The 55,093-nt window shown below is 56.9% G+C and carries 58 protein-coding genes, 1 other RNA gene and 1 pseudogene (2 of these 60 only partly in view); 41 read left to right on the plus strand and 19 right to left on the minus strand.

Annotated features, from left to right (window positions below; all coding sequences use genetic code 11):
- From argC to ACR3EQ_RS04135, 7 genes and pseudogenes are all read left to right on the plus strand, one after another.
- A protein-coding gene (gene argC / locus ACR3EQ_RS04105) for an N-acetyl-gamma-glutamyl-phosphate reductase (RefSeq protein ID WP_170616885.1) crosses the window boundary here: on the plus strand, positions 1-17 show its 3' portion. It extends 1,012 nt beyond the left edge of the window; the window shows 17 of its 1,029 coding nt (coding positions 1,013-1,029); its start codon lies off the left edge, out of view; the stop codon is at positions 15-17.
- Positions 18-24: 7 nt separating this feature from the next.
- Positions 25-471 (plus strand): cytochrome c maturation protein CcmE, encoded by a 447-nt coding sequence (gene ccmE / locus ACR3EQ_RS04110; protein ID WP_170619004.1) that lies wholly within the window; start codon positions 25-27, stop codon positions 469-471.
- Positions 472-623: 152 nt separating this feature from the next.
- Positions 624-1,236 (plus strand): annotated as a pseudogene (locus ACR3EQ_RS04115) (holin-associated N-acetylmuramidase).
- A complete protein-coding gene (locus tag ACR3EQ_RS04120; RefSeq protein ID WP_170619003.1) occupies positions 1,227-1,805 on the plus strand; it encodes a holin family protein in 579 nt (192 codons plus the stop codon). The pseudogene ACR3EQ_RS04115 and the gene ACR3EQ_RS04120 overlap by 10 nt, the downstream one beginning before the upstream one ends.
- Before the next feature lie 75 nt (positions 1,806-1,880).
- A complete protein-coding gene (locus ACR3EQ_RS04125) occupies positions 1,881-3,845 on the plus strand; it encodes a heme lyase CcmF/NrfE family subunit (RefSeq protein ID WP_170616891.1) in 1,965 nt (654 codons plus the stop codon).
- On the plus strand, positions 3,842-4,297 hold the full coding sequence (locus ACR3EQ_RS04130) for a cytochrome c-type biogenesis protein (RefSeq protein WP_170619002.1): 456 nt from the start codon (positions 3,842-3,844) through the stop codon (positions 4,295-4,297). The genes ACR3EQ_RS04125 and ACR3EQ_RS04130 overlap by 4 nt, the downstream gene beginning before the upstream one ends.
- Positions 4,298-4,369: 72 nt before the next feature.
- On the plus strand, positions 4,370-5,146 hold the full coding sequence (locus ACR3EQ_RS04135; protein ID WP_170616895.1) for an enoyl-CoA hydratase-related protein: 777 nt from the start codon (positions 4,370-4,372) through the stop codon (positions 5,144-5,146).
- A 3-nt stretch (positions 5,147-5,149) separates the two neighbouring features.
- Here the strand turns inward: ACR3EQ_RS04135 and bmt are convergent, their stop codons facing one another.
- Positions 5,150-6,166, minus strand: coding sequence for a betaine--homocysteine S-methyltransferase (gene bmt / locus ACR3EQ_RS04140; protein ID WP_170616897.1), 1,017 nt, complete (start codon positions 6,164-6,166; stop codon positions 5,150-5,152).
- A gap of 122 nt (positions 6,167-6,288) precedes the next feature.
- Complete coding sequence (locus tag ACR3EQ_RS04145) at positions 6,289-6,609, minus strand: DUF1476 domain-containing protein (protein WP_170616899.1); 321 nt, start codon at positions 6,607-6,609, stop codon at positions 6,289-6,291.
- 187 nt (positions 6,610-6,796) lie between these two features.
- Here ACR3EQ_RS04145 and purC point away from each other — a divergent pair, with 187 nt between their 5' ends.
- The 6 genes from purC (at position 6,797) to ACR3EQ_RS04175 (ending at position 15,219) form a co-directional block, all read left to right on the plus strand.
- Entirely contained in the window at positions 6,797-7,552 is a 756-nt protein-coding gene (gene purC, locus ACR3EQ_RS04150) for a phosphoribosylaminoimidazolesuccinocarboxamide synthase (RefSeq protein WP_170616901.1), read from the plus strand.
- 253 nt (positions 7,553-7,805) lie between these two features.
- A complete protein-coding gene (purS, locus tag ACR3EQ_RS04155; RefSeq protein WP_170616903.1) occupies positions 7,806-8,036 on the plus strand; it encodes a phosphoribosylformylglycinamidine synthase subunit PurS in 231 nt (76 codons plus the stop codon).
- 32 nt (positions 8,037-8,068) lie between these two features.
- Positions 8,069-8,737: a phosphoribosylformylglycinamidine synthase subunit PurQ gene (gene purQ, locus ACR3EQ_RS04160; protein WP_170616905.1), complete on the plus strand. Its 669-nt coding sequence runs from the start codon at positions 8,069-8,071 to the stop codon at positions 8,735-8,737.
- 60 nt (positions 8,738-8,797) lie between these two features.
- Positions 8,798-10,552, plus strand: coding sequence for an ATP-binding protein (locus ACR3EQ_RS04165; RefSeq protein ID WP_170616907.1), 1,755 nt, complete (start codon positions 8,798-8,800; stop codon positions 10,550-10,552).
- Between the two features lie 12 nt (positions 10,553-10,564).
- On the plus strand, positions 10,565-11,899 hold the full coding sequence (locus tag ACR3EQ_RS04170; protein ID WP_170616909.1) for a sigma-54-dependent transcriptional regulator: 1,335 nt from the start codon (positions 10,565-10,567) through the stop codon (positions 11,897-11,899).
- Positions 11,900-12,393: 494 nt separating this feature from the next.
- Positions 12,394-15,219 carry an Rne/Rng family ribonuclease gene (locus ACR3EQ_RS04175; RefSeq protein ID WP_170619001.1) on the plus strand — a complete coding sequence of 942 codons (2,826 nt, stop codon included), beginning with the start codon at positions 12,394-12,396 and terminating at the stop codon, positions 15,217-15,219.
- Between the two features lie 53 nt (positions 15,220-15,272).
- Here the strand turns inward: ACR3EQ_RS04175 and ACR3EQ_RS04180 are convergent, their stop codons facing one another.
- Positions 15,273-15,506 carry a sulfurtransferase TusA family protein gene (locus ACR3EQ_RS04180; protein ID WP_170615108.1) on the minus strand — a complete coding sequence of 78 codons (234 nt, stop codon included), beginning with the start codon at positions 15,504-15,506 and terminating at the stop codon, positions 15,273-15,275.
- A gap of 105 nt (positions 15,507-15,611) precedes the next feature.
- On the opposite strand from ACR3EQ_RS04180, the gene ACR3EQ_RS04185 reads away from it, so the two are divergent.
- The 4 genes from ACR3EQ_RS04185 (at position 15,612) to ACR3EQ_RS04200 (ending at position 19,930) form a co-directional block, all read left to right on the plus strand.
- Positions 15,612-16,364: a cytochrome c biogenesis CcdA family protein gene (locus ACR3EQ_RS04185; protein ID WP_170615107.1), complete on the plus strand. Its 753-nt coding sequence runs from the start codon at positions 15,612-15,614 to the stop codon at positions 16,362-16,364.
- Between the two features lie 63 nt (positions 16,365-16,427).
- On the plus strand, positions 16,428-17,630 hold the full coding sequence (locus tag ACR3EQ_RS04190) for a hypothetical protein (RefSeq protein WP_480489800.1): 1,203 nt from the start codon (positions 16,428-16,430) through the stop codon (positions 17,628-17,630).
- Entirely contained in the window at positions 17,627-18,976 is a 1,350-nt protein-coding gene (locus tag ACR3EQ_RS04195) for a cytochrome P450 (RefSeq protein ID WP_170615105.1), read from the plus strand. Before ACR3EQ_RS04190 ends, ACR3EQ_RS04195 begins: the two co-directional genes overlap by 4 nt.
- Positions 18,977-19,048: 72 nt before the next feature.
- Positions 19,049-19,930, plus strand: a complete 882-nt coding sequence (locus ACR3EQ_RS04200) for a fructose bisphosphate aldolase (protein WP_480489802.1) — start codon at positions 19,049-19,051, stop codon at positions 19,928-19,930.
- A gap of 7 nt (positions 19,931-19,937) precedes the next feature.
- On the opposite strand, the gene ACR3EQ_RS04205 is transcribed toward ACR3EQ_RS04200, so the two are convergent.
- The 4 genes from ACR3EQ_RS04205 to fumC are packed head-to-tail and all read right to left on the minus strand — an operon-like array spanning position 19,938 to position 22,387.
- Positions 19,938-20,540 carry a DNA-3-methyladenine glycosylase I gene (locus ACR3EQ_RS04205; RefSeq protein ID WP_480489804.1) on the minus strand — a complete coding sequence of 201 codons (603 nt, stop codon included), beginning with the start codon at positions 20,538-20,540 and terminating at the stop codon, positions 19,938-19,940.
- Between the two features lie 58 nt (positions 20,541-20,598).
- Positions 20,599-20,820, minus strand: a complete 222-nt coding sequence (locus ACR3EQ_RS04210) for a ribbon-helix-helix domain-containing protein (protein ID WP_480489805.1) — start codon at positions 20,818-20,820, stop codon at positions 20,599-20,601.
- Entirely contained in the window at positions 20,817-20,993 is a 177-nt protein-coding gene (locus ACR3EQ_RS04215) for a DUF4169 family protein (RefSeq protein ID WP_170615101.1), read from the minus strand. Before ACR3EQ_RS04215 ends, ACR3EQ_RS04210 begins: the two co-directional genes overlap by 4 nt.
- Entirely contained in the window at positions 20,993-22,387 is a 1,395-nt protein-coding gene (fumC, locus tag ACR3EQ_RS04220) for a class II fumarate hydratase (RefSeq protein WP_480489807.1), read from the minus strand. The genes ACR3EQ_RS04215 and fumC overlap by 1 nt, the downstream gene beginning before the upstream one ends.
- A 255-nt stretch (positions 22,388-22,642) precedes the next feature.
- Between fumC and ACR3EQ_RS04225 the strand changes: the two genes are divergently transcribed.
- Positions 22,643-23,158 carry a hypothetical protein gene (locus tag ACR3EQ_RS04225; RefSeq protein WP_480440515.1) on the plus strand — a complete coding sequence of 172 codons (516 nt, stop codon included), beginning with the start codon at positions 22,643-22,645 and terminating at the stop codon, positions 23,156-23,158.
- A gap of 39 nt (positions 23,159-23,197) precedes the next feature.
- Here ACR3EQ_RS04225 and ACR3EQ_RS04230 read toward each other — a convergent pair whose 3' ends face one another.
- From ACR3EQ_RS04230 to ACR3EQ_RS04270, 9 genes are all read right to left on the minus strand, one after another.
- Entirely contained in the window at positions 23,198-23,656 is a 459-nt protein-coding gene (locus ACR3EQ_RS04230; RefSeq protein ID WP_321253078.1) for an SspB family protein, read from the minus strand.
- 76 nt (positions 23,657-23,732) lie between these two features.
- On the minus strand, positions 23,733-24,986 hold the full coding sequence (gene chrA / locus ACR3EQ_RS04235) for a chromate efflux transporter (protein ID WP_480489809.1): 1,254 nt from the start codon (positions 24,984-24,986) through the stop codon (positions 23,733-23,735).
- Positions 24,986-25,798 carry a chromate resistance protein ChrB domain-containing protein gene (locus ACR3EQ_RS04240; RefSeq protein WP_480489811.1) on the minus strand — a complete coding sequence of 271 codons (813 nt, stop codon included), beginning with the start codon at positions 25,796-25,798 and terminating at the stop codon, positions 24,986-24,988. Before ACR3EQ_RS04240 ends, chrA begins: the two co-directional genes overlap by 1 nt.
- A 127-nt stretch (positions 25,799-25,925) precedes the next feature.
- Positions 25,926-26,357, minus strand: coding sequence for an ester cyclase (locus tag ACR3EQ_RS04245; protein ID WP_170615095.1), 432 nt, complete (start codon positions 26,355-26,357; stop codon positions 25,926-25,928).
- A gap of 93 nt (positions 26,358-26,450) precedes the next feature.
- Positions 26,451-26,797: a transfer-messenger RNA gene (gene ssrA / locus ACR3EQ_RS04250) on the minus strand.
- A gap of 36 nt (positions 26,798-26,833) precedes the next feature.
- Positions 26,834-27,196, minus strand: coding sequence for a DUF4345 family protein (locus ACR3EQ_RS04255; protein ID WP_170615094.1), 363 nt, complete (start codon positions 27,194-27,196; stop codon positions 26,834-26,836).
- A gap of 62 nt (positions 27,197-27,258) precedes the next feature.
- On the minus strand, positions 27,259-27,909 hold the full coding sequence (locus ACR3EQ_RS04260) for a hypothetical protein (RefSeq protein WP_170615093.1): 651 nt from the start codon (positions 27,907-27,909) through the stop codon (positions 27,259-27,261).
- A 13-nt stretch (positions 27,910-27,922) separates the two neighbouring features.
- The gene (locus ACR3EQ_RS04265) at positions 27,923-29,323 is read right to left on the minus strand and encodes a selenium-binding protein SBP56-related protein (RefSeq protein ID WP_480489814.1); all 1,401 of its coding nucleotides are present in this window, start codon (positions 29,321-29,323) and stop codon (positions 27,923-27,925) included.
- A 128-nt stretch (positions 29,324-29,451) separates the two neighbouring features.
- Positions 29,452-30,183, minus strand: a complete 732-nt coding sequence (locus ACR3EQ_RS04270) for a FadR/GntR family transcriptional regulator (RefSeq protein ID WP_170615113.1) — start codon at positions 30,181-30,183, stop codon at positions 29,452-29,454.
- A gap of 59 nt (positions 30,184-30,242) precedes the next feature.
- Between ACR3EQ_RS04270 and ACR3EQ_RS04275 the strand changes: the two genes are divergently transcribed.
- The 17 genes from ACR3EQ_RS04275 (at position 30,243) to ACR3EQ_RS04355 (ending at position 46,435) form a co-directional block, all read left to right on the plus strand.
- The gene (locus ACR3EQ_RS04275; RefSeq protein WP_170615091.1) at positions 30,243-31,061 is read left to right on the plus strand and encodes a DUF2182 domain-containing protein; all 819 of its coding nucleotides are present in this window, start codon (positions 30,243-30,245) and stop codon (positions 31,059-31,061) included.
- 4 nt (positions 31,062-31,065) lie between these two features.
- Positions 31,066-31,770 carry a DUF1326 domain-containing protein gene (locus tag ACR3EQ_RS04280; protein ID WP_170615090.1) on the plus strand — a complete coding sequence of 235 codons (705 nt, stop codon included), beginning with the start codon at positions 31,066-31,068 and terminating at the stop codon, positions 31,768-31,770.
- Positions 31,770-32,276 carry a DinB family protein gene (locus tag ACR3EQ_RS04285; RefSeq protein ID WP_480491741.1) on the plus strand — a complete coding sequence of 169 codons (507 nt, stop codon included), beginning with the start codon at positions 31,770-31,772 and terminating at the stop codon, positions 32,274-32,276. Before ACR3EQ_RS04280 ends, ACR3EQ_RS04285 begins: the two co-directional genes overlap by 1 nt.
- Positions 32,277-33,380, plus strand: a complete 1,104-nt coding sequence (locus ACR3EQ_RS04290) for a dimethylsulfoniopropionate demethylase (protein ID WP_480489816.1) — start codon at positions 32,277-32,279, stop codon at positions 33,378-33,380.
- A gap of 95 nt (positions 33,381-33,475) precedes the next feature.
- Complete coding sequence (gene acuI, locus ACR3EQ_RS04295; protein WP_480489818.1) at positions 33,476-34,471, plus strand: acryloyl-CoA reductase; 996 nt, start codon at positions 33,476-33,478, stop codon at positions 34,469-34,471.
- A gap of 185 nt (positions 34,472-34,656) precedes the next feature.
- Entirely contained in the window at positions 34,657-35,220 is a 564-nt protein-coding gene (gene frr / locus ACR3EQ_RS04300; RefSeq protein WP_170618994.1) for a ribosome recycling factor, read from the plus strand.
- Positions 35,221-35,229: 9 nt separating this feature from the next.
- A complete protein-coding gene (locus ACR3EQ_RS04305; protein ID WP_170615086.1) occupies positions 35,230-35,961 on the plus strand; it encodes an isoprenyl transferase in 732 nt (243 codons plus the stop codon).
- Positions 35,958-36,740, plus strand: a complete 783-nt coding sequence (locus ACR3EQ_RS04310) for a phosphatidate cytidylyltransferase (RefSeq protein WP_170615085.1) — start codon at positions 35,958-35,960, stop codon at positions 36,738-36,740. Before ACR3EQ_RS04305 ends, ACR3EQ_RS04310 begins: the two co-directional genes overlap by 4 nt.
- The gene (dxr, locus tag ACR3EQ_RS04315) at positions 36,740-37,912 is read left to right on the plus strand and encodes a 1-deoxy-D-xylulose-5-phosphate reductoisomerase (RefSeq protein WP_480489820.1); all 1,173 of its coding nucleotides are present in this window, start codon (positions 36,740-36,742) and stop codon (positions 37,910-37,912) included. Before ACR3EQ_RS04310 ends, dxr begins: the two co-directional genes overlap by 1 nt.
- A gap of 4 nt (positions 37,913-37,916) precedes the next feature.
- On the plus strand, positions 37,917-39,269 hold the full coding sequence (rseP, locus tag ACR3EQ_RS04320) for an RIP metalloprotease RseP (RefSeq protein ID WP_170618992.1): 1,353 nt from the start codon (positions 37,917-37,919) through the stop codon (positions 39,267-39,269).
- Between the two features lie 346 nt (positions 39,270-39,615).
- Positions 39,616-41,976 (plus strand): outer membrane protein assembly factor BamA, encoded by a 2,361-nt coding sequence (gene bamA, locus ACR3EQ_RS04325; RefSeq protein ID WP_480489822.1) that lies wholly within the window; start codon positions 39,616-39,618, stop codon positions 41,974-41,976.
- Between the two features lie 13 nt (positions 41,977-41,989).
- Positions 41,990-42,574 (plus strand): OmpH/Skp family outer membrane protein, encoded by a 585-nt coding sequence (locus tag ACR3EQ_RS04330; RefSeq protein ID WP_480489824.1) that lies wholly within the window; start codon positions 41,990-41,992, stop codon positions 42,572-42,574.
- A 72-nt stretch (positions 42,575-42,646) separates the two neighbouring features.
- Positions 42,647-43,120 carry a 3-hydroxyacyl-ACP dehydratase FabZ gene (fabZ, locus tag ACR3EQ_RS04335; protein ID WP_170615080.1) on the plus strand — a complete coding sequence of 158 codons (474 nt, stop codon included), beginning with the start codon at positions 42,647-42,649 and terminating at the stop codon, positions 43,118-43,120.
- A complete protein-coding gene (gene lpxA, locus ACR3EQ_RS04340) occupies positions 43,117-43,902 on the plus strand; it encodes an acyl-ACP--UDP-N-acetylglucosamine O-acyltransferase (protein WP_170615079.1) in 786 nt (261 codons plus the stop codon). The genes fabZ and lpxA overlap by 4 nt, the downstream gene beginning before the upstream one ends.
- 4 nt (positions 43,903-43,906) lie before the next feature.
- On the plus strand, positions 43,907-44,701 hold the full coding sequence (locus ACR3EQ_RS04345) for a UDP-2,3-diacylglucosamine diphosphatase LpxI domain-containing protein (protein WP_170615078.1): 795 nt from the start codon (positions 43,907-43,909) through the stop codon (positions 44,699-44,701).
- Positions 44,701-45,867 carry a lipid-A-disaccharide synthase gene (lpxB, locus tag ACR3EQ_RS04350; RefSeq protein ID WP_170615077.1) on the plus strand — a complete coding sequence of 389 codons (1,167 nt, stop codon included), beginning with the start codon at positions 44,701-44,703 and terminating at the stop codon, positions 45,865-45,867. The genes ACR3EQ_RS04345 and lpxB overlap by 1 nt, the downstream gene beginning before the upstream one ends.
- A complete protein-coding gene (locus ACR3EQ_RS04355) occupies positions 45,860-46,435 on the plus strand; it encodes a hypothetical protein (protein ID WP_170615076.1) in 576 nt (191 codons plus the stop codon). The genes lpxB and ACR3EQ_RS04355 overlap by 8 nt, the downstream gene beginning before the upstream one ends.
- A 30-nt stretch (positions 46,436-46,465) precedes the next feature.
- Here the strand turns inward: ACR3EQ_RS04355 and mnmA are convergent, their stop codons facing one another.
- Positions 46,466-47,611, minus strand: a complete 1,146-nt coding sequence (mnmA, locus tag ACR3EQ_RS04360) for a tRNA 2-thiouridine(34) synthase MnmA (RefSeq protein WP_480489826.1) — start codon at positions 47,609-47,611, stop codon at positions 46,466-46,468.
- A gap of 129 nt (positions 47,612-47,740) precedes the next feature.
- Between mnmA and sciP the strand changes: the two genes are divergently transcribed.
- From sciP to ACR3EQ_RS04385, 5 genes are all read left to right on the plus strand, one after another.
- Positions 47,741-48,034: a CtrA inhibitor SciP gene (gene sciP, locus ACR3EQ_RS04365; protein ID WP_170619092.1), complete on the plus strand. Its 294-nt coding sequence runs from the start codon at positions 47,741-47,743 to the stop codon at positions 48,032-48,034.
- Between the two features lie 83 nt (positions 48,035-48,117).
- A complete protein-coding gene (ctrA, locus tag ACR3EQ_RS04370; RefSeq protein ID WP_480489828.1) occupies positions 48,118-48,834 on the plus strand; it encodes a response regulator transcription factor CtrA in 717 nt (238 codons plus the stop codon).
- Between the two features lie 122 nt (positions 48,835-48,956).
- Positions 48,957-51,209, plus strand: coding sequence for an NAD-dependent DNA ligase LigA (gene ligA / locus ACR3EQ_RS04375; RefSeq protein ID WP_170615073.1), 2,253 nt, complete (start codon positions 48,957-48,959; stop codon positions 51,207-51,209).
- Positions 51,206-53,296 (plus strand): ATP-dependent DNA helicase RecG, encoded by a 2,091-nt coding sequence (gene recG / locus ACR3EQ_RS04380; protein WP_480489830.1) that lies wholly within the window; start codon positions 51,206-51,208, stop codon positions 53,294-53,296. Before ligA ends, recG begins: the two co-directional genes overlap by 4 nt.
- A gap of 112 nt (positions 53,297-53,408) precedes the next feature.
- Positions 53,409-53,531, plus strand: coding sequence for a hypothetical protein (locus tag ACR3EQ_RS04385; RefSeq protein WP_321253024.1), 123 nt, complete (start codon positions 53,409-53,411; stop codon positions 53,529-53,531).
- A gap of 184 nt (positions 53,532-53,715) precedes the next feature.
- Here ACR3EQ_RS04385 and ACR3EQ_RS04390 read toward each other — a convergent pair whose 3' ends face one another.
- Complete coding sequence (locus ACR3EQ_RS04390; RefSeq protein WP_170615071.1) at positions 53,716-54,354, minus strand: MarC family protein; 639 nt, start codon at positions 54,352-54,354, stop codon at positions 53,716-53,718.
- A gap of 59 nt (positions 54,355-54,413) precedes the next feature.
- On the minus strand, positions 54,414-54,866 hold the full coding sequence (locus ACR3EQ_RS04395) for an iron-sulfur cluster assembly scaffold protein (protein ID WP_170615070.1): 453 nt from the start codon (positions 54,864-54,866) through the stop codon (positions 54,414-54,416).
- Between the two features lie 48 nt (positions 54,867-54,914).
- Between ACR3EQ_RS04395 and hisI the strand changes: the two genes are divergently transcribed.
- On the plus strand, positions 54,915-55,093 hold the 5' end (the start) of the coding sequence (gene hisI / locus ACR3EQ_RS04400; RefSeq protein ID WP_170615069.1) for a phosphoribosyl-AMP cyclohydrolase. 211 nt of this gene lie beyond the right edge of the window; 179 of the gene's 390 nt are visible here — the first part of the coding sequence; it begins with the start codon at positions 54,915-54,917; its stop codon lies off the right edge, out of view.

A 55,093-nucleotide genomic window follows, 5' to 3' on the forward strand; every position in this document is an offset into this window, starting at 1 on the left:
CCCCGTTGTTCCCGTGAGGAAAAGATGAAAACGCTCAAGAAACGCCGTCGAGTACAGATCATTTTGCTGGCAGCTGTTGCCCTGGCATTGTCGACGGCGTTGATTGGGTACGCCATGCGGGACGGCATCAACTTTTTCCGCTCGCCAAGTCAGGTCATCGCGGAACCTCCCAAACCGACCGAAGTATTCCGGATTGGCGGGCTGGTCGAAGAAGGGTCAATCATTCGCGGACAGGGCGAGACGGTCTATTTCAGCGTCACAGACGGCGGCGAAACCGTCAAAGTGGCATTCACGGGTGTACTGCCGGACCTGTTTTCGGAAAATCAGGGTATGGTGGGAACCGGAAGTTACGTGAACGGTGTCTTTGAAGCCACGGAAATACTGGCAAAACACGATGAGACCTATATGCCGAAAGAGGTCGTGGATGCCTTGAAAGAACAAGGGGTCTACAAAGAGGCCGATGAGAGCTGACCTCATCTGATCCGCATGCCTCCGGCGGCAGCGTAACCTTGAACAAAAAGAAGTAGGGCGTTGCATGTGACGGACATGCAGCGCCCTTTCTTTTTGCGCGTTGTTAATGCCTTTGACTGACCGTCTGACCTGATAGTTGAAATGAGGTCGGCATGCAGACGGTTCGGCAAATCGCCAGTGGCATAGTGGCACGGGAAGGCGGGTATGTGGATGATCCGGATGACCCCGGCGGACCCACGAAGTTCGGTGTTACAATCAGCACGCTGCGGCGGTTGGGATTGGACCTGACCGGAGACGGAGAGATTTCGCACGCTGACGTGCGTGCATTGTCGCGAAATCAGGCAGTTGAGATCTTTCTGCAATACTATTTCGAGGAACCCCGCCTTGGGTTGTTGCCAGAAATGCTGCACGCGACTGTTTTTGACATGTACGTAAATGCCGGTGCGCATGCCGTCCGAATCCTGCAACGGTTGTTGGTGCAAATGGGTTTCGCGGTCACGGTGGATGGCGTGGTTGGTCCGCAGACGGCAGAAGCTTGCCGGGAAGCGGCGATGCCTGATGCGGCGGCGCTGCGTGATGCCTACGGTGTCGCCCGACGAAACTACTACTTTCAACTGGCAGATCGGCGTCCTGAGTCCCGCAAATATGCGCGCACCCGGTCTGGGGGAAAAGGGGGGCTGGATTCGACGGGCGGAAGAATTCCTTTCAACCGACTACCACCTAAGCGACGCGGAATTTCAAAGGAGAGTTGCACGATGGGACTGATTTCGGGCGTATTGGCATTTCTGTTCGGGGGCGGGCGAAATCTTGTGCGGGAAACAGTCGAAGTTTTCCACGAGAACGCCGATGCGGCAGCTGAGCGCTCCATAACAGTCCAGGGGCAGGCGATGTCTCAGTTCGGCGCTGAGTTTCACAAAGTGCAAAAAGGTGCATTCGATCGGTTTATGGATGGGTTGAACCGAGTTCCGCGACCGGCGCTGGCTTTGGGGACGTTGGGATTGTTTGTGGCGGCCATGGTCGACCCGATCTGGTTTGCGGCCCGCATGCAGGGGATTGCGCTTGTACCTGAACCTTTGTGGTGGCTGTTGGGGGTAATCGTTTCCTTTTATTTTGGCGCGCGTCACCACAGCAAAGTGCAGGATCTGCAACGGGAAATTGCCGCCGGTATGACGCGGGTTCCTGTCGTCGTCGAGAATCTCAGAACCCTGCAAACGTTGGACAAGGATATGCCGACGCATGTAGACGCCGGAGCGGACCAACCCGAGGTCGAGGCGGCCGTCGACCTTGACGAAAACCGCGCGTTGGAGGACTGGAAGCGCCTGCGCGGTGACTGACCCGCGACACTATGTGCGCCAAATCCTGGCGATTGTTGTTGGTGCTTGCCCCGCGACAGGTTTATATCGTTGGCCATGATTACAGAACTTGGCCACTTTGCCCTGATCCTCGCCTTTTTTGTCGCCATCGTTCAAAGCGTGGTGCCCTTGATCGGTGCTGCAAAACGATGGACCGGCTGGATGGCGTTTGCTGAACCGGCTGCGATCTCTCAGTTCTTGCTAACCGCGTTTTCATTTGGTGCGTTGACGTGGGCCTTCATCACGTCGGACTTTTCGCTGCGTATCGTGGTAGAGAACAGTCATTCCGCCAAGCCGATGCTGTACAAGATCAGCGGCACATGGGGGAACCACGAAGGTTCGATGCTGTTGTGGGTGCTGATTGTTACCATTTTCGGTGCCATGGCCGCGTTCTTCGGGGGTGGTCTGCCACCAACGCTCAAGGCGCGCGTGCTGGCGGTTCAATCGGCCATCGCTGTCGCGTTTTTCGCCTTTATTCTGTTCACTTCGAACCCGTTTGACAGGTTGGTCATCGCGCCGTTTGACGGCCGCGACCTGAACCCGCTGTTGCAGGATCCCGGCCTCGCGTTCCACCCGCCGTTCCTGTATCTGGGGTATGTCGGGCTGAGCATGGCGTTCAGCTTTGCCGTTGCAGCCCTCATCGAGGGCAGAATCGATGCGGCATGGGGGCGTTGGGTCCGACCGTGGACATTGGCGGCCTGGGTGTTTCTGACGATCGGCATCGCGCTGGGGTCATGGTGGGCCTACTATGAACTGGGCTGGGGCGGTTTCTGGTTTTGGGATCCGGTAGAAAATGCCTCGTTCATGCCGTGGCTGCTGGCTGCCGCATTGCTGCACTCGGCGATTGTTGTGGAAAAGCGCGAATCCCTTAAAAGCTGGACGATTCTGTTGGCCATTATAGCCTTCGGATTTTCGCTGATCGGAACCTTCATTGTACGGTCCGGCCTGCTGACCTCGGTTCACGCTTTTGCAAACGACCCGGAACGGGGCGTGTTCATCCTGCTGATTCTGATTTTCTTTATCGGCGGTTCGCTGACCCTGTTTGCCACCCGCGCACAGGCGATGGAGGCGAAGGGTGTGTTTGGAATGGTCAGCCGCGAAAGCGCGTTGATACTGAACAACATCCTTCTGGCTGTCAGCTGTTTTGTCGTCTTTGTGGGAACCATGTGGCCGATGGTGGCGGAAATGGCCTTTGATCGGAAGCTTTCTGTTGGGGCACCTTTCTTCAATGCGGCCTTTACGCCCTTCATGGTCGCGTTGGGCATTGCGTTGCCCGTTGGTGCCATGCTGCCCTGGAAACGGGGCAAGCTTGGCAAAACGGCCTGGTCGCTGCGCTACGCGTTTCTGCTGGCGCTTGCGCTGGCGTTGCTGGTCTGGGCGATGCAGACAGGACGCAGCGCTTTGGGGCCGGTAGGTCTGTTCCTTGGCGCATGGATCACATTCGGTGCAATCGTGGATTTGTGGAGCCGCACGGGCCGCAAAAACAACTTGAACCGCCTGGTGCGTCTTCCAGGTGCGGATTGGGGCAAGGCGGTCGCTCATACAGGGTTGGGGGTAACGATATTTGCCATTGCAGGCCTGACCGCGTGGGAGGTCGAAGACATACGCGTTGCGCAACCGGGCCAGCCATTTGAAGTCGGGCAGTTCACCCTGACCCTGAATGATGTGCGCCGGGTACAGGGGCCGAACTACTTCTCGACCATGGCAGATGTAATCGTTGAAAAGAACGGGCGGCCCATCGCAACGCTGCATCCGGAAAAACGCGACTATCCCGTGGCGCGGATGCCCACGACCGAAGCGGCGATCGACTATCGTTTCCTGCGGGATGTGTATGTCGTGATCGGCGACCAGCAGGCCGATGGCGGTTGGGTCATGCGAACCTACATCAAACCACTGGCGAACTGGATCTGGGGCGGGTGTATTCTGATGTCGCTTGGCGGAGTTCTCAGCCTGTCTGATCGTCGTTTTCGTGTGGCTGCCGGCGCCCGCAAGTCCCCGGCTGGCGGAGTACCTGCGGAATGAGACGTCTGGCTCTGATCCTGATGCTTGTTGCTTCCCCGTTGATGGCTGTTCAACCGGATGAAGTGTTGGATGACCCGGCACTCGAAGCGCGGGCACGCGACATCAGCACCGGGTTGCGCTGCCTTGTCTGCCGAAATGAAAGCATTGATGAAAGCAATGCCGAACTGGCGCGCGATTTACGCCTGTTGTTGCGTGAGCGGTTGGTGGCCGGGGACAGCGACGAAGAGGCTGTGGCCTATATCGTTGACCGTTACGGCGAATATGTTCTTTTGAAGCCGAAAGTGACCGGGTCAAACCTGATGCTTTGGCTGGCCGGTCCCATAATGCTGCTGATCGCCGCCGGAATGGGCTGGAACTTTTTGCGTAAGCGGTCACAAGGGCAGGGCGCGTCCGAAGCAGACGCCCTGAGCGAAGACGAGAAAGAGCGTCTGCGCCAAATTCTCGAAGACTGACGTTCGGTTTAGCTTTTCCTTCCCGCATTTATCCATCAGGTTCACCCAGGGTTCTGAGTTTGGGAGGAAACCATGGAATATGAAACGGTCCTTCTGGACATTGCGGACGATCTGGCGGTTCTTACGCTGAACCGGCCGGATAAGATGAACGCACTGACCACGCAAATGCGGGCCGAGATCATGCATGCGATGAAACATGCGGCCCGTCGCGCCAGGGCGATCGTGATAACCGGGGCTGGCAACGCGTTTTGCTCCGGGCAGGATCTTGGGGATGCTTCAAGCACTGGCAAGATCGACCTGGAAAGGTCTTTGCGCGACGAATACGAACCGATGCTGGAAACGATCCACGATTGCCCGGTTCCGACAATCGCCGCGGTAAATGGGGCAGCCGCCGGGGCTGGGGCCAATCTGGCTTTGTGCGCGGATGTCGTGATTGCGGCTGAAAGCGCTTATTTTTTACAGGCATTCGCGCGGATCGGTTTGCTGCCGGATGCCGGCGGTACATGGTTCATGCCGCGTCAGATGGGGATGGCCAAAGCGATGGGCGCGGCGCTGTTCGCGGACAAGATCACCGCGCGTCAAGCCGATGACTGGGGGCTGATCTGGGAATCCGTCAGTGATGCAGAGTTTGACGCGCACTGGCGCAAGCGGGCGTCTTATCTGGCCAATGGGCCAACCGCTGCGTTTGCTGCGATGAAGAAGGCCATTCGCGGAACTTACGACAAATCCCTGACGCAGCAATTGACGACCGAGGCTCATTTGCAGGGAGATTGCAGTCGCACCCGCGATTTTGCCGAAGGCGTCGTTGCATTCATGGAAAAACGCCCCCCGAAATTCGAGGGGCGCTGAAGCTCAAGCCCGGCGGCGACGGCGCGCGCGGCGGTCCGGGACTGCCGCATCCTCGTCAGTGCCGTCAGAGGCTGAAGAGAACGGACCCAGTGCGCCCGTTATCTGATCCAGTGTCGGTCGATCTCCCGGTGCGGTTGTGTCCAGCGCCTCGCGCATCTTACGAAGATGCTCAGGCATCGTGCCGCAACAGCCGCCAATGATGGTCGCCCCCGCGTCACGAGCCATGGCCGCGTACTGGCCCATCAACTCGGGCGTTCCGTCATAGTGGATGTGACCATTGACATATTTCGGTATGCCCGCATTCCCTTTCGAGATCACAGGCCGTTCTGTTCCCTGTGCCGCAAAACCCAGCACCGTGCGAAGGATATCCGACGCCCCGGTCCCGCAATTGGCGCCGAAAGCCACGGGCGGATTGGGCAACGTTTCAACCAGCGAGGCAAAATCGGCCGATGTCACGCCCATCATGGTGCGACCCGCGGTGTCAAAGCTCATGGTACCGCACCAGGGCATGTCAGCCAGCGCGAATGCTTCTGCTGCGGCCCGGAATTCCTCGGGCGCGCTGATGGTTTCCAGCCAGAGAACATCGACGCCGCCTGCTTTCAGGGCTTCGGCCTGTTCATGAAACATCTCGACGGCATCCGCGTGTGACAGGCTTCCGACCGGTTCCATGATTTCACCGGTGGGACCGACCGACCCAGCGACGATCACCGTGCGACCTGATTTGTCGGCGACTTCACGGCCCAGTTCGGCGCCGATTCGGTTCAGTTCTGCAACGCGATCCTGTGCATCGTGCAGTTTCAGACGCGAGGCTGTTCCGCCAAAAGTGTTGGTCAGAAACAGATCGCTGCCGGCATCAACGGATCCCTGGTACAGCGCCCTGATCTTGTCCGGTGCATCCACATTCCACAATTCCGGCGCGTCGCCCGATTGCAGTCCCATATTGAACAGATTGGTGCCGGTTGCCCCGTCCGCCAGAATGGCATCCTTGGTTTCCAAAAGTGTGCTAAGCGCGTTTGTCATGCGAGTCGTCCGAATAAAGGTGCATTCGACCGTTGAAAATTGAGACACCCCGTGTCTCACGACCGGGGCGTTAAATCAAATTCATAAAACTCATGAAGATCATGAGCTTTGTATCTTGGAGGTCAGATGTTTACTTCCGCCATGACCTGCTCTTTGGCTTCCACCAACAACTCAGCCATCTTTACGCGGATGGTCTTTTCGTCAGCAAGGTCGCCCAGATACCCTTTGACGGCGTCGACAACGTCGTCTTCGCTTACGTTTTGAAGATCTGTGTGCACCAGTTCCTGACCGTATTTGCGGGCTTGTTCTACCGTCTCACCCTTAAGCGTGGATGCCCAAACGGCCATAAAGCGGTTCCGGCGCATTCTGGCGATGAACTGCATTTTTTCATCATGCGCGAATTTGTTTTCAAACGCGGCTTCACGTTCGTCAAATGTGGTCATTTGTCGGGGACCCCTTGAGTTTCGAATTCTGTCTTCATGATATGACTATTGCACGTTGTGGACGCAAGGGATTTGCGCTGCGTCAAAGCCTCTCGGGTTGACGAACTTGCGGGAAAGGGGGGCTTGGACTATGAGAACGCCAACGTGAGGGGACTCATTCCCGCTCAGCAGACTGGAAAGGTCGCACATGGCGCGTCGCAAGAAAATCTATGAAGGCAAGGCCAAGATCCTGTATGAAGGCCCGGAACCGGGCACAATCGTTCAGTATTTCAAGGATGACGCCACGGCTTTCAACGCCGAAAAGAAAGACGTCATTGACGGAAAAGGCGTGTTGAACAACCGGCTGAGCGAGTTTTTCATGACCGGCCTGACCCAGATTGGCGTGCCGAACCATTTCATTCGCCGTCTGAACATGCGCGAGCAGCTTGTGCGCAGCTGCGAGATTGTGCCGTTGGAAGTGATCGTTCGCAACTATGCCGCAGGCTCGCTGTCCAAGCGTTTGGGCATCGCCGAAGGGACACAGTTGCCGCGTCCGATCATCGAGTACTGCTACAAGGATGACTCGCTCGGCGATCCGCTGGTTTCGGAAGAACACATTGCGGCCTTTGGCTGGGCTAGCCAGCAGGATATGGAAGATATCCTTAGCCTGGCGCTGCGCGTGAACGATTTCATGAGCGGTGTGATGCTGGCTGTGGGTATCCGCCTGATCGACTTCAAGATCGAGATAGGCCGCGTCTTCGAAGGTGATTTTCAGCGATTGCTCGTGGCGGATGAAATCAGCCCGGATAGCTGCCGACTGTGGGACATCGAAACCGGCCAGAAGCTCGACAAAGACGTGTTCCGGCGCGATCTGGGCAATTTGACCGACGCCTACTCCGAGGTCGCCCGGCGCCTGGGCGTTCTGCCCAAAAGTAACGTGACCAAGCCGACATTGATCAACTGACCTAGCAGGTCTGTTCGATTTGGAACAAAGCGCTGCCTCGGTTGAGGGGGCGTTTTTTCTTTGTTCAGTTCGGCATTTGCCAATCCGGCGTGTTGGAGCATGTCTGGGGTTCTTTCAAAAGGTGACAGATGCCTCTGCGTCAAACTGCATACCCCGTAGCCGCCAAGAAGGGTTGTCCAGCGCCCACAACCGCGCTATCCCCCGCGCAACGAAATGGGGCCTGGACCTTCGCCCCACAGGTGGAGTTTCGAAAATGAAAGCACGGGTGCATGTCATGCTCAAGAACGGGGTTCTGGACCCTCAGGGCGAAGCGGTGCGTCATGCATTGGGTGCCATGGGCTTTGATCAGGTCCAGGGCGTGCGTCAGGGCAAAGTGATCGATCTGGAACTTGCAGACGGCGCGACCGAGGCGGACATCACCGAGATGTGCGAAAAGCTGTTGGCTAACACGGTCATCGAACGCTACGAAATCGAACTGGTCTGAGTTTTCTCGGATCTGATCAAGGAGGGTCGGCCATGCGCGCAGCCGTAATCGTATTCCCCGGATCCAATTGCGATCGGGACCTTGCCGTTGCTTTTGAACAGGCGGGTTTCCAAGTCGAGATGGTCTGGCACAAGGATGCCACATTGCCCGAAGGCGTCGACATTGTCGGTGTGCCGGGCGGATTTTCTTACGGCGACTACCTGCGTTGCGGTGCAATTGCTGCCCAGTCGCCGATCTGCAAGGCCGTTGTCAACCACACCAAGCGTGGTGGTTACGCCATTGGCGTTTGCAATGGATTCCAGATTCTGACCGAAACCGGCATTCTGCCCGGGGCGCTTCTGCGCAATGCCGGGTTGAAATACATCTGCCGCACAGTCGGCTTGAAGGTCGAAACCAGCGACAGCGCGTTTACGCAAGGCTACAATTCGGGGGATGTGATCGGAATTCCGATTGCTCATCACGATGGAAATTACTTCGCTGATGACGCAACATTGTCGGCGCTGCGAGAGCATGACCGCATTGCGTTCACCTATGCCGAGAACCCGAACGGGTCGGTCGGCGATATTGCGGGCATTCTTTCGGAAAACCGTCGCGTTCTCGGAATGATGCCCCATCCCGAGCGGGCAGCGGACGAAGGGCACGGCGGCACCGACGGAACGGCGTTGTTCCGCGCATTGTCCGGGGTTTTGGCACCAGCGTGACTTGAGGTCGCAACGCCGGACGCGTAAATTTCACGTATGAGCTCCGACGCGCCCACGAACATGCCCAAAATCGCAAAACCGCTTCGCGGCGCGCCGCTTGGATGGCGGTTGCGGGTTGCGGTTATCGTTTTGCTGGTGGCCGCCGCAGCCACCGTGTGGGTCACAAACCGTTTACTGACAGACAGGTTTACCGAATCCACCCGCAACCGGGCTGAGTTGCGGTTGACCCTGTATTCCGGAAACCTGCTGAGCGAGCTGCGCAGAAATTCGATCGTTCCGCAGTTGCTGGCGCGCGACCCGACATTGATCGCGGCATTGCAGTCGGGCGATTTTTCCCTTTCGACCCAACGCCTGATTTCCTTCGTTGAAGAGATCGGCGCGGCCTCGTTGATGTTGCTGGACCGTGATGGTCGCTCAGTCGCCGCCACTGACCGCAATCGTCTGGGTGAGTTGCATCGCAACTCGCCGTATTTTGTCGATGCGGCGCGATCGAACTCGACGATCTTTACCGTGATCGAACGGGAATCGGGCGGCTACAGCTTTGTCTACTCCCGTCGCATGGAAGCCGGAACCGAGACCTTGGGCGTGATCGTTGTCGAGGTCGACCTGCAAAAATTCGAACGCGCCTGGGCTGGGATCTCCGATGCGGTCATGGTCGTGGACAGCACCGGCACCATCATTCTTTCGACCGAACCGCAATGGCGGGGACTGGACGAAAAGGCCGCGATGCTGCGCCAGCCTCCGCAGGGCGCGATTCAGCGCGCCATACGCGCGACCACTGACTGGACGGTCCTTCCGCCCGATGCCTATCTGCAAGGTGAGGCTGTGATGCGGATGGAGACCCGCATTCCGTTCCGTGGCTGGCAGATGACGTCCTTCACGACTTATTCCTCGATCCGGGAGAAGGTGAACAGCGTTTTGGCCCTGGAGATCATGGGCTTTGCGATTCTTCTGGCGCTGGCCTTCTATGCGCTCAGCCGACGCGCTGCTGTTCGGATGGTATCGATTCAGCGCGAGTCGGCAGAGCTTCGCGCATTGAACGCAAGGTTGCAGCGGGAAATCGCTGAGCGGGAACGGGTTGAAAAGACACTGGAAGTGGCCGAACAAACGCTGGCCCAAAGCTCGAAACTTGCCGCTTTGGGTGAGATGTCGGCCGCCGTCAGTCACGAGTTGAACCAGCCGCTGGCCGCCATGAAAACCTATCTGGCCGGCGCGCGTCTTTTGTTGCGCCGCAACCGCCCGGAAGAAGCGCTTGCAAGCTTTGGCCGCATTGACGGATTGATCGAACGGATGGGAGCGATCACGCGGCAGCTCAAGTCATATGCACGCAAGGGAGCGGACGCGTTTTCCCCTGTAAATCTTGGAGAAGCGCTGGCCTCGTCCCTGTCGATGATGGAGCCGCAACTGCGCCAGCGGCAGGTGAAGATCACACAAATTCTTCCCGAGGAGCCAGTGGTCGTGATGGGCGACCGGATGCGAATTGAACAGGTGATGGTCAACCTCTTGCGGAACGCGCTGGACGCCACCAAATCGGTGGCAGACCCGGATGTGGAAATTATCCTTGCGGCGGGCGATACTGCGGTACTGACGGTGCGCGACAACGGGTATGGTATAGAAGATATCGAGAACCTGTTTGAACCGTTCTACACCACCAAGCAGCCGGGTGACGGTGTTGGACTGGGGCTTGCCATCTCGTCGGGGATCGTGAACGACCATGGCGGACGGCTGACCGCACGCAACGGACAGCACGGTGGTGCAGTTTTCGAGATGCAGCTGCCGATACTTGGAAGCGACGGCCTTGAGGCCGCTGAATAACGAGGAATGACTATGGCACAGGCCATGAAAATCGCCATTGTGGACGACGAACAGGACATGCGCCAGTCGATCAGCCAATGGCTGGCGTTGTCAGGATATGACACCGAGACCTTTTCCAGCGCCGAAGACGCGCTCAAGGTTCTGGGTCCGGATTACCCCGGTATCGTCATTTCGGATATCAAGATGCCGGGAATGGACGGCATTCAGTTGCTGAAGAAGCTGATGGGGGCCGACAGCACGTTGCCCGTCATCATGATCACGGGCCACGGCGATGTGCCGATGGCGGTCGAGGCTATGCGGGTCGGGGCGTTCGACTTCCTTGAAAAGCCGTTCAATCCGGATCGTATGTCCGAACTGGCAAAGCGCGCCAGCAATGCGCGTCGTTTGACCCTGGATAACCGCGCACTGCGGCGCGAGTTGTCAGGTGGTACGCAGATCATGAATAAGCTGATCGGTGCCAGCCCGGTGATGGAGCGCCTGCGCGAGGATATTCTCGATTTGGGTCAGGCTGATGGTCACGTTCTGATCGATGGTGAGACCGGCACGGGCAAAACGCTGGTGGCGCATGCACTGCACGCAGTGGGCAGCCGCGCAGGCAAGAAATTCGTTCTGGTTTCCTGTGCTGCGCTTGAGGAAGAGGCGCTGTCCAAGCGTTTGTTTGGCCCGATGATGCCGGAAGACGCACAGTTGCCAGCCATCGAAGAAGCGCGCGGCGGCACGCTTGTTCTGGAGGATGTCGAAGCGTTGAGCGATACGCTGCAGGCACGTCTGCTGAGTGTCATGAACGATCAGGGTACTCCGGCCGAAACGCGGATTGTCGCGATCTCGAACCTGCAGGAAGCCGGCAAGACAAGCGAGGATGTGCTGCGTCCCGACCTGTTCTATCGTCTTGCGGCTTTGCGGATCACCATGCCGCCGTTGCGCCAGCGGGGTGAGGACATTCTGACGTTGTTCACACGTCTCAGCGAGCAATTCGCCGAAGAATATGGCTGTGATGCGCCGCAGGTCAGCGCGCAGGAGGCGGCGCAGCTATTGCAGGCTCCATGGCCCGGAAATGTGCGTCAACTGATAAACATTGCCGAACGCGCGGTTTTGCAATCTCGGCGTGGGTCTGGCACCATTGCGTCTTTGCTGATGTCTGATCATGAAGAGATGCAACCGGTGATGACGACCGAGGGCAAGCCGCTGAAAGAGTATGTCGAGGCGTTTGAACGGATGCTGATCGACAACACGATGCGCCGCCACAAAGGTTCGATTGCGTCTGTTATGGACGAATTGTGCCTGCCGCGTCGGACACTGAACGAAAAGATGGCCAAATACGGCCTGCAACGTTCTGATTACCTGTGACGTATTTCAGAGGGGGCCAGCCCCCTCTTGAGGCATTTTTGAACAGAATAAGCCGGGCGTCGGATGTGTCCGTGCGGTCAGATGCAGTTTGCCCATTGTCTTTTCCACAGGACTGCTTTTATTGTGTCCGGACGGGCAGGGCAGTTTTTGCGCTCTAAAGTCCCGAATCTTTGAGTTTCGCTGCGACGCCGCAAAAGGTGGTGCACCTTCCCGCCAGGCGACGCAGACCGATTGTGCCCCAATAGGGGCATCTGAACGCCTTAACCCGTTAAATGGCGGGTGAAAGGAATAAATGGGCAGGTAGCGGACGACCGCGCCTGTCGGAGAAGAACCGCGATGACGCGCGCGCAACGATTGAGTGACCGGGCAGGGGGCCAAAGCGCCAGACCCTGCCGCGCGCCGTCCGATATCGCCCTGACAAGACACCACCCCAAAAGCGCCTGTCCCCCCGGACGGGTAAGGACAACGCGTTTGGCGCGGTGCACCAAGGACAAATGGCTAAGAAAATGCTTATCGATGCCACCCACGCGGAGGAAACCCGCGTCGTGGTGGTCGACGGAAACAAGGTCGAGGAATTCGATTTTGAATCCGAAAACAAACGTCAGCTTGCCGGCAACATCTATCTTGCAAAAGTAACACGGGTTGAACCGTCGCTTCAGGCGGCGTTTGTGGACTACGGCGGAAACCGACACGGTTTTCTGGCGTTTTCCGAGATCCACCCGGATTACTATCAGATCCCTGTCGCCGACCGCGAAGCGCTGATGGAAGAGGAACGCGCCTACGCCGAAGCGATGAAGGCGCGGGACGAAGCCGAAGAATCAAAGCCCAAAAAGCGCCGGTCCCGTTCGCGGACCAAGGCGGCGGATGTGAAATCCGACGATGCCGTCGAGAGCATCGAGGTTTCGTCCGAACCCACGGGCATGGAAACGATCGATCTTGATGAAGGTGAAGAGGCGGCTGATCTGGCCGTTCCCGAAGGAACCTCTCCGGTTGAGCTTGTTGGCGAAACCCCGGTTGAAGAACCCGTTGACGATGCTGACGCGCCCGAGGAGGCGGAAGGCGCGGCTGAGGATGCCGGGCAAGAACCTGAGGCTGAACCCGTCGACACAGCAGACCAGGAAGAATCAATTGAGGCCAAGCCGGAAGATGGATCGGAAGCCGTTGCATCTGAAGAAGTGGCCAGCGAGGCAGACGCCGTAGCTTCCGAGCTTGAAGAAGCGGTCGAGGACGACGCCGAGGACGACAGGGCAGGCGCCGAGGACGCGGATGATTCCGAAGCTTTGCTGGATGCCTCCACCAAAGATGAAACGATCGAGTCCGTGGCGGATGAAGATGACAGCGAGGATATCCGCCCGCCGCGCAAACCGCGCCCGCGTCGGTATAAGATTCAGGAAGTCATCAAGGTTCGCCAGGTTCTGCTGGTTCAGGTCGTCAAGGAAGAACGGGGCAACAAGGGTGCCGCTCTGACCACGTATCTGTCTCTGGCTGGGCGCTACTGTGTACTGATGCCAAACACCGCCCGTGGCGGCGGGATCAGCCGCAAGATCACCAATGCGCCAGACCGGAAGAAGCTAAAGGAAATCGCGGCAGAAATCGACGTGCCGACGGGTGCGGGGCTGATCATCCGTACCGCGGGCGCCAAGCGAACCAAATCCGAAATCAAACGGGACTATGAATACCTTCAGCGCCTGTGGGAACAGATCCGGGAACTGACACTTCAGTCCATCGCGCCAGCGAAGATTTACGAAGAAGGCGACCTGATCAAACGCTCGATCCGTGACCTCTATAATCGCGATATCGATGAGGTTCTGGTCGAGGGCGAGGGCGGGTATCGCATCGCCAAGGACTTCATGAAGATGATCATGCCGTCACACGCCAAAAACGTGAGAAGGTATGAAGACGCGCTGCCGTTATTCGCGCGCTACCAAGTTGAAAGCTACCTGGCGGGGATGTTCAACCCGACCGTGCAGCTAAAATCGGGTGGCTACATCGTCATTGGCGTCACCGAGGCACTGGTTGCGATTGACGTGAACTCGGGTCGCGCCACCAAGGAAGGCTCGATCGAGGAAACCGCTCTCAAGACGAACCTTGAAGCTGCCGAAGAGGTGGCGCGCCAGTTGCGTCTGCGCGATTTGGCTGGTTTGATCGTGATCGACTTCATCGACATGGACGAGCGGAAGAACAACGCCTCTGTCGAAAAGCGTCTGAAAGAGAAGCTGAAGACAGATCGGGCCCGCATTCAGGTTGGCCGGATCTCGGGCTTTGGTCTGTTGGAGATGAGCCGTCAGCGGCTGCGGCCGGGTATGCTGGAGGCGACAACGCAACCTTGCCCGGCCTGCCATGGTACGGGACTGATCCGCTCGGACGACAACATGGCGCTGACCATTCTGCGCCAGATTGAAGAAGAAGGCACTCGCCGCCGCTCGCGCGAGGTGCTGGTTCGGTGCCCGGTCAGCATCGCTAACTTCCTGATGAACCAGAAACGCGAACATATCGCCCAGATTGAATCGCGTTATGGGCTGTCGGTTCGCATCGAAGGCGATGTGCATCTGGTTAGCCCGGATTTCTCGTTGGAGAAGTTCAAGACCGCCAGCCGGATCGTTCCCGAGGCAACGGCACCTGTCGTTTCCGTTGATGCGTCACTGATGGATCTGGTCGATGCAACAGATGAGGATCAGCCGGAAGAAGAAACGGTGCAGGCCGAAGACGAAAGCAAGCCAAAACGCAAGCGTCGCCGCCGTCGCCGGAAAAAGAACAACGGAGTATCGGACACCCAAGAGGCGGCGTCTGATGACAACGATGCACCAACGGAAACAACTGAGGTTGCGGCTGCTGATGTCGAAACCCAGGATGCAAGTGTGTCCGAGGGTGAGGATGAAAGCGAAAAGCCGGAACCCAAGCCCAAGAAACGTCGCGCACCTCGTCGCCGCAAAAAAGACGCCGAGGCCGAGGTTGCTGCAGAAGCACCAGTAGAGGCACCCGAGGCTCTGGCTGATCAACCGGTTTCGGAAGATACTGCGGATGAGCCGCAGGAAGCTGAGGGAAAAGTGGAGACTGCTGCGGCTGAACCTGAGGCGGGCGCGGAAGAAGAAACCTCAGAGCCGCAGGTGGACGAAACAGCGCAAGAGGAACCTGTCGTTCCGGAGGAGCCGAAGGCCGAACCGGTAGCAGCGCAAGACGTTTCTGAACCCGTTGTTGAGGAGCCCGTGCAAGCTGCCGAGGAAACTCCGGAACCTGTTCTGGAAACCGTGGTCGAAGAACGTGAACCCGCCCAGCCACCAAAGCCCAAGCGGCGCGGATGGTGGTCGTTGGGCCAATAATACGGAAGGCGGGCACAATGCCCGCCTTTTTAATTTACGGCATGATCTCAAATTCAGGCCGATTTCCGGATCAGATAAACCTGGTGTCCGTCGATTTCCTGCTGCGACAGCAGGCTGTGTCCGCTTTCCGCACAGAAATGGGGGACATCGATGATTGCAGCGGGATCGTCGGCCAACATGCGCAACACAGCACCCGCCGGCATGGATTTCAGACGTTTGCGCGCTTTGAGCACGGGCAACGGGCACAACAGCCCCAAGGCATCAAGGGTTTCGGTCGGTTCAGACATATCGTTCAGATATTTCCACTTTGTCACGGTGTCCAGCAGGCAAGCACGAGGATGTGACCGAATGGCCTCGTGACGCCGCCGGTTTCATACCCTATGTGCTGTTTCATGTTCGGAATTGAAATCATCGATGCGGGACTTTTGCCTGCCATGTTCATCGCCATGATCGGCGGGTTGATCAGTTTTCTGTCACCCTGCGTTTTGCCGATCGTTCCGCCGTATCTGGCGTATATGAGTGGTGTGACCATCAACGAGATGCAGGATGAAACCAAAGCCCGCCGCAAGGCAACGCTGGCGGCCCTGTTTTTTGTCATGGGCCTGTCGACGGTGTTTTTGCTGTTGGGCTTCACAGCTTCAGCTTTTGGCGCCTTTGTTCTGACCAATCAGGTACTGTTCGCCAAGTTGTCTGGCGCGGTTGTCATCGTGTTCGGGCTTCACTTTCTGAACGTATTCCGCATTCCGATCCTCGACCGCGAGGCGCGCATGGAAACCGGCGATTCCAGCGGGTCCGTGTTCGGAGCCTACATTCTGGGCCTTGCGTTTGCATTCGGCTGGACGCCCTGTATCGGACCGCAATTGGGGGCTATTCTGTCGCTGGCCGCGTCTGAGGCTTCGGTGGCCCGGGGAACATTCCTGCTGGGTATATACGCCGCAGGGCTTGGAATTCCGTTCCTTCTGGCCGCTATGTTCCTGAACCGGTCAATGTCGGTCATGAACCGCATCAAGCCCTATATGGGTACGATTGAAAAGGCGATGGGCGGGCTTCTTCTGTTTGTCGGTATCATGTTGATAACCGGCCTTTTCACCGAGTTCAGTTGGTGGCTGCTGGAAACCTTTCCTGCGCTGGCGACGCTGGGCTGATTTTCCGATCCATCTTACCTTGGCCGTAATGCTGCGCTAACCTGCGTCGCAGAAGGTACGAGCATGAGCAGTCAGAAAAACCAGTCGCAGGTGCGCAAGCGCCGGGTGTTCTACATTCCGGGATACGATCCCATTCACCCGCGCCGATATCGCGAGCTTTATCGGAAGGAAGGGCGCGCACAGGGCGAAATTTCCGGCTATGACATTTCGTTGTCGGCCCGAACGAATGACGGTCCATATGGCTGGCATGTTTCCTCATGTCAGGACGGGCTTGCGGTCGATACCGATTTTGAAGTTCTGGTTTGGTCAGACATTGTCCGCGACAGCATGGATACCTCGATAGCCGCGACTTATCTTCAATTGGCGCGGACGGTCTGGATCTACCTGTCCACGGGGGCAATTTGGCGCCTGATGCGCTTGCGCAAAGGCCCGGTAATTGCAGCGCTTTACCCGGTGGGCATGTTGCTGGCGCAATTGATGGCGGCTTTTGGCGTGGTCTGGGCTGGTTTTACCTTGCTGGGTTGGCCCGGTCTGGCAGCGGGGCTTTTGGTGGCGCTTGTATTGCTGCGCTGGTTTCGAAAAATCGATAATCGGCTGTTGGCCTATTACCTGATGCATGACTACGCCTACTCCTCGCGCGAATGGGGCGGTGTGTCGCCGGAAATGCAATCTCGAATGCGCCAGTTTGTTGAACTGATCGGGCAAGCTATGGAAACAGAAGTGGACGAGGTTCTGGTGGTCGGGCACAGCTCGGGCGCGCATCTGGGCGTATCGGTTCTGGCCGACCTATTGCGGTCAGAACCCGTGTCCGAAGACGGACCTGTGTTATCCTTTCTGACATTGGGGCAGGTGGTCCCTATGGTGTCCTTTCTGCCCGATGCCCATCAGTTGCGCAGTGATCTACAATTCATGTCGTCCAGGACAGACCTGACTTGGATCGATGTCTCGGCCCCGGGCGACGGCTGCGCATTTGCCTTGTGCGATCCTGTGTGCGTCAGCGGCGTCGCCGGATCTGATAAGCGCTGGCCTCTGGTTCTGTCTGCTGCGTTCACGCAAACCCTTTCAGCAGACCGTTGGAAGGCATTACGCTGGCGTTTTTTTCGACTGCATTTTCAATATCTCTGCGCCTTCGACCAGCCCGGCGATTATGACTATTTCCGCATCACTGCCGGGCCACTGACATTGGGGGATCGGTTTCGCAACCGGGCACCATCGCGTTCGCGGATCGAAGAGGCGGTGTCAGGTTACACGTCGGTGCACTCGTGACCCCGCCAAAACCCGTCTCTCGTCCCGACAAGGTGTCTTTGTGGCGCTATCTGAAGCTCTTTCGTCAGGATATCCTCTCGGCACAACCGCAACGCTTGTATCGGGCCTGGATGGCCGAGTTCAGGACGCCGTTCTTTCGGTCTTACATGATCAATCAGCCTGAACTCATTGATTTGGTGCTGAAACAACGCCCCGACGATTTTCCGAAATCCGGCCGGATCAGCGAGGGATTGCGCCCGCTGCTGGGCGACTCCGTTTTCCTGACCAATGGCGAAACCTGGAAACGCCAACGCCGCATCATTGATCCGGCGTTTGAGGGGGGGCGGTTGAAGGATACGTTTCCGGCCATGTATGCAGCGGCGCAGGCCAGTGTTGACCGACTGCGAACGCGCGTCGGCCAGGACATCGAATGCGAAGAAGTCACCAGCCACGTTGCCGCAGATGTCATCTTTCGTACTTTGTTCTCGGTTCCGATCGAACACACCGTGGCGACACAGGTGTTTGACAAGTTTCGCACCTATCAGCGGGAACAACCGCTGCTAAACCTTGCGGCCTTTGTACCTGTCCCTAGCTGGGTGCCCCGGTTTCATTCCCGCAAGACCCGAAGGACAGCGCGGGAAATCAGGGACCTGATTGCGCGCCTCACGGACGAGCGGGCGGAGGCAATAGCCCTGGGGAAAGCACCCGATGACCTTGCAACAAAGATCATGACCACGCCAGACCCGGAAACAGGGCGTTGTTTCGGGACGCAGGAGATGATCGACCAGGTGGCCATCTTCTTTCTGGCCGGGCACGAAACCAGCGCCTCGGCACTGGCCTGGGCACTTTATCTGATGGCGTTGTATCCGGAATGGCAGGATAAGGTCGCGGCAGAGGCGACGGCATTGGACGATCCTTCATTTGCCGCCGTTTCAGGCTTGAAGCTCAGTCGCAGTGTGTTTCGCGAGACCCTGCGCCTTTATCCACCCGTGCCCATGATGGTGCGAGAAGCCACCTGTCCCGAGCGTTTCAGAGATCGGGATGTCCCGCAGGGATCGCAAATTGTTATCAGCCCGTGGCATTTGCACCGTCATGAGCGCCTGTGGGAAAACCCGGATGCCTTTGATCCAGCGCGGTGGGAGACGGAAAACGGCAAGACCTGCCAGCGGAACGCCTTCATTCCCTTCTCCGCCGGATCGCGGGTTTGTACCGGGGCAGGGTTTGCGATGATTGAAGGGCCGCTGATCCTGTCGATGCTAATAAAGCACTATCGGTTTGAGCCAGTGACCGGACGCGATCCTGTTCCGGTCGCGCATCTGACGGTTCGCTCGAAAGACGGGATATGGCTGCGGCTGGTTGAGCGCTAACAAACTACCATCGGTCAACGCCTTGTTGTATGCGATGGAAAACACGGAATCATTATTGAACGGGAAACAGATATGTCCAAAGCAGAACAGCGCGCGCAAATGTCCGACGGTGCAGGTTTCATCGCGGCACTGGATCAAAGCGGCGGTTCTACACCCAAGGCGCTGGCGCTTTATGGTGTTGAAGCCTCGGACTACACCTCGGAAGAAGAGATGTTCGGAGAAATCCAGAAGATGCGCGCACGCATCATTCTGGCAGACGACTTCACCAAAGCTAAGGTGATTGGCGCTATCCTGTTCGAACGCACCCTGAACGAGGAAATCGAAGGCCGCAAAGTCGCCGATTTTCTGTGGTCGGCCAAGGGCATCGTTCCATTTCTGAAAATCGACAAGGGACTGGAGGATCAGGCCAACGGCGTTCAGATGATGAAACCGATCCCCGGTCTGGCAGAAACGCTGGCCAAGGCTGATGGTGTCTTTGGAACAAAAGAACGCTCGGTCATTCACGAGGCCAACGCAGAAGGTATTGCCGCTGTTGTGGCTCAACAGTTTGACGTCGCACGCGAGGTGATCAGCGCGGGTATGGTCCCGATTGTCGAACCCGAGGTGAACATCCATTCGGAAACCAAGGCCGAGGCTGAGAGCATCCTGAAAGCCGAGATCCTCAAGAATCTGGACCAGTTGGCCGAGGGCCAGGACGTCATGCTAAAGCTGACGATCCCAAGCGAAGCCAATCTGTATGACGAAGTGGCAGATCACCCGCGGGTTCTGCGGGTTGTGGCCCTGTCAGGCGGCTATTCCACAAAACAGGCCTGCGACCTGTTGAACCAGAATGGAAAGATGATCGCTTCCTTCTCGCGCGCGCTGACCGAAGGTCTCTCAAAACAGCAGTCCGATGCCGACTTCAACGCGGCCCTGGGCGGCAATATCGACAAGATCTATCAGGCTTCGGTCTGACTCGTATCTAATTCGGCTTCTTGAAATCGCGGCGCATTTGCGCCGCTTTTTCACGCATGATGCAGCCTTCGGCGTGATCGTTGACCAACCCCATAGCCTGCATGAACGCGAAAACGGTGGTGGGGCCCACGAACTTCCATCCGCGCTTCTTCAGGTCTTTCGACATTGCGACCGATTCCGGTGATGTAGAGACGGTTTGTGGCGGTATGGGAGTTTCAGCCTCATACCGCCAGACATACGCGGCCAGAGAACCCTCAACCTTGATCAGTTCCTGTGCGCGGCGGGCGTTGTTGATGACAGCCTCGATTTTGCCGCGGTGCCGGATGATGCCCGCATTCTGCAAAAGGCGTTCAACATCTGCTTCAGTAAACTCTGCCATCCTGTTGAAATCAAAGCCGCAAAACGCTTCCCGAAAATTTTCGCGCTTTGACAGGATGGTTCGCCAACTCAGTCCCGACTGAAAGCTCTCAAGGCACAATTTCTCGAATAGACGCTGGTCGTCTGAGACCGGATAGCCCCATTCCTGATCATGATATTCAAAGAACTCTGGCGCGGCCTGACACCAGGCGCAGCGCTGTTGACCGTCAGGCCCGGTGATCGTTTTGCTCATGTCTGTACCTATTTTGTTCCAAATCAAGGTACACTTGGCTGCCAGACCTTTACAAGCCTCAATCCCGGTTGCGATACCAGTTCAGAACAAAGACTCGAATGGCGGAAGCCAAACCTGTTTCAGGATCGCGAGCCGCATCAATTTCCGCCGCCAAGGAATTGATCGGCTTATATTTTTCCCGTGCGATGTCACGGAACGCGCGCCAGAATTCGTCTTCCAAAGAAACCGAAGTGCGGTGTCCCTGAAGAGTCAGCGAGCGTTTGACCGGGCGGCCACTCATTCCTTCAGCTCGTGATTGTCGAGGTCACGCTTCTGTTTGTCTTGTCGAAGCCTGACAACCTCTTTTTCGGCCTTGGTTTGTCCAAAAGCCACAGCGTTTTGATCTGCGCGGGCCTTCTTTTCAGCCCGCGCTTTCTGTTTTCGGTACCGGTTCAAATTTACCGGCTTGCCCATCAGTCTTTCGGGCCAATCATCTGTTCAGGGCGCACCACTGCGTCGAAAGTGGCCTCATCCACAAAGCCAAGTGCGATGGCTTCTTCCTTGAGGGTGGTACCGTTCTTGTGGGCAGTCTTGGCAACGGTCGTGGCATTGTCATAACCGATGGTCGGCGCAAGCGCAGTGACCAGCATCAGCGATTCCGTCATCAGCTTTTCGATGCGCGACTCGTTGGCCTTGATGCCCAGCAGCATCCGTTCGGTAAAGCTGTCAGCGGCGTCGCCGAGCAATTGAATGGATTGCAACAGATTGTAGGACATCATCGGGTTGTAGACGTTCAGCTCGAAATGACCCTGGCTGCCAGCGAACTTGATTGCGGCGTCGTTACCCATGACATGGGCGGCCACCTGCGTCAGCGCCTCGGCCTGGGTCGGGTTTACCTTGCCCGGCATGATCGACGAACCCGGTTCGTTTTCCGGCAGGATCAGTTCGCCCAGCCCCGACCGGGGACCGGAGCCCAGAAAGCGGATGTCGTTGGCGATCTTGTAGCAACTACCGGCAATCGTGGCCAAAGCCCCCGACAGGAACACCATCGCGTCATGCGCGGCCAGTGCCTCGAATTTGTTGGGTGCCGTGACAAAGGGCAGGTCGGTGATTTCGGCCATGTTTGCGGCAACCGCCTGGTCCCAACCGTGCTGTGTGTTCAGACCGGTACCAACAGCGGTACCACCTTGCGCCAATTCATAAATGCCGGGCATTGCGGCATGCACACGGGAAATTCCCTGACGAATCTGATGGGCGTACCCGCCAAACTCCTGACCCAGGGTCAGGGGCGTCGCATCCTGCGTATGCGTGCGTCCGATCTTGATGATGTCCTTGAATTCCTCGGCCTTCTGCTCGAGCCCGGAAGCCAGCTTTTCAAGACCCGGCAGCAGGACGTCACGAACGCTCATTGCTGTTGCGATGTGCATCGCAGTGGGGAAGGTATCGTTGGATGACTGCCCCATGTTGCAGTGATCGTTCGGATGCACTGGCTCTTTCGATCCGATAACGCCACCCAGAATCTCGATGGCGCGGTTCGCGATGACCTCGTTCGAGTTCATGTTCGACTGGGTGCCGGATCCGGTTTGCCAAACGACCAGAGGGAAGTTGTCATCAAACTTGCCCTCGATCACTTCTCCGGCCGCCTGAATGACCGCATCCGCAATTTTTGCTTCCAGCTTGCCGGTGGCCTTGTTCTGCATCGCGCAAGCTTTTTTGATCACACCCAGCGCGCGAACGATGGCAACCGGCTGCTTTTCCCACCCGATCGGGAAGTTCATGATCGAACGCTGAGTCTGAGCGCCCCAATACTTGTCAGCGGGCACTTCCAACGGGCCAAAACTGTCGGATTCGGTGCGGGTCTGAGACATCTGTCACTCCGTCGTGTATGCAATTGTATGCCGTTTAGCGCCAAGCGGGTTGCAACGCAATCGGCCAGTTGCGCGCACCTTAAACTCAAGGGTGACAAAGGTATAGGCAGAGAGCAGCGACAATTTTGTTGCCAACGGGCGCATCCGTCCCATTGTGCCCGCGTCATGCTGAGCTACAATATAAGCATTATTGCGATGGAGGATCTGATGCACGTTTCCCGCACGACATTTTCCCCGACACTTGTCGCAATAGTGATGTGTGCATTTGCGTGGGTGCTTGTCTCCAGCCATCCGGCGCAGGCGTCCAGCATCGCGCCGTTTTTGGGTGATTATACTGGGTCAGCCAATCTCGTGGACGAAGACGGGAGCGAGACGCCCAGAGACATGAGCGTTTCAATTCACGAAACCGACAACGGCTTTAATGTGAGTTGGACAACGACAACCTACAAGGCTGACGGGCGGATCAAGGAACAGAAATTCTCGATCGACTTTCAACCGTCGGACCGGCCAGACGTGTTTTCTGCTGCGATGAAACGCAACGTGTTTGGGCACGAGGTTCCCCTGGACCCCATGAAAGGAGAGCCATTTGTCTGGGGGCGTATTGATGGTGAAACGCTGACGGTGTTTTCCCTATTTATCTCGGAAACCGGTGGGTACGAATTGCAGCAATTTGACCGAACACTGGCCGAAGGCGGGTTGAACCTGTCGTTTTCGCGGTTTCGCGATGGGGTAAAATCCCGCTCGGTGGAAACGTTTCTGAAAAAAGAATAACCCCGCTCAAGGCGGGGTCTGTTTCAAGCGGAAGCTTGGCTATTTCCGGAAACTGTCCAGGGAAACCACATCCGCGTCATGCGGTTCATCCGGTTCTTCGACCTCGATGATTTCTTCGATATCTTCGTCCGTTTCTTCCTCGTCTTCCGGACTTTCGAAACGCAGCCCGAATTCGACTGAGGGATCAACAAATGTCTTGATGGCCGTGTACGGAATATAAAGCGGTTCAGGCGCATCACCAAAATTCAAAGTGATGGAAAACCCCGCATCGCCCACTTCAAGGTTTTCGAACCAATGCTGCATTACGATCGTCATTTCCTGCGGATAGCGTTGGCGCAACCAATCGGCCAGTTCAACACCATCATGCCGGGTATCGAAGGTGATGAAAAAGTGGTGCGCACCTGGCAGTCCATGTTCCGAAACGCCGGTCAAAACCGTTTTGATCAGACCGCGCATGGCGGTGTGCATCAGGTTTCCATAGTCGATGTCTTGCGACATGTGTCATCCTCAAAAGTGGTAGTGTCTAGCATAGGGGATTTCAAAGGAAACGAAAGGCCGCGTTACACCTGATTGTTCATAGGAGGTTCAGTAAAATTCCGGCGCTGGCCATCAGACCCAAAGTCGGAACCATCCATATTTTTAGGCGGAAAACCAACACTCCGGCAGCTAACGTCAGTATCAAAGCGGCGACGTCCAAAGTCGAAATATCGGGTACGGGAATTGATACAGGACCCAGAGTTCTTTCCGGAACTTGTCCAAATAGAACATTGAGGGCGAACCACAAGGATAGGTTGAGAATCACCCCTACAACCGCAGCGGTAATCCCGTGCAGAGCCGCAGACAGGCGCGGGCGGGCCGCCAGTTGATCCAGGAACGGCGCGGCAAGAAAAATCCACAGAAAGCAGGGAACAAACGTGGCCCAAAGGGCCACGGCACCCGCCGCGATAGCCATGGATGCGCCCCCAGACAACTGACCCGTCAACATGGCCACGAATTGAGTCACCAAAATCAATGGGCCCGGTGTCGTTTCAGCCAGCCCAAGCGCATCGATCATCTGATCCGTGCTGATCCATTGATATGTATCGACGACTGTTTGCGTCATGTATGCCAGAACGGCATAGGCACCACCAAAAGTCACAACTGCGAGGCGCGCAAAGAACCACCCCAGATCGCTGAGAAGTTGCTGCCCCGTCAGGGTCAGAACTGCCAAGGGCCCAAGCCAGAGGGCCAGCCAAATCACCGCAGTTCTGATCGGACGGAACATGGTCAGGGCAGCTGGCGCGGGTGTCAAAGGGTGCTGACCTTTGAAGGTCGCGAAGCCCCAGAGAGCGGCTGCAAATATGATAAGTGGAAACGGCAGGTTAAGTGCGAAAATTGCCAGAAAGCCCAGCAATGCAAGGATGCGATGTTCGGCATCGGACAGAGCCTTTCGCGACAGGTTACGCAAAGCCTGCAGGACGATGACGATTACAGTCGCCTTGATGCCCACAAACCCGGCCTGTACAACCTGAAGTTCTCCAAAGGCGACATAAAGACCAACCAGAACCGCAATGATGATGGCGCCAGGTATGACGAAAAGGCCACCCGCGATCAATCCGCCAAGCACACCGCGCAGGCGCCAGCCGGCATAGGTTGCAAGCTGCATCGCCTCGGGCCCCGGTAGCAACATGCATAAGGACAAAGCGCGCAAATAGCTTTGTTCGTCCAGCCATGGTCTGCGTTCGACCAGTTCCTGATGCATAAGTGAAATCTGTGCTGCGGGACCACCAAACGACAGCAGCCCAATCCGGCCGAAAACCCGGATCAAATTGGAATAGTCGGGTGTCATTATTTTTGCTCGCCGGGCCAGTTATGGCCTTCTTCATACCCGTCCCGGGCCCAGCGGTACAGCGCATCATACAGTGCAAGGCCAGCCGACAGGTTCTCATGATCATCCCGGTATTGGCGGGACAGGCCAACGGAAAGAGCGAGCAGACCGGCCGCCTCGGGTGCGAGACAGTGACGATCTGTGTCCGCCGCCCGGACAACAGTCGCCATCCGGTCAAGCGCGGACGTGTGAAGGTCGAACTTGTCCAGCATTGTGTCAAAGGTGCATTTGTCCCCGTCATGGCCCCAGACCGTGTTTTCAATATCAAATGGGGTGGCACTGAATATTCTGGCCGCTTCCTTCACTTCCGACGGCGCGACAAACAGAAAACGCGCGTTGGGGTCGACAAAACGCCGGATCAGCCAAGGGCATGCGATGCGGTCTATTTTGGGCCTGTGTCGGGTCACCCAAAGCGTCCGATTGTCAACCAGGGGCGGAATAGCGGAGTAGGGGACGCTTGGCGCCCCCGGCGTATCGCGCCAAGCCTGTATACCGCCCTCCAGAAACTCGGCCTGTTGTCCTTCGCTGCGCAGCCACGAAACTACGCCCTGGCTCAGCTTTTTGCCTTTTGGGCAAATGATTACACTGGAGCGCCCATCGATCGTCGCCATAAGGCCCTGCATGTCTGACGCGGAATGCCGTACTGAACCCGGAATCAGGACCGGATCCGCTGCAAAGTCTTCCTCGAGGCAGATATCCACCAAAACCGGCGCTGTCGGTGTTCCGATCAGTCGCAGCAGTTGTTTGGAGGTGATGGAATTTGGCGCAGCCATGGCATGTCTCCTGTCGCGTTCGGATACATGCGAAACTTGGGCTGACGCCTCACGGGGCGTTCGCAATGTTACCCCATACCCTTTGCTAACGTGGAACGGCTTTCATGGTCAAGGTCGCAGGTTTTGATCAGGCCCAGTCCAGTCGTTGTCCGGTCATGCAGACGGGCAGGGTATCTTCGGGAAACTGTCCAAGCTGTTCAAAAAAAGAAATAAAGTCGAACTGATTATAAGCCTCGACCATGTACCCGTCTTTGATACGCGCGATGACGCTGCCGCTTGCCTGTAGTGGTGCGCCATTGTCGGCGCGGGTCGTCTGTAGATGGACAATGGCAGAAACCCAATCACCGTCTTCGATTATCTTCGGCAGGTCGACTTTTATGTCGCCAAGGATATGCCGGAATGCGGTCACCAGATCACGGAAATCGTCAGCGCCGACCTGCATTTCCGGGATCAACCCCTCGGCCAGCGTGTCGGGGGCAAAGAACTGTCCGATGGCTTCTGTGTTGCCGTTTTCCCAAACCTCTGAATACCACTGCCTGAGCAATTCGGAATGTGACATCGCCGCTCTCCCTTCTGATGGAAGTGACGATGGCAAAAAGGAATGAACAATCCCTGAACAAGAGAGTGTTTCTGACCGGACAAATTGCATTGAAATGCAGGTTTCTGTTGCCAGGTACCTGCGAACCCCGCCTTACGCTGCTAGGCGCAAGGACTTAAGTTTCGGTCTTGCTACTGCTTACGCAGCAACTGCAACCGGAGCACGATTGTCGTTTGCAATTGTACTATTTTCGCCGATAACGGTGGCAGACAGCCGAGACAAAGCTAACCCCTTTAGACGTTCGTCGATCCTGTTTCGGCCCCATGTTCCCCAAACGAAGGATATTGGTGGAGCCGCCGGGTACCGCCCCCGGGTCCGATCCGCTTATTACGAGCGCGTTTATGTCCATAGTCCCGAAGGACCCTTCATATATAAGTGACGTTCCGATCGGATGCAAACCCAGAATTTGACAGATGTAATTGTTTCTTTTCAGAATATTAAACTGATTTGTTCAAGTTTGCCAGGATCAGCCAGATTGCCAACGCCAGTTCGATTCCGCCGAAAACCATCGCCTTGGCCAACGGAGGGTTGTCCAGCGCAATCGATACGAACCGGCCCAATGCCGCGCCGGCATAGACCACGCCAAGCATCGTGTAGGCCATTGGGCTACTGAACCACAAGACGGCAAGACCGGTGACTACGAACAATCCGCCAACTGAAGCGCGCATCTCGCTCAGGCCCATGGTGCTGTTTGTTGGGGCTAAATCCAGTGAAGCCGCAGTCCAGGCTGGAGCCAGAAAGCCGAAAAGGCCAAAGCCGATTGTCAGTATTGCGGCAAGCATATTCAGGGTCGGGGTCATTCCGGTCTCATGTCGTTTTTGTTGAAAGGGAGAGTAATGCGCATCTTCGCAAAGGAAAGAACCTAAATTGCCGACCACAGGCCCAGTATCCCCACAAAGATAAGGCTAAGTGCCCAGATGAGTTCAAGGTTGAACCAACTTCGTGACAGGAATTGCAGACCCAACCAGCGATAGACGGCATAGGCCAGAATGCCTCCGCCCAAAACCATCGCTGCTGTGTGAAGCGCGGCAACGGCCAGCACCAGAAGACCGTTGGTCGTCATGATCTCGGAAACCGCACGATGGCCGGCGTCCAGCTCATCCAGATTGCATAGTCCCAGATAGATTGGAACCAACATCAGCGCGGCGCCATGGGCCAGAGCGACAAGAAATGACCACAATGCCAGCTTTCCCGGAGCAACCCGGGACAGGGCGCGGGGGTGGCGACGGACAATCGCGATGTAAAGGCCCATGGCGATAACGATCAGGGCTGCGCCGATCCTAATTTCGCGCTGGTAATCCACCAAAACCGCCATCAGCGCGAACGGCAGCAAGACCCCGAGCATGGCCAGAAAGTGCCCCCCAGCCAAGGCAGTCAGCGCCCGCCAAAGGGCCGATTGCTTCTGCTCCATCAATGCCGCTGAAACGGCCAGCGGCCAGCCCATGCCGGGGTTCAGGCCGTGATATGCACCGCTAAGCACAACGGCCAGCCACAGGCCGGCCGTTGATGTCATCAGGAACTCCAAATCAGACGGACGGGTAGCAGAAACTGTCCGTCGAACAGTCGCCGCCTTCTAGCCGGATCTGGTGGCTGCGATAGCCCTTGGGGAAGTCGACCCAGAACTTCGGGTCCAGTGTCAGGCCGCCATTGTCACCGACATCGGCCTTGACCATGGCTGCGCCGCGTTCGCCCGGATAGAACTGATCATCCCAGGTGGAGTACAGCGAGTTGGTCCAGTAGACGCGTTTGCCATCCCGGCTGATCTCAACCATCTGCGGTCCGTAACCAAAATCATTGCCGTTGGGATGCTTGGTCTTTTTGACGATCCCGCCGATCTCGACCTTGCCGGCCAGGGTCGGTTTCATCGGGTCCGACACATCGTATTGATGCATCTCACCGGTGCCCCAACAGGCGACGTAGAGGTACTTGTCGTCCAGACTCAGATCGATATCCGTGACCAGAGGCGGAACGGCCGAGAACCCCTTGAGAAGATCGGGAAGATCATCGGGATCAGCGGGTTGCGGATCGATTGTGATGGTCTTCTTGGCTTCGAATGTCCCGTCATCGTTGCGCCACCAGGTGAAAATAGCCCCCTGTAAATTCGTGGTATCGACCACAACCCCACAGAAGCCGTGTTGTTTGACCGGATCATGCGCCGGGCGGATTTCCAACGCCATCTGATGGTTTTCACCCAGATCGATGGTTTGGATATTCGTGCGGCTGCGCAGGTTCCAGAAATGGATGCGGTGGCCGTACTTGTTCGACAGCAGATCCTCGGCCACGATCCCGTTTTCAAACTGCGGCGGCAGCGCCCATTCGGAACTGACCATGTAATCGCGCGGCAGGTTCCACCAGAAGTCATAGTGTTTGTCCTGAACCCCGCGTTCGATTTCATATCGGCCTATGATCTCGAAGCTTTCGCAATCCATGATGAAGATACCCGGCGGGCCGTCTGTGCCGTCTTTGCCACCGCCACCCAATGTGCTGACGTAGATGCCTTCGGGGCCGCAGTGAATGGTATGAGGCCGGGAATATCCAGTCTTGGCAAAAACTTCCTCGGGTTCGATGATCTTGTGAATCTTCGCTTCCAGCGGGTTTTTGACATCGATGATGTAAATGCGGCTGGACCGTATGCCGGGAATGATCAGATAGCGGCGTTCTAGAAATGCATGGCCGCTGAGCGGCGACAGCGATGATGAGCAGGCGTTCCAGCCGAAGTGGTGAAACTCGTCACCCTTTTCGGGCATGATCACCTCATGAACGATTTTTCCGTAATCCGCCGAAGTCGGATCGACGTTAACGACAGCCAGACCATCCGGTTGCGAAAAGTCGGGGCTGAGCATCAGCGTGAAGGCCAGAGTTTCCGTTGGGCCCTCCATCGCCAGCTTGGCGGATGGGTAAAAGGTTGGGTCCGGTCTTTGGTTCATAACGTCCTCCCGTAAGTAATTGTAATTCAATTTGCATTGAGAGATCCGGTCTTCATGCCGGCTGTCATGCTGCCTGCCCGAGTGTCGTTTTCGTCTGCCTCCTCCGTCAAGCTTTATCTGATGCGAAATCAGGCTGGGTTGCGTCGGCGTTCAGCCACGTCATGGGCCAGTTGCCTCGTGTAGGTTTCCAGTTCGACGAGCGTGCGGTCCACCGCCACCGCATCCCGCGCCTCAATCGAATCGGCGATCCGGTTGTGCAGCGCAATGATCTCTTCCCGGGAGCGGGCGGAGAAGGTGATCATGTTCATCAGCGGCTGCATCGCTTCGACCGCACCCGCCAGCTGGTAGGACAAAACCGGATTGCCTGCGGCGTCGACCAAAGCGCGATGAAAGGCAACATCCGAGGCACAAAAAGCTTCATCCGTCAGCCCGGGTTGTGACTGACGATAGATTTCGGCCCGCATTGTGGCCAGGTGATCCGGGGTGTGACGCTCTGCCGAAAGGGCGGCACAGGCCCGCTCGAGCGCGTAACGGGCTTCGCAGGCGGTGTCGAAGCTGACAGCATTCATTGACAGCAACAGGGTCGAGGTGGTGACTTGCTGCGAATAGGCGTCCTCAAAGCTCAGTTTGTTGACAAAAGCACCACCTGAAGCGCCACGCTGGGTTCGGATAAGCGATTGCGCGGCGAGCCTTTTGAGCGCCTCGCGCACGGTCGGCCGTGAGACCTCAAACTGTTCCGACAACTCGGCCTCGGACGGCAGGCGCGCATCGACAATCAACTCACCCGAGACAATGGCGTCGCGAATGGCCTGAGCGATCTGTGCCGACAAGTCAGCCGGTTTTTTGGGATCAACTTTCATGTCCGACACGCCAAAACTCAGTTTTTATTTGTCTGACATTTAAAAGTCTGACATTTGAAATGCAAGGACTGAGTCGGGAGGAGCGAGTGAGTCGCGCAGTTTTACGCAGCGGTCTTTGGCTGAGTTTCTACATCACGATCCTCTGGGCGTGGTGGATGATGTTCTCAATGAGCCGCGACATGGACCTCGATCTGATCGGGCGTCCGGGTCCGATGGGCGAGGCGATGCGCGTGATGGACCCGCGCATGGACATGTACATGCCCATGGCGGAGTTTGGTCCTCTGTTCTGGATGTGGGCTATCATGATGGCGGCCATGATGTTGCCGACTTTGGTTCCGACGCTGCGCAGTTACGATGATCTTATCCACAGCGCCAATGGAACGCGTGCCGGTTGGGTCGGCGTTTTGGCTGGGTATTTTCTGGTTTGGGTTGGATTTGCCGCCTTTATCGCCGCGGTTCAGCTTTCGCTGCTTTTTGGCGGCATTATCGACATGCTCGGTATCGCCAAATCCGGCTATTTCGCCGCTGGACTTATGATCGTTGTGGGCGCTTTTCAGTTCAGTCGCGCCAAAGAGGTGTGTCATGGTGTGTGTCACGCCCCGATGACGTACTTCCTTGGCCACTGGAAGACCGGTTTCCTGGGTGGCTTGCGGATGGGGCTTGGGCTGGGCGCATTTTGTGTTGGCTGTTGCTGGGGCTTCATGGCGCTGGGGTTTGTGGGCGGTGTCATGAGCCTGTTGTGGATGGGTCTGGCGACCCTGTTCATGGTTTTGGAAAAACTACCCCAGATCGGTCACGCGGTCACACGACCGCTGGGGTTCGCATTGATCACGGGTGGCCTTCTTCTGCTCGTGTATCCTATTATTTACGGAGGGTAAGCTTATGGCTAAAAACAGAAAAAAGGATTCCGACAAGCTTCCGATCAGCCAGCGGATCGACAGTCGCATGCCGAACCCCAAACGCCGCGAGATGAGCCCGACGGACTGGTCCATCAAGGGTGAGCTGATCCTGAATTGCTCCTGCGATGTGTTTTGCCCCTGCGTGGTTTCGCTGGGCGCGCATCCCCCGACCGAGGGACACTGCCACGCCTGGATGGGTATCATCATTGATGAGGGGCACTATGAAGGTGAGGACCTGTCGGGCCTGAACGTGGGATTGCTGGTCGATATTCCCGGCCGTATGGGGGAAGGCCAGTGGAAAGTGGCCGCGTATGTGGACGAACGCGCCAGCGGCAAGGCGTATAATGGCTTGCTTCAGATATTCAGCGGGCAGGCCGGCGGAACGACCGGGCTTTTTACAATGCTGGTCAGTGAAATCATCGGGGCCGAGCGTGCTCCGGTCGAGATTGAGCGGGACGGTACCAAACGTCGCATAATGATCGGCCGGAAGATTCAGGGTGAAATTGAAATGCTGGCAGGCAAGGACCCCGAGCATCCGGTGATGGTCTCCAACTCGAAGTATTGGATGGGACCGGACATCATTGTCGCGAAGGGAAACAAATCAAAGGTTCGCGATTATGGCCGGGTCTGGGATTTTGGTGGCAAGTCCGCTGAAATCTGCCCCATCGACTGGCATGGGCCCAAATGATGATTGCAGGTGCCTATGCGCGTCAAATGGCCAGATACAATAACTGGCAGAACAGCCAGTTAAAACGATTCCTGCAAGCGCTGCCACAAGAAGAACTGACGCGTGAGCGTGGTGCGTTCTTTGGCTCGATCATGGGAACGGCCAACCATCTTTTGTGGGGTGACTGGATCTGGATTTCGCGCTTTGACAAGGGAACGGGACCGGGTGGCGGGATCCCGGAAAGCACTTCTGTCTGCGCTGGTCTGTCCGATTGGCTACCGCTTCGTGAGACTGTTGATGTCCGTATTGCCAAATGGGCCGACGAGTTGGGTGACGACGTCTTGACCGGAGACTTTACCTGGTTTTCAGCCGCAAAAGAAGCTGATGTTACAAAGCCTTACGCGCAATGCGTCATCCACATGTTCAATCACCAGACCCATCATCGGGGACAGTTGCACAAGATGTTGACGGAAGCCGGCTCATCCGCGCCGGTCAGTGATCTGGTTTTTCTGCCGGAGGGTGCCTGAATGGCCCTGATTTCACCGTCACGCCGACTGCGCCGAACACCTTTTTCCGAAGGCGTCGAGGAAGCGGGTGTCAAAGCGTACACGGTTTACAACAGGATGTTGTTGCCGACGGTGTTCGAGTCGCTTGAAGCGGATTGTCGCCATCTCAAGACCCACGTTCAGGTTTGGGATGTTTCTTGCGAGCGTCAGATCGAGGTTCGCGGTTCTGATGCGGCGCGCCTGCTGCAGATGCTCACCCCGCGTGATCTGAGCAGAATGGTGACCGGTCAGTGCTACTATGTTCCGATCGTGAACCAAGCCGGAGGTATGCTGAACGACCCCGTCGCGCTGAAATTGTCCGAAGACCGCTTTTGGATCTCGATAGCGGACAGTGACTTGTTGTTCTGGGTCAATGGCTTGGCGAATGGGCTTGCACTGGATGTTCAGGTTTGGGAACCGGATGTCTCGCCTCTGGCGATTCAAGGCCCAAAATCTGATGAGTTGATGGCGCGTGTTATCGGCGATGGGATCCGCGACATCCGGTTTTTCCGGTTCGGCCTGTTCCAGTTTCAAGGGCGCGATCTTGTTATCGCGCGGTCCGGATATTCGAAACAGGGCGGGTTCGAGGTTTATGTAGACGGCAGTGATATCGGTATGCCGCTATGGAACGCCCTTTTCCAAGCCGGGGAAGATCTGCATGTGCGCGCCGGTTGCCCAAACCTGATTGAACGCATCGAAGGCGGGCTTTTGTCTTATGGTAGCGACATGACCCACGAAAACACCCCGCATGAATGCGGGTTGGGCAAGTTCTGCAATACGGACGTCGTGACGGAATGTGTGGGTCGGGACGCTCTGGTGACGGCCTCCGAGAAGGGTCCCAAACAGCAGATCCGGCCGGTCGCGATTGACGGCGATCCAGTACCCCCGTGCGACCGGGCCTGGCCAGCCTTCAGCGAAGGGAACAGGGTCGGGCAGGTCACATCGGCCGTCTGGTCGCCGGATTTCGAAACAAATGTTGCAATCGGAATGGTACACGCCAGCCATTGGGCTGCGGGTACGGAACTGGAAATTCAAACTTCACGGGGCATGCGCAAGGCGGTTGTTCAGGCCAAATTCTGGGCCTGACGGGCAGGGGCTATGCCCTCGTCACTGCACACCACCCCGAAAAATCTTACCAGGTAAATGCGATATCCTGGCTGTGAAAAGGAAAGGAAAGCACGATGTTCAATGCGTTGGTAATGGAGAAAGACGAAGAAAGCGGGTTGGCCAGTGCGTCGATCAAAGAACTGTCGATTGATGATCTGCCCCATGGCGAGGTTACAGTCGCCGTCGAATACTCGACCATAAATTACAAGGACGGTCTGTGCTTGTCGGCCAAAGGCGGCGGGCTGGTCCGCAGCTATCCGCATATACCCGGCATCGACTACGCAGGAACGGTCGAGACGTCTTCGGACAACAGATACAATCCGGGCGACAAAGTGGTTCTGACCGGCTGGCGCGTGGGTGAGGCCCATTGGGGCGGCTATTCGCAGAAAGCCAACGCACTGGCCGACTGGCTGGTTCCGTTGCCCGATGGGTTGGACGCGCGGCAGGCGATGGCTGTGGGAACAGCTGGTTTCACTGCCATGCTTGCGGTCATGGCGCTGGAGGACCATGGCCTGCAGCCGGGTCAGGGTCCTGTGCTGGTAACAGGCGCGGCCGGCGGCGTTGGGTCCGTGGCAACTGCGATACTGGCCAACCTGGGCTATGAAGTTGCCGCAGTAACGGGGCGCGCGGAAGCTGCCGATTATCTGAAATCTCTGGGCGCGACCACGATCGTTCCGCGCGAGGATCTGAACGAGACCACAAAACGCCCGCTGGAAAGCGAGACCTGGGCAGGCTGCATCGACGCGGTAGGCGGTGCGATGCTGGCCCGGGTTCTGGGACAGATGAAATATGGCGCATCGGTTGCCGCGGTTGGTCTGGCCGGTGGGGCGGCCCTGCCTGCGACGGTCATCCCGTTCCTGCTGCGGGGCGTCAACCTGTTGGGAATCGACAGCGTGATGCAGCCTTATGACAACAGGGTGCGTGCGTGGAAACGTATCGCGACAGACCTGCCAATGGAAAAACTGGACGCCATGGTAAAGCCTGCATCCCTAAGCGATTTGCCCAAACTTGGCGCGGATATTCTTCAAGGACAGGTTCAGGGCCGTGTTGTCGTTGATGTAAACGCGTGACGCAGCCAGTGATTTTCTAACCGGCCAGCGCCAATGCTGGCCGGTTCTTTTGCCGAGGAAACACCTCAAAAATGCCGGAAACACCTCTGGTCATTGGCGCAATTCCGGCTCATCATTGCTATACATCCCATTTGCGATGGCTTAAGACCCATTCCAACAGTACCTGAAAACGGGGAGTGAGCAGCATGTCTGACGATTTTGAACTGGACACTGATGATTTGAAACGCCGCATGGACGGCGCAATGGCAAACCTGAAAACCGAATTTGCTTCCCTGCGGACTGGCCGGGCATCAGCGTCGATGCTGGAGCCGATCATGGTAGATGCCTATGGTTCGCTGACCCCGATCAACCAGGTGGGTACCGTCAACGTGCCGGAACCCCGGATGGTCACCGTGAACGTGTGGGACAAGTCCCTTGTCGGCAAAGTGGAAAAAGCCATTCGGGAAAGTGGGTTGGGCATAAATCCTCAACTGAACGGCACCATCATCATGCTGCCGATCCCCGAGTTGAACGAAGAGCGTCGTCGCGAACTGGGCAAGGTTGCAGGGCAATACGCTGAAAGCGCACGGATCTCCATTCGGAACGTGCGCCGGGATGGCATGGACCAGATCAAGAAGGCCAAGTCCGACGGCATGTCTGAAGACGACCAGAAATTCTGGGAGACCGAGGTGCAGGATTTGACCGATGAGATGATTAAATCGGTTGATACCGCACTAGAGACCAAACAGGCAGAAATTATGCAGGTTTGAGCCGGAAGAATGCCCAACGATCCCCGCACTCCTATCGCCGCCGGACCGCGCCATGTCGCCATCATTATGGATGGCAATGGTCGTTGGGCTCAAGCACGTGGCCGGCCTAGGCTGTATGGACATCACGCAGGTGCGCGGCGTGTTCGCGAGGTGGTCGAAGCTTGCCCCGGTCTTGGCGTGAAGTATCTGACCGTATTCGCCTTTTCGACAGAGAATTGGAAACGAACACAGGTTGAAGTCGCCGGACTGATGAGCCTGTTTCGCCGATACATCATCAAAGAAACGCGAACGCTGAAGGAAAACGGTATTCGCGTTCGCTTTATCGGTGACAGGGTGCGTCTGGATTCCAAGCTGACCAGACTGATGGACTCGCTTGAGGAAGAAACCCGAGACAATGACTTGGTCCATCTCACGGTTGCCCTGAACTACGGCGGGCGGGATGAAGTTGCCCGCGCTACGCAACGTCTGGCGCGCGACGTGGCAGCGGGCCGGTTGCGCCCCGAAGATGTGGATGAAGAAACGCTTCCAAGATACTTGGATACGCATGTTCTTCCGGATCCGGACCTTGTAATTCGCACCAGCGGCGAAGCGCGGATTTCGAACTTTCTTCTGTGGCAGTCAGCCTATTCCGAATATGAGTTCATCGACACGCTTTGGCCGGATTTCACAGCAGCTGAACTTGAACATTTGTGTCGGAACTTTGGCTCGCGCGAGCGCCGCTTTGGCGCAGTTCTCGCATGAGCGATGGTCGATGGTCTGACCTGACGGCCCGAATTCTGTCGGCAGCTGTTCTGGTTGCTATCGGTGCTGTGGAAGTGTGGCTTGGCGGATTGTGGTTCGAAGCATTCATCGCTGCGGCCTGCGCCATCATGACCTGGGAACTGGTTCGCATGATTGATCCGGGTCAAACCGGTCTGGCGGTTCAGTTGGGGATTTTGACCGGGGTTGCCGTTGTTCTCAGCTATCACCTGCCTGCGCTTTACACGTTGCCGTTTTTGCTGGCACCTGCGCTGGTCGGGGCAGGGCAGATCAGTCGGGCAAAAGGGCTTTATGCCGCGTTTGCCTTCTGGATCGCTGCTGCTGGCCTGGGTTTCATCTCGATCCGTGAAACCATGGGTTTTGGCTGGATGGTCTGGCTGATCGCCGTTGTCGTCGCAACAGATGTTGCAGGGTATTTTGTTGGCAAAACGTTTGGCGGCCCTAAGTTTTGGCCCAAGGTAAGCCCGAAGAAAACATGGTCCGGTACGGCCGGCGGTTGGGTTGCCGCAGCCATTGTTGGCGGTGTTGTCGCGATGCAGGCAGGCTTTGGTGTGTTGTTTGTGCTGATTACGGTGCTGGCGTCGATGGCCAGTCAGGCCGGAGATATCGTGGAAAGCGCGGTTAAACGAAAGTTTGGCGTCAAGGACAGCTCGAACCTGATACCAGGGCATGGCGGCTTTCTTGACCGGTTCGATGGAATGATGGGGGCTGCCTTGTTCGTATTGATCGCAGGGTTGTTCTACGCCCCCGGGGTTATGTAATGCGCAAGATCTCAATTTTTGGCGCGACCGGTTCCATCGGTCAAAACACCATTGACCTGATCGCCCGAAATCCCTCGTCCTACGATGTTGTTGCTCTGACGGGCGGGGCAAACATCCGACAACTGGCCGAAGATGCGCGCCGGCTCGGCGCCGATCTGGCCGTGACCGCCCATGAAAACCGGCTTGAGGATTTGCGGGACGCCCTTTCCGGCAGCGGGGTTGCGGTCGCGGCAGGCGAAAAAGCACTGGCCGAGGCTGCATCCCGCCCGGCCGACTGGGTAATGTCGGCCATTGTGGGTGCAGCCGGGTTAACTCCGGGCATCGAAGCCCTGAAACGAGGGGCGACGCTGGCCTTGGCAAACAAAGAGACGCTGGTGTGTGCTGGTTCTCTGGTTCTGGAGACTGCGCGCAAACACAACGCGCGCCTGCTGCCTGTGGACAGTGAACATTCGGCCGTGTTTCAGGCGCTGGTCGGAGAAAACATTGAGACCGTCGAACGGGTGATCATTACCGCCAGCGGCGGGGCGTTTCGTGATTGGCCCTTGTCGGACCTGGCCCTCGCGACGGTCGAGCAAGCGTCGAGTCACCCCAATTGGAACATGGGACAACGGATTACCATCGACAGCGCATCAATGTTCAATAAGGCGCTGGAGGTAATTGAAACGAAAGAATTCTTTGGAATAGACCCGGACCAGATCGAAGTTCTGATCCACCCGGAATCGATTGTACATGCACTGGTCGGGTTTAGTGACGGCGCTGTCATGGCCCATATGGGTGCACCGGATATGCGCCATGCCATTGGCTACGCTCTGCACTGGCCCGAAAGGCAGAGCCTGCCGGTCGACCGTCTGAACCTAGCACGGCTTGGGCAGCTTCGGTTTCAGGACCCTGACGAATCGCGGTACCCCGCGTTGCGGCTGGCGCGCGAGGTGATGGCCCGTGGGGGTCTTTCCGGTGCCGTCTTCAACGCGGCCAAAGAACGTGCTCTGGACAGATTTATCGCCAAGGACATCGGATTTCTTGAGATGGGCGATACCGTTGCAGCGGTTCTGGACAGATTTGATACAGAAGATGGCCTTATTGATGCCCCTATGACCCTTGATAATGTGCAAAAAACGGACCATCTGGCACGTCAATGGGTCGACGAAGCCATACTCCAACGAGCAGGATAAACCCTTGGACACTCTTTCCCTGATCCCTCAATTCGGCAGCCTGCTGTACACGATTGTTGCTTTTGTGGTTGCACTGTCCGTCATCGTCGCGGTGCACGAATACGGCCATTATATCGTTGGACGTTGGTCCGGCATTCATGCCGAGGTGTTTTCCATCGGATTCGGGCCTGTCCTGTGGAGCCGCATGGACAAGCGCGGGACAAAATGGCAGATCGCACTGTTGCCGTTCGGCGGTTACGTCAAGTTTCTGGGGGATGCCAACGCTGCTTCGGGCAAGGACGAAGCTGCGATGCACGAAATTACAGAACAAAGCCCTCAAGAAGTACGCCGTACCATGCACGGTGCACCTTTGTGGGCCCGTGCGGCGACCGTCGCGGCGGGGCCCGCGTTCAACTTCGCAATGTCCATCCTGGTTTTCGGGCTGATCTTCTGGTCTCAGGGTGTTTCACGAGAGCCACTAACGGTGGGCAAACTCCAACCATTGCCCGGTTCTGTTCAGGAGTTGCGGGAAGGCGATGAGATCATCGCAATTGCCGGTATTCCTACCCCGGATTTCGACGAGGAAATCTCGTGGACCGAGTTTACCGAGTCTCTGCCGGTTGAACCGAGCCTGGAATACACCATCATCCGGGACGGCGAGACACTGAATGTGTCCGCGCCCTGGCTGTTTCCGCCGCTGATCCAGCAGGTTACACCGCGCAGTGCTGCAATGGACATTCAACTGGCATCGGGCGACGTGATTACGTCAGTGGATGGAGACCCCATTTTTGCCTTCGAGCAATTGAAAGAGCGGGTCGAAGGATCTGACGGGCGTGTGCTGTTGCTGAACGTCTGGCGGGACGGCGCCGATCTGGAATTTGCCTTAGCCCCAAGACGTACGGATGAACCTCAGCCGGACGGCGGATTCGTAACGCATTGGCGTATCGGGATCGTTGGCGGGATGATGCTGGAACCGGCTACCGTTCCGGCGGGTTTGTTGGATTCCCTGACGGGCGGTGCACGACAGACTTTGCGCGTGATCAACGGTTCTTTGTCTGGCATCTGGCATATGATTACTGGGGCGATCAGCACCTGCAACATGTCCGGTCCTATCGGTATTGCCGAGACATCCGGAGCAATGGCCAGTCAGGGCGCGCAGAGTTTTGTGTTCTTCATCGCGGTTCTGTCGACGGCCGTAGGCCTTCTGAATCTGTTCCCGATCCCGGCATTGGATGGCGGTCATCTGGTGTTCTACGCGTATGAAGCGGTCGCGGGCAAACCGCCAAGCGACGCAGTCTTGCGGATTCTGATGGGAGTAGGGATCAGTTTGATACTTGGACTGATGCTGTTTTCTGTTAGCAACGACCTGTTCTGCTGAATGTGACGCCCCGCGCACATTGATGCCGCAATCTTGCCCAAATCCATGGCTAAGATTGTTTGGTGTATTGAAAGACAGGCTTAGAGACCGATGCCAAAGACTCTGCAAAAATCCTATCAAGGGTTCAGCGTTCTGTTCATATTGAACTGGGATGTTCTTTTGTGCTTTGGCGCGACAGCTCTGGCGCTTGCAGGTGGGGCATACTTGGCAGGTATGTGATTCTCGCCCAACATGTTGATTGATTTAGACGGCCCGCTGGGCCGTTTTGTGTTTTTGCGCTTTTGACAAGACCCTTCAATCCCGTTACTCAGCATTAAAAGTCTGAAAATTCTGGGTAGTGAAAAAAATGACGGACAGGCGGGGCGTGGGCATATTCTGCGGTGTGAACAAGACTGCAAACAATATTTTGTGGCGCACACTAACGTTTCTTTTTCTTTTTAGTGCAATGAGTTTCGTGGCTGCGCCGCAGACGGCACATGCCCAGAACTTCACGATCAATTCCTTCCAGGTGGAAGGTAACCGACGCATCGAAACCTCGACGATTATCTCGCGGACCGGAATCGAACCGGGTCAAACCGTGACGGCAGGACAGTTGAATGATGCCTATCAGCGATTGCTTGACAGTGGTGTTTTTGAAACAGTCGAACTGACACCGCGCGGGTCGATATTGGTAATCGAGGTTCAGGAATACCCCACGATCAACCAGATCAGCATCGAGGGCAATCGTCGCGTTAAGGACAATGTCCTGATGGATGCGATTTCCTCGCAGCCGCGCAGGGTCTTTACGCCTCAGGTTGCCGAAGCGGACGCGGACCTGATTGCTGATATTTACTCGGCACAGGGTCGCGTTGCTGCAACTGTCATTCCGCGCATTATCCGGCGCAGCGACAACCGTGTCGACTTGGTGTTCGAAATTGCCGAAGGCACAACGATCGAAGTTGAGCGGGTCAGCTTTGTCGGCAACCGCGCATATTCCGACCGGCGCCTGCGCAGGGTTCTGGAGACCAAGCAAGCGAACATCCTGCGGACTTTCCTGCGCGGCGACACGTTTATCGCGGACCGTATCGAATTCGACAAACAGGTTATTCGCGACTTTTACCTGTCACGGGGCTATGTCGACTTTCGGGTCAACAGCGCAAATGTAGAATTCACCCGCGAACGGGATGCGTTCTTTCTGGTGATGAACATCACCGAAGGCCAGAAGTTCTCGTTTGGAAAAATCACGACTGTCAGCGAAATTCCCGGCGTAGACGCTGCCGCGTACCAGCAAGCCCTGAAAATCAAGCCGGGCGTAACGTATTCGCCTTCTCTGGTCGAAAACTCGATCGCCCGGCAGGAACGGTTGGGTCTGAAGCAGGGCGTTGATTTCCTGCGGGTAGAGCCGCGTGTTACCCGTAACGAGAGAGATCTGACGCTCAACGTCGAATTTGTTCTGACCCGCGGTCCGCGGATTTTTGTCGAACGGATCGACATTGAAGGAAACACGACGACCTTGGACCGTGTGATCCGCCGTCAGTTCGATACCGTCGAAGGTGATCCGTTCAACCCCCGCGAAATTCGCCAGAGCGCCGAGCGTATTCGTGCCCTTGGTTTCTTCGCAACGGCGGATGTGGAACCTCGTGAAGGGTCATCGCCCAGTCAGGTCATCGTTGATGTGGACGTCGAAGAACAGCCAACCGGCTCTCTCAGCCTTGGCGGTAGTTTCTCGGCCGCTGACGGATTTGGTATTGCGATCGGTCTGAACGAATCCAACTTCCTGGGACGCGGACAGAACTTGGGTCTTTCGCTTTCAACCGCGCAGGATTCGGAACAATACGTCATCAACTTTTCCGAACCCTATCTGTTGGGCCGGAAGCTGCGCTTCGATCTAGGCCTTGGTCTTTCGACAACCAATTCGAGCTTTGCAAGCTATGACACCGACACAGTCTTCTTCACCCCGCAAATCAGCTATGCGATTGGCGAACTTTCGTCGCTGAGCCTGCGTTACAGCTGGGACCGCAGTGAAATGACGCAGCAGGACAACCAGATCAACGGTGCCGTGATTGCCTCGGAAATTGCGCAAGGGGAACGCAGCAGCAGTGCCTTGGGTATTTCCTATGTGTATGACAGCCGGCTCGCCGGTCTGAATCCAAACGCTGGTGTCCTGTTTGAGGTCGGTGTGGACGCGGCCGGACTTGGGGGCGACGACAAGTTCATCAAATCGACCGCGCGCGGCATTGCCCAGACACGTGTTCTGAACGAAGAGGTCGTCCTGCGCGCTTCACTGGAAATGGGCGCATTCCATTGGAGAGGCAACGATTTCAGCCGAACCGTGGATCGCTTTGTTCTTGGCCCAAGTACCTTCCGCGGCTTCGATCCGGCTGGTATCGGCCCGCGCGATCTGTCGAACGGTCAGGATGATGCGATTGGCGGCAACTATTACTGGGTGGCCCGCTTCGAATCTGATTTCCCGCTTGGCCTCCCCGAAGAACTGGGCCTGCGCGGTGGTGTTTTCTACGACGTCGGCAACCTCTACAACATCGACAACGTCAATACCGCAGGGGCGAATATCGTCGGTGCTGATGGCTCAATTCGCCATGTTCTGGGCGTGTCAGTTCTTTGGGATACACCGTTTGGCCCATTGCGCTTTAACTTCTCCAAAGCACTCAAAAAGGAAGACTTTGACCAGGAGCGCAGCTTTGACCTGACCATTCAGGCTCAGTTCTGATCCTTTGATGGTCATGCGGTTTATTCCAGACATTCAGGGCCCGGTTCGGGCCCTTTTTGTCATTCTGCTTTTGCTTGGCGGAGTTGCAACGCAAGGTACGGCACAGCAACTGGGTGTGCCGCAATCTGGTGTTTTGACATTGTCCAGCGAACGCCTTTTCGCTGGGTCAGAATTCGGTCAGCGCATCCTGCGCGAAATTGACGCCGAAAGTGCCTTGTTGGCGGAAGAAAACGAACGAATCGTTGCCGAATTGAGCAAGGAAGAAAAGGAACTGACGGAAAGGCGGTCGACGTTGACAGCCGAAGAGTTCCGGCCACTCGCCGAAGCGTTCGATGACAAGGTGCAATCCCACCGCGAAGGACAGCGGGCCAAACTTGATGCGCTCGCCCGCCGGAGCGAAAACTCCCGCAAGCTGTTTTTTGAGATGGTGCAACCGGTTCTGGTCGACCTCTTGCGAGAGACCGGGGCATCGGTAATCCTCGAACAGTCGAATGTTTTGTTCCGTGCGGAATCGTCCGATGTCACCAACATGGCCATCCGTCGGATCAATGCGATGATCGGCGATGGTAGAAGATTGGATAACAAGGCAAGCGAATAGGCTTGCTTGCCCTTGTTCGCGGGTCTTGCTAACCACTCGAAAAAGAGAAATCCACGAAGGGACTCGTTTACCATGACGACGGAAACCAAGAGCGCCGACATTCAGTTGATCCAGCGGATCCTTCCGCATCGCTATCCGTTTCTGCTGGTCGACAAGGTGGTAGACATTTCCGGCTATCAGTCCGCGGTCGGCGTCAAGAACGTCACCATGAACGAGCCTCATTTTCAGGGTCATTTCCCTGGAACGCCGATCATGCCGGGGGTGACGATTGTCGAGGCAATGGCCCAGACCGCCGGTGTCATGCTGGGTGTCGGAATGGATGTCATCGACAGCGAGCTGCTGATCTATTTCATGAACATCGACAAGTGCAAATTTCGCCGGAAAGTGGTTCCCGGAGATGTGCTCGAAATGCACGTTGAAACCGTGCGTGGCAAAAAGGGCGGCAAGATCTTCAAATTCAGCGGTCGGGCAACCGTAGATGGCGAGGTTGCGGCCGAGGCTGAGTTTTCCGCCTATGTCGACTGGGACATGGAAAAAACAACATGAGCCGCATCCATCCCAGCGCAATCATCGAAGACGGCGCGCAGATTGGGCAGGACTGTGCCATCGGTCCGTTCTGTTATGTCGGTCCGCAGGTCAAACTGGCAGATCGCGTGGAACTGAAATCGCATGTTGTCGTGACCGGCGATACGTCGGTTGGCGAGGATACCGTTATCTTCAATTTTTCGGTCATCGGTGAGATACCGCAGGATCTGAAGTTCGGTGGCGAAAACACCCGGCTGGAAATTGGTCAGCGGAACCGCATTCGCGAACATGTGACAATCAACACCGGAACAGATGGTGGTGGCGGTGTTACGCGGGTAGGCGACGATTGTCTTTTGATGGCGGGTGTTCATGTGGCGCATGATGTGCAGATCGGCAATCGGGTCATCATGGTCAACCACGCCGGGGCTGCAGGGCATTGCATTGTCGAAGATGACGTAATCGTCGGCGGCATATCCGGTTTGCACCAATGGGTCCGCGTTGGTCGCGGTGCCATTATCGGGGCGCTGACAATGGTCGCCAACGACGTAATTCCATATGGACTTGTTCAGGCACCTCGTGGCGAACTCGACGGGTTGAACCTCGTTGGTTTGAAACGCCGGGGCGTTCCGCGCGAAGATATCGCCGCCTTGCGCGCGGCTTTCCGCGAGCTGTCGAGCGGCGAGGGGACGTTCATGGACCGGGCCCACCGGATCGGCGAAGGCAACAACAGTGAGTATGTGCGGCGCATCGTCGATTTCGTGACCGGACACAGTGACCGTTCATTCCTGACACCGGGGAAGTAGGACCGTGCTGGCTCTGATCGCAGGAACCGGGAAATTGCCGACCGAGGTGTTGAGCCATTTGCCCGAGCGCCCTGTGATCTGTGCGCTCGAGGGCTTTCTGCCTGATGACCTGACGCCAGACATCGTTTTCCCTATAGAGCGGTTCGGCAGTTTCATTGCTGATATTCAAACCCGTGGAGTGACCGAGATTTGCATGGCCGGCGCGGTGCGTCGCCCGAACATTGATCCTTCGCGGATCGATGCGGCGACGATGCCATTGGTTCCGGTTATTCAGAAGGCAATTGTCTCTGGCGACGACGGCGCGTTGCGCGCTGTGATCAGTATTCTGGAAGACAGTGGGCTTTCGGTTCGTGCGGCACAGGATCTCGCGCCTGAACTGTTGCCCCCGTTGGGATGTTTGACCGAAACCCAGCCTTCTGATGCGGATCTGGCGGATGCGGACCGCGCTGCCGGGATCGTGCGGGCCATGGGAGCGGCCGACATTGGTCAGGCCTGTGTGGTTTCCAAGGGGCAGGCCATGGCGGTTGAGGGGATTTTCGGAACCGCCTGGATGCTGCAATCCCTGACCCAAAGGCCGGATGCTGGCGGCGGCATTCTGTTCAAAGCCCCAAAACCCTCTCAGGACCATCGTGTTGATCTGCCTGCAATCGGGCCTGATACAGTGTCAGATGCGGTTGCAGCAGGTCTGTCGGGGATCGTTGTCGTAAAAGGTGGGGTCATCGTCCTTCAACGCAACCGGGTCGTCGAGGAATGCAACCGACTGGGTCTTTTCCTTCTCGTTCGTGAGCGGTCGGTCTGATGCGCGTGTTTCTGGTCGCCGGTGAACCCTCGGGCGACCGGTTGGGCGGCGCGTTGATGGAAGGGTTGAAGACGCTTGTCCCGGATGTCGAATTCGACGGGGTAGGCGGCCCTTTGATGCAGGCGCAGGGATTGAACAGCCGATTCCCAATGTCAGAACTGTCTGTCATGGGCCTGGTTGAAGTGCTGCCGAAGTTCTTCCACCTCAAACGCCGCATTGCCGAAACCGCACAAGCGGTGCTGGATACGCAGCCTGATGTACTGATTACCATCGACAGCCCGGATTTCTCGCTTCGTGTGGCCAAGCTGGTGAAGGCGGGCAGCAACATTCGCACCGTTCACTATGTTGCGCCTAGCGTTTGGGCTTGGCGTCCCGGTCGGGCCGACAAAATGGCCAAGGTCATCGACCACGTTCTGGCCTTGCTGCCGTTCGAGCCGCAATACATGACAAAGGCCGGCATGGAATGCGATTTCGTCGGCCATCCAGTCGTCAACGAACCTATTGCAACGGATACGAACATATCGGAATTCCGAAGCGCCTATGATCTGGGAGAAGCACCGATCCTGCTGGCGCTTCCCGGATCACGCCGCGGGGAAGTCGAACGGCTTGCCCCGGTGTTTGGTGAAGCCCTGAGTTTGTTTTTGCGCGATCATCCGGACATGCGCGTCGTGGTCCCGGCAGTTGCGCACATCGTCGATACGGTGCGCGATCAGATCCGATCATGGCCGGGCGAACCCGTAGTGATCGACCCACGCGAGCTAGAGGCGGTTCATGCGGCGTCTCGCAAGCGTGCTGCGTTTGCAGCGGCAGATGTCGCACTGGCCGCGTCTGGCACAGTGTCGCTGGAACTCGCTGCGCAATCCACCCCAATGGTCATCGCCTATAAACTGACCTGGCTAACCCAGAAGATGGCCGAACGCATGGTCAAGCTGGATACGGTGACTTTGGTCAATCTGGTGTCAGACACCCGCACTGTGCCCGAATGCCTTTTGGACGATTGCCGCCCCGACAAGATTGCCGCAGCCTTGTCAAAGGTCATGGAAGTACCAGAGGCTCAGCAGGAGGCCATGGCCCTCACGATGGACCGTCTTGGGCGAGGTGGAGAGGCCCCGGGGTTGCGTGCGGCCCGCGCCGTGCTGGCACGGATGCGAAACGGGCATGATTGATCACGCTCTGTTTGCACTGTCTGCGGGAATCGCGCAGGTCTCGACAAATCTGGACAACCTTGCAGTGCTGTTCGGTCTGATCGTTGTCATGGGCCGACGTCGTCCGGTCGTGGGGTTCGCCGTCGCGCAAACCGTCGTTCTTCTACTGGCAACCGCCGTCGCCATCGGGCTGAGCCACAGCACATATCCAACGACTATTGGATACCTTGGCATTGTACCACTTGCATTGGGTATCCGGGGCATCTGGTTGCAGATTTCCGGGCGAGGAAAAACCGACACCCAGCCGCAAGGGGCCGTGATCTCGGTTGTTCTGTTGTTTCTCAGCCTGTCCATAGACACGTTTGCAGTCATGACACCGCTTCTTGCGGAATCCTCGGCCTCATACAGATGGGCAGGGCTGTTTGGTGCTGTCACCGCCGCTTGTCTACTGACAGGAGTTGCGGCCTGGGGGGCACCTAAGGCCAAATTGTTTGCACCCAGAATGGCCCGGCTGGACCGGATCGCACCCTATATTATGGTCGCGGTCGGTCTGTATATTCTTCTCAATACCGGGACGGATGCCCTTTAGGCCCCAGACAGACTGAGGCCAGAAGCCACGTTAGTATCCCCGCCAGATCCATCCGCCGCCAAAAATGCGGCTTCCATCTGTTTCATAGAACACACAAGCCTGACCGGGCGAGATGCCTTCTTCCGGGGTCAGCAATTCCACCTCGGCGGTCGTGTCCGACAGTGGCCTGACAATCGCTTCGCGCGGTGGGCGGGTCGAACGAACCTTGACCGAGAAATGCCATTCTTTTTGTGACGTGAACGGAGTGTCCCCCAGCCAGTTGATCTCGCGTACGGGAACGGTACGTGTGGCCAGCATTTCCTTGGGACCAACAACAACCTGTTTCTTGTCCACGTCCAGTTTGACGACATAAAGCGGTTCGCTCAGCCCACCGATGCCCAGCCCACGCCGCTGGCCAATGGTGTAGTGAATGACGCCGTTGTGTTGTGCCAGAACGCGACCGTCCGCATGAACAATTTCACCCGGTTCGGCAGCTCCGGGGCGCAGCTTTTCGATCACGCCGGCATAGTTTCCATCAGGAACAAAACAGATGTCCTGACTGTCAGGTTTATCTGCAACGGACAAGCCATACTGCGCGGCCATCTCGCGGGTTGCGTCCTTGGAAGGCAGGTGCCCCAAAGGGAAACGCAGGAAATCCAGTTGTTCCGGCGTGGTCGAGAACAGGAAATAAGACTGATCGCGGTTTGCATCTTCAGCGCTGTGCAGCTCGGGCCCATTGGGACCAACCTTGCGCTGGATGTAGTGGCCGGTTGCCATGCAGTCGGCCTCGAGATCCTTAGCGGTTTCCAGCAGATCCTTGAATTTCACACGCTCATTGCAACGAATACAGGGAACGGGCGTTGCGCCCGCCAGATAACTGTCAGCGAACTCGTCGATCACTGCGTCTTTGAAGATGTTTTCGTAGTCCAGCACGTAATGCGGGAAGCCCCGCTCTTCGGCCACGCGACGTGCATCGTGAATATCGATACCGGCACAACAGGCACCCTTCTTGGCCAGTGCCGCGCCGTGATCGTAAAGCTGCAGCGTTACGCCCACGACGTCATACCCCTGATCAGCCAGATAGGCGGCCACAACAGAGCTGTCCACACCACCGGACATGGCCACGACCACCCGGGTTTCCGAGGGCGGTTTGGCAAATCCAAGCGAGTTCAGCGGAGTCTCGGTATCGAGGGCCATGGCATTTCCAGTGCGGATTAAGAAAGACCGGCAGAATATAGGAAAATTCTAGACACTCTCAAGGGGCGGTTTCATGTGGCTTTAAGTATGCTGGACGCAGCTTTGTCGCAGCAGAAAGTGAGGCGAACGATGTATTTGCACAAAGTTGAGGGGCCAAGATCGGTAACCCTGCCGGATGGAACGGTTTTATCACGGGCTGATCTGCCTCCGGCGGAAACGCGCCGCTGGGTCGCCTCGCGCAAGGCAACTGTCGTTCGGGGCGTTGTGTATGGGCTGATTACCCTATCGGACGCAAAGAAACGATATGGAATCAGTGACGAGGAATTCAATGGGTGGGTCGCCGCCGTCGCAGACTACGGGGTGGACGCATTAAAAGTGACAGCGTTAAAAAAATATAGACAACCCAAGGTAGAGCATGAATAAATGATTCAACGGTAACACCGGGTTAACTATTTTTGATCAAGGTTGAATTGAAATTGCAATATTGACCTGAATTGGAGCAGTGAATGCGTATACTTCTTGTCGAGGATGATCCGACAACGTCCAAAAGCATCGAACTGATGCTGACACATGCCAACCTGAACGTTTACGCAACGGATCTCGGCGAAGAAGGCATCGATCTGGCAAAGCTTTATGACTACGACCTGATATTGCTGGACCTCAACTTGCCGGACATGACCGGACATGAAGTGTTGCGGCAATTGCGGATCACTCGGGTCGAAACTCCGATCCTGATTCTCTCGGGCGCGGACGATACTGAAAGCAAAATCAAAGGGTTCGGTTTTGGTGCCGATGACTATCTGACCAAACCTTTCCATCGTGAAGAGTTGGTTGCCCGTATTCACGCGATCATTCGGCGCTCGAAGGGGCATTCACAGTCCGTCATTCACACCGGGCGTGTCGCGGTCAACCTTGACGCAAAAACTGTTGAGGTCGAGGGGAAAGCGGTTCACCTGACAGGCAAAGAATATCAAATGCTCGAACTGCTGAGCCTTCGAAAGGGAACAACCCTGACAAAGGAGATGTTTCTAAATCATTTATACGGCGGAATGGACGAACCGGAACTTAAGATCATTGATGTCTTCATTTGCAAGCTACGCAGGAAACTGAGCAATGCAACCGGAGGTGAAAATTACATCGATACGGTTTGGGGGCGGGGCTATGTTTTGCGCGATCCGCAAAACAACAACCTCGATGAAACCCGAATGGCAGTCGGCGCCTGAGCGAAATCTGAAAATGCCGCTGCCGGTTCAGGGCGGCACCCTCACTCACGAACAGCACGACTGGACCTGGCCATGACCTCGCCCTATCACTGAGGTCCAAGATCACGTGACAGGGCGAGGCCATGAGCAACTCCATTTCGGTAACCGACCTGACAGAACAGGAAGCGCAGGAAGAACTGGCGCGCCTTTCTGACCTTCTGCTGCGCGCCAATACCCAATATCACACAGAAGACGCGCCCGAGATTTCGGATGCGGAGTACGACCGGCTCAAGCGCAGAAACGCAGAAATCGAGGCGCGGTTTCCGAATCTGAAACGTCCGGACAGCCCAAGCGAACAGGTTGGTGCGCGCGTCGCTGAAGGGTTTTCCAAAGTTGCACATTCTGTGCGGATGATGTCCCTGGGCAATGCCTTTGACGACGAAGACGTCAGGGATTTTGATCGTTCGATCCGGAAATACCTGGGGTTGCGGGATGATGCGCCGCTTGCCTTCACTGCAGAACCGAAGATTGACGGTCTGTCCTTGTCCTTGCGGTATGAGGGTGGAAAACTGGTTCAGGCCGCAACGCGTGGCGACGGTGAGGTGGGCGAGAACGTAACCGAAAACGCGCGCACGATTTCGGACATTCCTCAAACCATTGAAAACGCACCAGAAGTTCTTGAGGTTCGGGGCGAGGTTTACATGTCACATGTCGATTTCGACGACCTGAATGCGCGTCAGTCACAGGCTGGCGACAAAACATTTGCCAATCCCCGCAACGCCGCGGCCGGGTCTTTGCGTCAGTTGGATGCCTCAATTACTCGGACGCGCCCGTTGCGGTTCTTTGCCTATGCCTGGGGCGAATTGTCAGAACCTTTGGCCGACACGCAAATGGCTGCGATTGAACGGCTTGCAGGTTTCGGGTTTGCCACAAATGCGCTGACCCGGCTGTGTGAAACAACCGGTCAGATGCTGGACCATTATCGGGACATCGAGGCGCAACGCGCAACGCTTGGCTATGACATCGACGGCGTTGTTTACAAGGTGAACGAACTAGCTCTTCAGGCCCGGCTTGGGTTTCGGTCGACCACACCTCGCTGGGCGGTGGCGCACAAGTTTCCCGCAGAACTGGCCTGGACCCGGCTTGAGGCCATCGATATTCAGGTCGGCCGAACCGGCGCGCTTAGCCCCGTGGCCCGGCTGCACCCAGTGACGGTTGGCGGGGTCGTCGTTTCCAACGCGACGCTGCACAACGAAGACTACATAGCCGGTCGCGATGCAAAAGGCGGAACAATCCGAGATGGCAAAGATATTCGGGTTGGCGACTGGGTTCAGGTCTATCGGGCAGGCGATGTGATCCCAAAAGTGGCGGACGTGGATCTGTCAAAGCGTCCCGTCGACTCTGTTGTTTTCGAATTTCCAACACGGTGCCCTGAATGCGGAAGCGAAGCGATCCGGGAGGACGGGGATGCGGTTCGCCGCTGTACGGGAGGTATGATTTGCCCGGCACAGGCCGTTGAAAAGCTGAAGCATTTTGTATCTCGCAAGGCTTTCGATATCGAAGGTCTGGGCGCCAAACAGATCGAAATGTTTCATGACGACCCGACGCTACCGATCAACACGCCTGCGGATATCTTCACTCTGAAAGAGCGTGACGCCAAAAACCTGGCGCGGTTGAAAAACAGGGATGGGTGGGGCGAGACCTCGGCCGGAAATCTGTTTGAAGCGATTGAGGAGAAGCGCACGATCCCGTTGGCGCGACTACTGTTTGCGCTGGGGATACGCCACGTTGGTGAAGTGGGCGCACGGGATCTTGCGTTGTTCTATCGGGATTGGGAAGCGATGGCGCAGGCCATTGATGCAGCCCGGCCGGCTGCCCTGGCCCAACGCGCTGCGGATGAAGCAGAGGAGGCTGAGCGCCAAGCCGCGACAGCCGGCAACCGAAGAGCACGGATCAAGGAAGCGCGCGATGCCGCGATAACCGGGTTGGATGTCCCGAAGGCGGCTGCACAGGCCTGGTCCGATCTGACAGGCATTGACGGCATCGGTGCGACTTTGGGGCTGTCCTTGTCCGATGCTTTCGCAAACTCGGAAGAGCGTCAGGCGTTTGACGATTTGCGCAGACACCTGACGATCATAACGCCGGAGGCCCCGGCATCCGACAGCCCGGTGGCCGGAAAAACGGTTGTATTCACCGGAACGCTTGAAAAGATGACGCGTGCGGAAGCTAAAGCTCGGGCAGAAGCGTTGGGTGCCAAGGTTTCAGGTTCGGTCAGTCAGAAAACCGACCTGCTTGTGGCAGGTCCCGGCGCGGGGTCAAAGGCCAAGAAAGCGGCGGATCTTGGGATTACGACGTTGGATGAAGACGGCTGGCTGCAGCTGATCGGGGATGCATGAGCGGCCGCCCTGAACCCCTGTTCCCACTTTTCGCCCGGCTTGAAACACTTGAAGGTGTGGGTCCGAAAACAGCTCAGTTGTTAGGGCAGATCGGAATCGAGTCACCTCGTGACGTTTTGTTTGCTCTGCCATATGCCGTCATCGACCGGCGGCGGCGTGACACTATTCAGGGTGCAAACCTGCCAACAACACTGACGGTCGAGGTCACGGTCGGCACGCATCGCCCCCCAAGAACGAAAGGCGGCGCGTATCGTATTCACGTCGAGGACAGTCAGGCCGATTTCCAGCTGGTGTTTTTTCACGCGCGTGGCGACTACCTTACAAAAATTCTGCCGCCAGGGGCACGCAGGTTGGTGTCAGGTAAACTGGAGCTGTTCGACGGAATGGCGCAAATGGTACACCCCGATCACGTGGTTTCGCCGGAACAGGCCGGAGAGCTGCCGGAGTTTGAACCTGTCTATCATCTGACCCAAGGCGTGACCCAGAAGACCGCATACAAGGCGGCGCAAAGCGCCTTGGCCCGCGCACCGGATTTGAACGAATGGATCGATCCGGCGCAGGTGGCGCGTCAGAACTGGCAGAGCTGGAAAACCGCCATCCAATCGGCACATCATCCGCAAGGTGCAGATGACGTAGCAATGTTTGCACACGCGCGTGAGCGTCTGGCTTATGACGAATTGCTGGCCCATCAGTTGACGCTGGCCCTGGCCCGAAGCCGGGAAAGGAAGTCGCGCGGAATTGTCAGTACGGCAACCGGCGTTTTGCAATCGAAGGTGCTGAGCAGCCTGCCATATCGCCCCACAGGTGCACAATTGCGGGCCATCGAGGAGATTTCCGCCGACATGGCGTCAGCCGCACGAATGAACCGTTTGCTGCAGGGGGATGTTGGCGCCGGCAAAACGTTGGTCGCTTTCATGGCGTTGCTGATCGCGGTGGAAGCCGGCGGGCAGGGCGTCATGATGGCGCCGACCGAGATTCTGGCGCGGCAGCATCTGGAGGGATTGCGCCCACTCGCGGACGAGGCTGGTGTCGTGCTGGAAATCCTGACCGGACGGGACAAAGGCGCTGAACGCAAAGCCAAGCTGGCCGCGCTGAGAAAGGGTGATATTCAGATACTTGTCGGCACACATGCCGTTTTTCAGGGCGATGTGGAATTCAAAGCCCTGCATTTGGCCATTGTGGATGAGCAGCACAGGTTTGGTGTGCGCCAGCGAATGGAATTGTCGGACAAGGGGAAGGGCGCCGATGTCCTTGTCATGACCGCCACGCCGATTCCGCGCAGTCTGGCGCTCGCGCAATACGGAGACATGGATGTCTCGGTGCTGGATGAAAAGCCGCCCGGACGCAAGCCTGTCAAAACAGCCGTTGTCAGCACGCAACGCATGGATGAGGTTGTGGCCCACCTGAGGCACGCCATCGAAGAAGGCAGGCAGTGCTATTGGGTTTGCCCCCTGGTGGACGAATCCGAGGTTTCAGACCTGACTGCTGCCGAGGAACGGTTCAAGCGGCTGCGCGCGATACTGGGGGATGACGTGGTCGGCCTAGTGCATGGACAAATGCCCCCGGCCGAAAAAGACGCCTCGATGGAAGCCTTTCAATCTGGCAACACCAAAGTTCTGGTAGCAACGACGGTGATCGAGGTGGGCGTAAACGTTCCAAATGCCACGATCATGGTAATCGAACGCGCCGAGATATTCGGGCTGGCGCAATTGCATCAATTGCGTGGGCGGGTCGGCAGGGGCCAGGACGCATCCACCTGTCTGTTGATGTATCAACCACCGCTGAGCGAAGGCGGGCGCAAACGTCTTGAAGTCTTGCGCGAGACGGAGGACGGGTTTCGCATATCTGAGACCGACCTGCAGATGCGAGGAGCCGGGGATCTGATTGGAACCGCGCAATCCGGTTTGCCGAAGTTCCGTATTGCCGATCTGGAACGTCAGGCCGGATTGATGGCGGTTGCCCAGTCAGACGCCAGGGCATTGCTGTCTGCGGATCCGGATTTGACGTCAGACCGGGGCAAGGCCGCGCGAGTTCTGCTATGGCTGATGAAACAGGATCAGGCCATCCGTTTGATTTCAGTAGGTTAGGTGAGAAGTTCCGTTTAGTTCACAAATGTTCTCAAAAAGTTCTTTACCGACTCGGCAAAATATGAGAACAAAAGGTCAACAAAGGATTAAAGCCCTGACCGGAGGTGAACCCATGCTGACCCAGATCAAATCCGCCATTACCCGCTCCCAAGCCACACTTGTTCAGGATGCGGCGGGCGCGGTGTCACTGGTCGTCATGCTGGTGGTTGCCCTTCACCTTCCCGTGGGTTTCTAAGCCTTTCTGCCTGCGATCTCGTGCCGATTAAGCCGCGCTTGTTTCCCCATTTCAGTCAAGGGTGACCTGCCTGTCCCAATTCCCTTGAGGGGCCATGCCTCGGCCCCACGCGGATATCCGGACCCCCACGAGAAACGCATTACCTGCCGCCGCCCTTTCCGCCCGGAAGGTGCGGCGGTTTTTTTTACAACTGGCCCGTTCTGAAGATTTCCATCAGCGCCGATAGAACTGAATTGACCGCAACCGAGGCCAGGATCATTCCCATGACGCGGCTGATGATGGCCGATCCGGAATGCCCGATGACCCGGATGATGGGGTCGGCCAACAACATCAATACCGCGGCAATTGCCAAAACCACCAGCATCACCAGCGCGGTAATTCCCTGATCCGCAAAGCTGTATCGATTGTTGTCGGTCAGAATGACAACAGCCAGCATAGCGCCGGGTGACGCCAAGGACGGCACCGCCAGCGGAAAGATTGCCGGGTTGGGCTTACTTGTGCTGATCGCAGAATCCTCTTCGACCAGGCGCTGATCGGTTTCCGATTTACTTTCCCCGAAAATCATCGTCAGCGCGAACAGGAACAGGATGATCCCCCCAGCCACCTGAAACGAGTTCAGGCCGATATCCAGCGCTTCGATCAGCAATTGACCGAACACAAGAAAAAACAGCAACACACCGGCACTGATCAACGCAGCGAGTAATGCCGTCTTGCGACGTGCCGAAGCCTCGATACCCGCCGTGACGGCAACAAAGACTGGAATTGTACCGATCGGGTCGATCACAACCCAAAGGGTCACGAAATGCTCAAGTAAATTATCCAAAACTCTCTCTCCCCAATTTCAGCCCGGAGACTAGAGAGATTTTCAAAAAAATACCACGTTCAGGCGCAGTTGGCCTGTTCTGCTTTTTCCATCGCCTCGGCCGTCGCGTCCAACGCCAGCAAGATCGAGGCATGCCGGTTCTTGTAATCGCGGGCAGGCATCAGCACCTCAAGCCCGTCAAACGGCGCATCGGGAGCAGGGCCCGCTTTTTTCAACATAGCCGACAACTGTTCGCGCGCCAGTTCCACTTGCGCCCGGGTCGCGCCAATAATGGCCTGACCCACAACCGAAGCAGAGGCTTGCCCAAGCGCGCAGGCTTTCACATCCTGTCCAAAATCAGAAATCCGCCCATCACGCAGTTTGACGTCAACGGTGACAGTGGACCCGCACAACGGCGACCTTTTCTTGACGCTCGCGTCAGGGTGATCCAGCCGGTCCAAATGCGGAATATCCGATGCAAGCGCCAGAATGCGGCCGGAATAGAGCTTGATTAGATCGTTCTCGCCGGACATGGCTTTCCCTCATTGGCTGTTCCTCATACATAGTGGCCAGCCCTCGGGATGCAAAAGGTTTTTGTCATGTCTGAAACACCCGTCTTTGATCCGTCCAACCTGAAATACAACGAATCCGGTCTGGTCCCCGCCATCGCTCAAGATGAGCAGACAGGCGACGTTCTGATGATGGCATGGATGAACGCTGAAGCCATTCAGCGCACGCTGGATTCGCACCGCGTTACGTA

The organism is Ruegeria sp. AN11 (assembly GCF_056536005.1).

Excerpts from the sequence above, each read along its gene's own strand:
- ccmE (WP_170619004.1), top strand. The coding sequence starts at position 25 with ATGAAAACGCTCAAGAAACGCCGTCGAGTACAGATCATTTTGCTGGCA.
- ACR3EQ_RS04120 (WP_170619003.1), top strand. The coding sequence starts at position 1,227 with ATGGGACTGATTTCGGGCGTATTGGCATTTCTGTTCGGGGGCGGGCGA.
- ACR3EQ_RS04125 (WP_170616891.1), top strand. The coding sequence starts at position 1,881 with ATGATTACAGAACTTGGCCACTTTGCCCTGATCCTCGCCTTTTTTGTC.
- ACR3EQ_RS04130 (WP_170619002.1), top strand. The coding sequence starts at position 3,842 with ATGAGACGTCTGGCTCTGATCCTGATGCTTGTTGCTTCCCCGTTGATG.
- ACR3EQ_RS04135 (WP_170616895.1), top strand. The coding sequence starts at position 4,370 with ATGGAATATGAAACGGTCCTTCTGGACATTGCGGACGATCTGGCGGTT.
- bmt (WP_170616897.1), bottom strand. The coding sequence starts at position 6,166 with ATGACAAACGCGCTTAGCACACTTTTGGAAACCAAGGATGCCATTCTG.
- ACR3EQ_RS04145 (WP_170616899.1), bottom strand. The coding sequence starts at position 6,609 with ATGACCACATTTGACGAACGTGAAGCCGCGTTTGAAAACAAATTCGCG.
- purC (WP_170616901.1), top strand. The coding sequence starts at position 6,797 with ATGGCGCGTCGCAAGAAAATCTATGAAGGCAAGGCCAAGATCCTGTAT.
- purS (WP_170616903.1), top strand. The coding sequence starts at position 7,806 with ATGAAAGCACGGGTGCATGTCATGCTCAAGAACGGGGTTCTGGACCCT.
- purQ (WP_170616905.1), top strand. The coding sequence starts at position 8,069 with ATGCGCGCAGCCGTAATCGTATTCCCCGGATCCAATTGCGATCGGGAC.
- ACR3EQ_RS04165 (WP_170616907.1), top strand. The coding sequence starts at position 8,798 with ATGCCCAAAATCGCAAAACCGCTTCGCGGCGCGCCGCTTGGATGGCGG.
- ACR3EQ_RS04170 (WP_170616909.1), top strand. The coding sequence starts at position 10,565 with ATGGCACAGGCCATGAAAATCGCCATTGTGGACGACGAACAGGACATG.
- ACR3EQ_RS04175 (WP_170619001.1), top strand. The coding sequence starts at position 12,394 with ATGGCTAAGAAAATGCTTATCGATGCCACCCACGCGGAGGAAACCCGC.
- ACR3EQ_RS04180 (WP_170615108.1), bottom strand. The coding sequence starts at position 15,506 with ATGTCTGAACCGACCGAAACCCTTGATGCCTTGGGGCTGTTGTGCCCG.
- ACR3EQ_RS04185 (WP_170615107.1), top strand. The coding sequence starts at position 15,612 with ATGTTCGGAATTGAAATCATCGATGCGGGACTTTTGCCTGCCATGTTC.
- ACR3EQ_RS04190 (WP_480489800.1), top strand. The coding sequence starts at position 16,428 with ATGAGCAGTCAGAAAAACCAGTCGCAGGTGCGCAAGCGCCGGGTGTTC.
- ACR3EQ_RS04200 (WP_480489802.1), top strand. The coding sequence starts at position 19,049 with ATGTCCAAAGCAGAACAGCGCGCGCAAATGTCCGACGGTGCAGGTTTC.
- ACR3EQ_RS04205 (WP_480489804.1), bottom strand. The coding sequence starts at position 20,540 with ATGAGCAAAACGATCACCGGGCCTGACGGTCAACAGCGCTGCGCCTGG.
- ACR3EQ_RS04210 (WP_480489805.1), bottom strand. The coding sequence starts at position 20,820 with ATGAGTGGCCGCCCGGTCAAACGCTCGCTGACTCTTCAGGGACACCGC.
- ACR3EQ_RS04215 (WP_170615101.1), bottom strand. The coding sequence starts at position 20,993 with ATGGGCAAGCCGGTAAATTTGAACCGGTACCGAAAACAGAAAGCGCGG.
- fumC (WP_480489807.1), bottom strand. The coding sequence starts at position 22,387 with ATGTCTCAGACCCGCACCGAATCCGACAGTTTTGGCCCGTTGGAAGTG.
- ACR3EQ_RS04225 (WP_480440515.1), top strand. The coding sequence starts at position 22,643 with ATGTGTGCATTTGCGTGGGTGCTTGTCTCCAGCCATCCGGCGCAGGCG.
- ACR3EQ_RS04230 (WP_321253078.1), bottom strand. The coding sequence starts at position 23,656 with ATGTCGCAAGACATCGACTATGGAAACCTGATGCACACCGCCATGCGC.
- chrA (WP_480489809.1), bottom strand. The coding sequence starts at position 24,986 with ATGACACCCGACTATTCCAATTTGATCCGGGTTTTCGGCCGGATTGGG.
- ACR3EQ_RS04240 (WP_480489811.1), bottom strand. The coding sequence starts at position 25,798 with ATGGCTGCGCCAAATTCCATCACCTCCAAACAACTGCTGCGACTGATC.
- ACR3EQ_RS04245 (WP_170615095.1), bottom strand. The coding sequence starts at position 26,357 with ATGTCACATTCCGAATTGCTCAGGCAGTGGTATTCAGAGGTTTGGGAA.
- ACR3EQ_RS04255 (WP_170615094.1), bottom strand. The coding sequence starts at position 27,196 with ATGACCCCGACCCTGAATATGCTTGCCGCAATACTGACAATCGGCTTT.
- ACR3EQ_RS04260 (WP_170615093.1), bottom strand. The coding sequence starts at position 27,909 with ATGACATCAACGGCCGGCCTGTGGCTGGCCGTTGTGCTTAGCGGTGCA.
- ACR3EQ_RS04265 (WP_480489814.1), bottom strand. The coding sequence starts at position 29,323 with ATGAACCAAAGACCGGACCCAACCTTTTACCCATCCGCCAAGCTGGCG.
- ACR3EQ_RS04270 (WP_170615113.1), bottom strand. The coding sequence starts at position 30,183 with ATGAAAGTTGATCCCAAAAAACCGGCTGACTTGTCGGCACAGATCGCT.
- ACR3EQ_RS04275 (WP_170615091.1), top strand. The coding sequence starts at position 30,243 with ATGCAAGGACTGAGTCGGGAGGAGCGAGTGAGTCGCGCAGTTTTACGC.
- ACR3EQ_RS04280 (WP_170615090.1), top strand. The coding sequence starts at position 31,066 with ATGGCTAAAAACAGAAAAAAGGATTCCGACAAGCTTCCGATCAGCCAG.
- ACR3EQ_RS04285 (WP_480491741.1), top strand. The coding sequence starts at position 31,770 with ATGATTGCAGGTGCCTATGCGCGTCAAATGGCCAGATACAATAACTGG.
- ACR3EQ_RS04290 (WP_480489816.1), top strand. The coding sequence starts at position 32,277 with ATGGCCCTGATTTCACCGTCACGCCGACTGCGCCGAACACCTTTTTCC.
- acuI (WP_480489818.1), top strand. The coding sequence starts at position 33,476 with ATGTTCAATGCGTTGGTAATGGAGAAAGACGAAGAAAGCGGGTTGGCC.
- frr (WP_170618994.1), top strand. The coding sequence starts at position 34,657 with ATGTCTGACGATTTTGAACTGGACACTGATGATTTGAAACGCCGCATG.
- ACR3EQ_RS04305 (WP_170615086.1), top strand. The coding sequence starts at position 35,230 with ATGCCCAACGATCCCCGCACTCCTATCGCCGCCGGACCGCGCCATGTC.
- ACR3EQ_RS04310 (WP_170615085.1), top strand. The coding sequence starts at position 35,958 with ATGAGCGATGGTCGATGGTCTGACCTGACGGCCCGAATTCTGTCGGCA.
- dxr (WP_480489820.1), top strand. The coding sequence starts at position 36,740 with ATGCGCAAGATCTCAATTTTTGGCGCGACCGGTTCCATCGGTCAAAAC.
- bamA (WP_480489822.1), top strand. The coding sequence starts at position 39,616 with ATGACGGACAGGCGGGGCGTGGGCATATTCTGCGGTGTGAACAAGACT.
- ACR3EQ_RS04330 (WP_480489824.1), top strand. The coding sequence starts at position 41,990 with ATGCGGTTTATTCCAGACATTCAGGGCCCGGTTCGGGCCCTTTTTGTC.
- fabZ (WP_170615080.1), top strand. The coding sequence starts at position 42,647 with ATGACGACGGAAACCAAGAGCGCCGACATTCAGTTGATCCAGCGGATC.
- lpxA (WP_170615079.1), top strand. The coding sequence starts at position 43,117 with ATGAGCCGCATCCATCCCAGCGCAATCATCGAAGACGGCGCGCAGATT.
- lpxB (WP_170615077.1), top strand. The coding sequence starts at position 44,701 with ATGCGCGTGTTTCTGGTCGCCGGTGAACCCTCGGGCGACCGGTTGGGC.
- ACR3EQ_RS04355 (WP_170615076.1), top strand. The coding sequence starts at position 45,860 with ATGATTGATCACGCTCTGTTTGCACTGTCTGCGGGAATCGCGCAGGTC.
- mnmA (WP_480489826.1), bottom strand. The coding sequence starts at position 47,611 with ATGGCCCTCGATACCGAGACTCCGCTGAACTCGCTTGGATTTGCCAAA.
- sciP (WP_170619092.1), top strand. The coding sequence starts at position 47,741 with ATGTATTTGCACAAAGTTGAGGGGCCAAGATCGGTAACCCTGCCGGAT.
- ctrA (WP_480489828.1), top strand. The coding sequence starts at position 48,118 with ATGCGTATACTTCTTGTCGAGGATGATCCGACAACGTCCAAAAGCATC.
- ligA (WP_170615073.1), top strand. The coding sequence starts at position 48,957 with ATGAGCAACTCCATTTCGGTAACCGACCTGACAGAACAGGAAGCGCAG.
- recG (WP_480489830.1), top strand. The coding sequence starts at position 51,206 with ATGAGCGGCCGCCCTGAACCCCTGTTCCCACTTTTCGCCCGGCTTGAA.
- ACR3EQ_RS04385 (WP_321253024.1), top strand. The coding sequence starts at position 53,409 with ATGCTGACCCAGATCAAATCCGCCATTACCCGCTCCCAAGCCACACTT.
- ACR3EQ_RS04395 (WP_170615070.1), bottom strand. The coding sequence starts at position 54,866 with ATGTCCGGCGAGAACGATCTAATCAAGCTCTATTCCGGCCGCATTCTG.